The 41,309-nt window shown below is 65.6% G+C and carries 36 protein-coding genes, 1 tRNA gene and 2 pseudogenes; 20 read left to right on the top strand and 19 right to left on the bottom strand.

Going from position 1 to position 41,309, the window contains the following annotated elements:
• The coding region (locus ACX12L_RS20870; RefSeq protein WP_459264350.1) for an IS3 family transposase at positions 1-157 on the top strand (157 nt) is incomplete at its 5' end.
• A gap of 401 nt (positions 158-558) precedes the next feature.
• Positions 559-1,437 carry a plasmid replication/partition related protein gene (locus ACX12L_RS20865; protein ID WP_459264349.1) on the top strand — a complete coding sequence of 293 codons (879 nt, stop codon included), beginning with the start codon at positions 559-561 and terminating at the stop codon, positions 1,435-1,437.
• Between the two features lie 7 nt (positions 1,438-1,444).
• On the opposite strand, the gene ACX12L_RS20860 is transcribed toward ACX12L_RS20865, so the two are convergent.
• The 6 genes from ACX12L_RS20860 to ACX12L_RS20835 are packed head-to-tail and all read right to left on the bottom strand — an operon-like array spanning position 1,445 to position 6,475.
• Complete coding sequence (locus ACX12L_RS20860) at positions 1,445-2,092, bottom strand: nucleotidyltransferase family protein (RefSeq protein ID WP_459264348.1); 648 nt, start codon at positions 2,090-2,092, stop codon at positions 1,445-1,447.
• Complete coding sequence (locus ACX12L_RS20855) at positions 2,092-3,132, bottom strand: XdhC family protein (RefSeq protein ID WP_459264347.1); 1,041 nt, start codon at positions 3,130-3,132, stop codon at positions 2,092-2,094. The genes ACX12L_RS20860 and ACX12L_RS20855 overlap by 1 nt, the downstream gene beginning before the upstream one ends.
• Positions 3,133-3,143: 11 nt before the next feature.
• Positions 3,144-3,695, bottom strand: coding sequence for a CoxG family protein (locus ACX12L_RS20850; RefSeq protein ID WP_459264346.1), 552 nt, complete (start codon positions 3,693-3,695; stop codon positions 3,144-3,146).
• A gap of 13 nt (positions 3,696-3,708) precedes the next feature.
• On the bottom strand, positions 3,709-4,950 hold the full coding sequence (locus ACX12L_RS20845; RefSeq protein WP_459264345.1) for a vWA domain-containing protein: 1,242 nt from the start codon (positions 4,948-4,950) through the stop codon (positions 3,709-3,711).
• A 2-nt stretch (positions 4,951-4,952) separates the two neighbouring features.
• Entirely contained in the window at positions 4,953-5,867 is a 915-nt protein-coding gene (locus ACX12L_RS20840) for an AAA family ATPase (protein WP_459264344.1), read from the bottom strand.
• A 44-nt stretch (positions 5,868-5,911) separates the two neighbouring features.
• Complete coding sequence (locus ACX12L_RS20835; protein ID WP_003799980.1) at positions 5,912-6,475, bottom strand: recombinase family protein; 564 nt, start codon at positions 6,473-6,475, stop codon at positions 5,912-5,914.
• A gap of 186 nt (positions 6,476-6,661) precedes the next feature.
• On the opposite strand from ACX12L_RS20835, the gene ACX12L_RS20830 reads away from it, so the two are divergent.
• From ACX12L_RS20830 to ACX12L_RS20795, 8 genes are all read left to right on the top strand, one after another.
• On the top strand, positions 6,662-7,039 hold the full coding sequence (locus ACX12L_RS20830) for an ArsR/SmtB family transcription factor (RefSeq protein WP_094069654.1): 378 nt from the start codon (positions 6,662-6,664) through the stop codon (positions 7,037-7,039).
• Positions 7,036-7,515 carry an arsenate reductase ArsC gene (locus ACX12L_RS20825; RefSeq protein WP_094069655.1) on the top strand — a complete coding sequence of 160 codons (480 nt, stop codon included), beginning with the start codon at positions 7,036-7,038 and terminating at the stop codon, positions 7,513-7,515. Before ACX12L_RS20830 ends, ACX12L_RS20825 begins: the two co-directional genes overlap by 4 nt.
• A gap of 42 nt (positions 7,516-7,557) precedes the next feature.
• The gene (gene arsD / locus ACX12L_RS20820) at positions 7,558-7,926 is read left to right on the top strand and encodes an arsenite efflux transporter metallochaperone ArsD (RefSeq protein WP_094069656.1); all 369 of its coding nucleotides are present in this window, start codon (positions 7,558-7,560) and stop codon (positions 7,924-7,926) included.
• 20 nt (positions 7,927-7,946) lie between these two features.
• On the top strand, positions 7,947-9,707 hold the full coding sequence (arsA, locus tag ACX12L_RS20815) for an arsenical pump-driving ATPase (RefSeq protein WP_179284460.1): 1,761 nt from the start codon (positions 7,947-7,949) through the stop codon (positions 9,705-9,707).
• A 10-nt stretch (positions 9,708-9,717) separates the two neighbouring features.
• Positions 9,718-10,191 carry a CBS domain-containing protein gene (locus ACX12L_RS20810; RefSeq protein ID WP_459264343.1) on the top strand — a complete coding sequence of 158 codons (474 nt, stop codon included), beginning with the start codon at positions 9,718-9,720 and terminating at the stop codon, positions 10,189-10,191.
• A 1-nt stretch (position 10,192) separates the two neighbouring features.
• Positions 10,193-11,479 (top strand): arsenic transporter, encoded by a 1,287-nt coding sequence (locus ACX12L_RS20805; RefSeq protein ID WP_094069659.1) that lies wholly within the window; start codon positions 10,193-10,195, stop codon positions 11,477-11,479.
• Positions 11,480-11,562: 83 nt separating this feature from the next.
• Positions 11,563-12,627, top strand: a complete 1,065-nt coding sequence (locus ACX12L_RS20800) for a permease (protein ID WP_459264342.1) — start codon at positions 11,563-11,565, stop codon at positions 12,625-12,627.
• A 39-nt stretch (positions 12,628-12,666) separates the two neighbouring features.
• Positions 12,667-15,633 carry a Tn3 family transposase gene (locus ACX12L_RS20795; protein WP_459264341.1) on the top strand — a complete coding sequence of 989 codons (2,967 nt, stop codon included), beginning with the start codon at positions 12,667-12,669 and terminating at the stop codon, positions 15,631-15,633.
• Between the two features lie 156 nt (positions 15,634-15,789).
• On the opposite strand, the gene ACX12L_RS20790 is transcribed toward ACX12L_RS20795, so the two are convergent.
• From ACX12L_RS20790 to ACX12L_RS20780, 3 genes are read right to left on the bottom strand one after another with little or no spacing between them, the layout of a single operon-like run.
• Entirely contained in the window at positions 15,790-16,581 is a 792-nt protein-coding gene (locus ACX12L_RS20790) for an FAD binding domain-containing protein (protein WP_459264340.1), read from the bottom strand.
• A gap of 13 nt (positions 16,582-16,594) precedes the next feature.
• The gene (locus ACX12L_RS20785; protein WP_459264339.1) at positions 16,595-18,967 is read right to left on the bottom strand and encodes a xanthine dehydrogenase family protein molybdopterin-binding subunit; all 2,373 of its coding nucleotides are present in this window, start codon (positions 18,965-18,967) and stop codon (positions 16,595-16,597) included.
• 33 nt (positions 18,968-19,000) lie between these two features.
• Positions 19,001-19,468 carry a (2Fe-2S)-binding protein gene (locus ACX12L_RS20780; protein ID WP_459264338.1) on the bottom strand — a complete coding sequence of 156 codons (468 nt, stop codon included), beginning with the start codon at positions 19,466-19,468 and terminating at the stop codon, positions 19,001-19,003.
• 161 nt (positions 19,469-19,629) lie between these two features.
• Between ACX12L_RS20780 and gorA the strand changes: the two genes are divergently transcribed.
• On the top strand, positions 19,630-20,979 hold the full coding sequence (gorA, locus tag ACX12L_RS20775; protein ID WP_459264337.1) for a glutathione-disulfide reductase: 1,350 nt from the start codon (positions 19,630-19,632) through the stop codon (positions 20,977-20,979).
• A 10-nt stretch (positions 20,980-20,989) separates the two neighbouring features.
• On the opposite strand, the gene ACX12L_RS20770 is transcribed toward gorA, so the two are convergent.
• The 3 genes from ACX12L_RS20770 to ACX12L_RS20760 all read right to left on the bottom strand — a co-directional run bounded on the left by ACX12L_RS20770 (position 20,990) and on the right by ACX12L_RS20760 (position 24,968).
• On the bottom strand, positions 20,990-22,141 hold the full coding sequence (locus ACX12L_RS20770; RefSeq protein ID WP_459264336.1) for a CaiB/BaiF CoA transferase family protein: 1,152 nt from the start codon (positions 22,139-22,141) through the stop codon (positions 20,990-20,992).
• A gap of 17 nt (positions 22,142-22,158) precedes the next feature.
• Positions 22,159-23,151: a Bug family tripartite tricarboxylate transporter substrate binding protein gene (locus ACX12L_RS20765; RefSeq protein WP_201398137.1), complete on the bottom strand. Its 993-nt coding sequence runs from the start codon at positions 23,149-23,151 to the stop codon at positions 22,159-22,161.
• A 110-nt stretch (positions 23,152-23,261) separates the two neighbouring features.
• Positions 23,262-24,968: an acyl-CoA dehydrogenase family protein gene (locus tag ACX12L_RS20760; protein ID WP_459264335.1), complete on the bottom strand. Its 1,707-nt coding sequence runs from the start codon at positions 24,966-24,968 to the stop codon at positions 23,262-23,264.
• Positions 24,969-25,074: 106 nt separating this feature from the next.
• Here ACX12L_RS20760 and ACX12L_RS20755 point away from each other — a divergent pair, with 106 nt between their 5' ends.
• Complete coding sequence (locus ACX12L_RS20755) at positions 25,075-25,968, top strand: LysR family transcriptional regulator (RefSeq protein WP_459264334.1); 894 nt, start codon at positions 25,075-25,077, stop codon at positions 25,966-25,968.
• Positions 25,969-26,000: 32 nt separating this feature from the next.
• Here the strand turns inward: ACX12L_RS20755 and ACX12L_RS20750 are convergent.
• From ACX12L_RS20750 to ACX12L_RS20725, 6 genes are all read right to left on the bottom strand, one after another.
• Positions 26,001-26,076: transfer RNA gene (locus ACX12L_RS20750), tRNA-Ala, on the bottom strand.
• Between the two features lie 104 nt (positions 26,077-26,180).
• Positions 26,181-28,772 (bottom strand): bifunctional aconitate hydratase 2/2-methylisocitrate dehydratase, encoded by a 2,592-nt coding sequence (gene acnB / locus ACX12L_RS20745; protein WP_459264333.1) that lies wholly within the window; start codon positions 28,770-28,772, stop codon positions 26,181-26,183.
• 116 nt (positions 28,773-28,888) lie between these two features.
• A complete protein-coding gene (locus ACX12L_RS20740; RefSeq protein ID WP_459264332.1) occupies positions 28,889-29,536 on the bottom strand; it encodes a hypothetical protein in 648 nt (215 codons plus the stop codon).
• A gap of 55 nt (positions 29,537-29,591) precedes the next feature.
• A complete protein-coding gene (locus ACX12L_RS20735; RefSeq protein ID WP_459264331.1) occupies positions 29,592-30,605 on the bottom strand; it encodes an HpcH/HpaI aldolase/citrate lyase family protein in 1,014 nt (337 codons plus the stop codon).
• Positions 30,602-31,393 (bottom strand): trans-aconitate 2-methyltransferase, encoded by a 792-nt coding sequence (gene tam / locus ACX12L_RS20730; protein WP_459264330.1) that lies wholly within the window; start codon positions 31,391-31,393, stop codon positions 30,602-30,604. Before tam ends, ACX12L_RS20735 begins: the two co-directional genes overlap by 4 nt.
• A gap of 12 nt (positions 31,394-31,405) precedes the next feature.
• Positions 31,406-32,392, bottom strand: coding sequence for a malate dehydrogenase (locus tag ACX12L_RS20725; protein WP_459264329.1), 987 nt, complete (start codon positions 32,390-32,392; stop codon positions 31,406-31,408).
• Positions 32,393-32,575: 183 nt separating this feature from the next.
• Here ACX12L_RS20725 and ACX12L_RS20720 point away from each other — a divergent pair, with 183 nt between their 5' ends.
• The 8 genes and pseudogenes from ACX12L_RS20720 to ACX12L_RS20685 all read left to right on the top strand — a co-directional run bounded on the left by ACX12L_RS20720 (position 32,576) and on the right by ACX12L_RS20685 (position 39,657).
• Positions 32,576-33,367: a GntR family transcriptional regulator gene (locus ACX12L_RS20720; protein WP_459264328.1), complete on the top strand. Its 792-nt coding sequence runs from the start codon at positions 32,576-32,578 to the stop codon at positions 33,365-33,367.
• 150 nt (positions 33,368-33,517) lie between these two features.
• Positions 33,518-33,949 (top strand): succinate dehydrogenase, cytochrome b556 subunit, encoded by a 432-nt coding sequence (gene sdhC / locus ACX12L_RS20715; RefSeq protein ID WP_459264327.1) that lies wholly within the window; start codon positions 33,518-33,520, stop codon positions 33,947-33,949.
• Between the two features lie 24 nt (positions 33,950-33,973).
• Positions 33,974-34,339 (top strand): succinate dehydrogenase, hydrophobic membrane anchor protein, encoded by a 366-nt coding sequence (sdhD, locus tag ACX12L_RS20710; protein WP_459264326.1) that lies wholly within the window; start codon positions 33,974-33,976, stop codon positions 34,337-34,339.
• A 55-nt stretch (positions 34,340-34,394) separates the two neighbouring features.
• A complete protein-coding gene (gene sdhA / locus ACX12L_RS20705) occupies positions 34,395-36,203 on the top strand; it encodes a succinate dehydrogenase flavoprotein subunit (protein WP_459264325.1) in 1,809 nt (602 codons plus the stop codon).
• Between the two features lie 30 nt (positions 36,204-36,233).
• Positions 36,234-36,938: a succinate dehydrogenase iron-sulfur subunit gene (locus tag ACX12L_RS20700; protein WP_459264324.1), complete on the top strand. Its 705-nt coding sequence runs from the start codon at positions 36,234-36,236 to the stop codon at positions 36,936-36,938.
• Between the two features lie 29 nt (positions 36,939-36,967).
• Positions 36,968-37,240, top strand: coding sequence for a succinate dehydrogenase assembly factor 2 (locus tag ACX12L_RS20695; protein ID WP_459264323.1), 273 nt, complete (start codon positions 36,968-36,970; stop codon positions 37,238-37,240).
• Between the two features lie 46 nt (positions 37,241-37,286).
• On the top strand, positions 37,287-38,582 hold the full coding sequence (gene gltA, locus ACX12L_RS20690; RefSeq protein ID WP_459264322.1) for a citrate synthase: 1,296 nt from the start codon (positions 37,287-37,289) through the stop codon (positions 38,580-38,582).
• 426 nt (positions 38,583-39,008) lie between these two features.
• Positions 39,009-39,657: pseudogene (locus ACX12L_RS20685) on the top strand (transposase).
• 209 nt (positions 39,658-39,866) lie between these two features.
• On the opposite strand, the pseudogene ACX12L_RS20680 reads toward ACX12L_RS20685, so the two are convergent.
• A pseudogene (locus ACX12L_RS20680) lies at positions 39,867-41,054 on the bottom strand (IS3 family transposase).
• Positions 41,055-41,309: the final 255 nt, after the last annotated feature.

Genomic DNA, 41,309 nt, shown 5'->3' with positions numbered 1-41,309 from the left:
GAAGGCCGCGCTGTTCAGCTACATCGAGGGTTGGTACAACCCGCGCCGGCGTCACTCTGCGCTGGGCTACCACTCACCCGTGGAGTTCGAGAGCCGCATCGTCGCTGAGGTGCGTCCGGCAACGGAGATCAACGAGGAAGATCAAATCCCGGCTTGAGAATCAAGCCGATAACCGTCCGTGGAAACGAGGCAAGTTCATTCAATCAATGCCCGGCACCTTTGGTCTCCTGCCCTGTTTGATTTGGTTCGATATATGTTTCAATTGGCAACATTCAAACCTGTTGCCAGCAAGGTTGCGCGGGCCTAGCGTCCGTAATTTCTACGCCCAGTGCTACAGTGCAGGCAACCGGACCCATCAATCATTTGCTATAATCTAGATAGCAAAATATCATTTTCGGGAGAGTACAAATCCCCGAAAACACTCCAAAATCCGGCCGCAGGCCAAGGCCAAGCGTCTGAGGGACAATACGCAGTGCTGCAGCACCGCCGCTCTCCGGCGGCCTTTTTTCACCGTTGCACTTTGCCAAGGCCCACAGAGGCCTTTTTCTTTCGACCGCTATGGCCTCCCCCTCCACCGACATCACCGTCCTGCCCGAGCTGCAGGCCTACATCGACCCCCTGACCCCCGACGAGAACGAGGCGCTGGAGCGCAGCCTGCTGGCCGAGGGCTGCCGCGACGCGCTGGTGCTGTGGGGCAACGTGCTGGTCGATGGCCACAACCGCTACCGGCTGTGCACCAAGCACGGCCTGCCGTTCCAGACCGTGCAGAACACGCGCTTCCAGAACATGGAAGACGTGCACCTGTGGATGATCGACCAGCACCTGGGCCGGCGCAGCGTGTCGGAGTTCCAACGCGGCGTGCTGGCGCTGCGCAAGCGCGAGATCATTGCCGAGCGCCGCGCGGCCGCCGCCGCGGCCGTGGTGGCCGCCAAGGCCGAGGCCGGGCAATCGCCCGAGGCGCAGGCTCCCTGGGAAGGCGACACCGACCCCGTCGTGGCCAAGGCCCTGGCGAGCGTGCCCAAGGTGCCCGAGGACGCGCTCGACACGCGCGAGGCCCTGGCCCGCGCCGCGCGGCTGACCGCCGCCCAGGTGAAGATGATCGAGGCCATACACCAGAACGCCGCGCCCGAGGTGGTGGCCGCCGTGAAGTCGGGCGAGCTGTCCCTGAACGCCGCCGCCGTGGTCGCCACCCTGCCCGTGGATGAGCAGAAGAGCATGGCCGCGGGCGGCGCGCAGGAGCTCAAGCAGGCCGCGCGCCGCGTGCGCGATGCCAGGAAGAAGCCCAAGGCCGAGACCCCCGCCACCGCGCAGGAGGGCGACGGCCCCGCCGCATCGCCCGACGCGCTGCGCCAGCGCGTGGCCGAGCTGGAGGCCGAGAACGAGCGCCTGCGCCAGCAGGTCAAGGCCCTGCAGGACCTGCTGGCCGAGCAGGGCTGACCAGCCACTACTCCAGCCACACGCCGAAGTCCCGGCCCAGCCGCTGCACGTCGTCCGGCGTATCCACGTCGGTGGTGCAGCGCGCATGCGCGAGCGGCACCATCTGCACCCGGTCGCCATGGGCGCGCCGCCATTCGCGCACGCCCGCGCCGCCCTGCGCCCGCAACACCTGGCCGCGCACCAGCGGGCCGAACACGATCGGGTGGCCCGGCTGGCCCGCGTGCTGGGGCACGGCCAGCTCAACGCCCGCGGCGCGCACGCGCCACGCGGCCAGCATGGCCTGCACATCCTGAAGCTCCAGCAGCGGCTGGTCCGCCAGCACCACCAGCAGCGTCGCCAGGCCGTCGGGCAGCGCGGCCAGGCCGCAGCGCAGGGATGCACCCGGGCCCTCGTCGGGCGCGGGGTTGGCGACCCAGCGCAGCGCCATGCCCCGCGGCGCAGGGCCCGCCTGCCGCAGCACCGGCTCCAGCCGCTGTGCGTGGTGGCCCAGCACGACCACGGCCTCGTCCACGCCGGCCTCGGCCAGCAGGCGGATCTGGCGCAGCAGCAGCGGCTCGCCGTCGCGGCGCAGCAGGCTCTTAGGGACATGGCCCATGCGCCGCCCCGCCCCCGCGGCCATGAGCACCGCGCCGATGCGCTGCGGACGCGCTCGCATCAGCCGGCCAGGCATGCGGAGCCCGGCCCCGCCAGGCCCTGGCTGTCCTTGACGTGCGCCACGTCCACGCCGGGCGGCAACGCCACGCCGTTCTTCACCGCCAGCACCTCGGCCATGATGCTCACCGCGATCTCGGGCGGCGTCTTGCTGCCGATGTAGATGCCGACGGGCCCGCGCAGGCGCGCCAGGCTTTCCCCGGTCTGACCCAGGTGCTCGATCATGCGCTGGCGGCGCGCCTGGTTGTTGCGCCGGCTGCCGATGGCGCCGATGTAGAACGCGGGCGTCTCCAGCGCCTGCAGGAGCGCCAGGTCGTCGAGCTTGGGGTCGTGCGTGAGCGCCACGACGCACGAGCGCGCGTCGGGGGCGAACGCGGCGACGGTGTCGTCGGGCATGGTGGCGAGCAGGCGCGCGCCAGGCACGGCGAAGCCGCTGCGGTATTCCTCGCGCGGGTCGCAGACGGTAACGGCGAAGCCGCAGAACAGCGCCATCGTGGCCAGGTACTCGCTCATCTGCCCGGCGCCGATGATGAGCATGCGGTACTCGGGCCCGAAGGTGTTGACCAGCTGCTGCGCGTCCAGCACCAGTTCGGCCGGCGCCTGCGCGGGCGTCAGCGCGACGCCGCCGTCGGCCAGGCGCACGCTGCGCTGCACCAGCTGCCCGGCATCGAGCCGATCCACCAGCGCCGCAAGGCTCGCGGCGTCGGGGTCGAACTCGATCAGCAGTTCCAGCGTGCCGCCGCAGGGCAGGCCGAAGCGGTGCGCCTCGTCGGCCGTGACGCCGTACTTGGCGAACTGCGGCGGCCCGGCGTGCGGCAGCGCGTCGGCCACGCCCGGCTGGGTGTAGCGGGCGATCATGTCGTCCTCGACGCAGCCGCCCGAGACCGAGCCCGTCACGGCGCCATCATCGCGCAGCGCCATGATGGAGCCCACCGGCCGGGGCGACGACCCCCAGGTGCGCACCACCGTGGCCAGGATGGCGCCGTGGCCCGCCTGCCGCCAGTCGCGCAGCGCGCGCAGCACGGTGACGTCGATGTTTTCCATGGCGTGCCCTCTCAATCCCCGTCGGCGGCGGGTTTGTCGCCGCCCTTGAGCCGGGACCACATCTTCTTGAGCGCGCCGGGCTTCTCCCCGGCCTCCCCGGCTTCTTCGGGCGGCGGGCCGTGGCGGCGCTGCATCTCCTCGTCGAAGCGCTTGAAGAAGCTCTCGGCCATGGACCTGGCCACGCCGTCGATCAGGCGCTGGCCCACCTGGGCGATCTTGCCGCCCACGGTGGCGTGCACCGTGTAGGCGAGCTCGCAGCCCTCTTCCTGGGGCGTGAGCGTGACCCGGGCGCTGCCCTTGCCGAAGCCGGCCACCCCGCCGTTGCCCTCGAAGTTGAGCGTGTAGCCGTGCGGGGCGTTCACGTCGGCCAGATGGATGGCGCTCTTGAACTTGGCGGCCACGGGGCCGACCTTGATCGCGTTGACGAGGGCGTAGGCGCCCTCGCCCGTGGCCTCGATGCTGTCGCAGCCGGGGATGCAGATCTTCAGCACCCCGGGGTCGTTCAATGCATCCCAGGCCTGTTGCTGGCCGATGGCGAGCTGGCGTGCGCCTTGCATGTCCATGGTGCGGTCTCCTTCATCGTTCGAGCAGGGCGGCGATGGCGCCCGCCAGTTCCTGCAGTTTGCTCACGTTGTGGACGGCCAGCATGCCGTCGCAGGCGCGATGCAGCTGCGCCGCGCCGCGCGCGCTGGGCGCGTAGCCATCGAAGCGCAGCAGCGGGTTGAGCCACAGCATGCGGCGGCAGCGGCGCCCGAGCCATGCGAGCTCCTCGGCCAGCGCGCCGGGTTCGCCGGTGTCGAGCCCGTCGCTGACGATCAGCACCAGCGTGCGCCGGCCCACCAGGCGGCGCCCATGCCGCTGGCGCAGCTGCGCCAGGCTGTCGCCCAGCCGCGTGCCGCCGGCGAAGTCGTGGATGGCGCGGCCCGCGTCCGCCAGCATGGCGTCGGTGTCGGCCTGCGCGAACGCGGGCGTGAGGTCGGTCAGAGCGGTGCCGAAGGCGAACACGTCGCGGCGCACGCGCAGGTTCGCGCCGTCCAGCCGCGTGCGCGCCGTGGCGGCATGCAGGAAGGCGAGCAGGAGCCGCGCGTAGCGCTCCATGGAGCCCGACACGTCCACCAGCAGCAAGAGCGGCAGCGGCTGGCGCCTGCGCCGCAGGCGCGCGAGCGAGACCAGGTCGCCGCCGCTGCGCGCCGCCCGGCGCAGCGTGCGCGCCCAGTGGACGCGCGCGCCGCGCTCGCCGCCGCGCGTGCGCCGCGACGCGACGCTGGGCAGCGGCAGCGGGATGTCCCGCACCAGGCGTTCGACCAGGCGGTATTCGCTGGCGCTGAGCAGGTTGAAGTCGGCATGCCGCAGCCGCTCGGCGGCGCCGGCGGTCATGGCGGCGTCCAGGTCCACCGCCTGGTCGGGGCCCGCAGCCTGCTGTGCCTGGGGCTTCGGGGGCGCCAGCGCTTCGCGCACGCGGGGGCGCTGGCGCGGCGGCTCGGCACGGCCCTCGGCGCGCGGCAGCATCTGCGCGAGCAGCTTGTGCGCGAGCTCGGGGTCGCGAAAGAAGGCGTCGAACAGCTCGGCGAACACCGCGCGGTCCTGCGCGCGGCTGAGCAGCACCGCCTCCAGCGCGGCGGCCATGTCCTCGCGGCGCGCCACGCCCACGGCCTCGATGGCCTGCTGGGCCAGGGCGATGCGCGCGCCGTCGACGGGCACGCCGGCGCGGCGCAGCGCCCGGCCGAAGGCCACCAGGTTGGCCGCGAGCTTGCCGCTGCGCGCATCGCCCAGCTGCGGGGCGCGCCGCGGCGTGGCGGGGCTGGTGGATATTGTCATGCTCAGTCCTGCGCGGCCTGCAGCACATCGCGCGCCAGCGCCGCATCGAGCGCCGCCACGTCGTCGCGCTGCTTGAACAGGATGCCGGCGGTGTCCGCCACCACCTCGGGGTCGAGCACCAGGGTATCGAGCGCGACCAGCGCGCGCGCCCACTCCACCGTCTCGGCGATGCCCGGGGCGCGCTGGAAGCGGTCGGCGCAGGGGCTGCTGCGCAGCTGCTGCACGAACGCCGCCACCTGCGCGGCAAGCCGCTGCCCCGCCTGCGGCACGAGGGCGTGCACGATGGCCAGCTCGCGCTCGCGCCCGGGGTAGTCCAGCCAGTGGTACAGGCAGCGGCGCTTGACCGCGTCGTTGAGCTCGCGCGTGCGGTTGCTCGTCAGTATGGTCACCGGCGGCACAGCGGCGCGTATCGTGCCCAGCTCGGGAATGCTGACCTGGTATTCGCCCAGGTATTCGAGCAGGAAGGCCTCGAAGGGCTCGTCGGCGCGGTCCACCTCGTCGATCAACAGCAGCGCGCCGGGCTCCAGCGCCTCCAGCGCCTGCAGCAGCGGGCGGCGCACCAGGTAGCGCGGCTGGTAGACCTCCTGCTCCAGCGCGCTGGCGCTGGCCGTGCCCTCGTTGGCCCGCAGGTGCAGCAGCTGCGCGGCGTAGTTCCATTCGTACAGCGCCTCGCGCTGCTCCATGCCGTCGAAGCACTGCAGGCGCAGCAGCTGGCGCCCCAAGGCCTGGGCCAGGGCCTTGGCCAGCTCGGTCTTGCCCACACCGGGCTCGCCTTCGAGCAGCAGCGGGCGCTGGAGCTTGAGCGCCAGGAACACTGCCGTGGCCAGGCGCCGGTCGGCGAAGTAGCCCACGGCCTGCAGCGCCGCGGCCAGTTCGTCGATGGAGTTGCAGGCGCAGGGGGGCGTGGATGCGTTCATGGACTCTTCTTGGGGTCGTCTCAGAAAACGGAAAATTAAGCACGTTAAGCTCCAATTTCGCGCAGGTACTGGTACAACGTTTCGCGGCTGATGCCAAATTCACGGGCCAGCTTTGCCTTTTGTTCGCCGGCCTTGACGCGTTGCAGAAGTTCAGCGGCGCGTTCGGGCGAAAGCGCTTTCTTGCGGCCCCTGTAAGCTCCGCGCTGTTTGGCGAGCGCGATGCCTTCCCTCTGCCGTTCGCGGATCAATGCTCGCTCGAACTCGGCGAACGCGCCCATGACCGACAACATCAAGTTCGCCATCGGCGAATCCTCACCGGTGAAGGTCAGGCATTCTTTGACGAACTCGATGCGCACACCGCGCCTGGTCAGCTTTTGCACAAGGCGGCGCAGGTCATCGAGGTTGCGGGCCAAGCGATCCATGCTGTGCACCACCACCGTATCTCCTTCGCGCACGAAGGCCAGCAGCGAGTCAAGTTCCGGGCGCTGGGTGTCCTTGCCCGATGCCTTGTCGGTGAATACCTTTCCGACTTCGACCTGTTCCAGTTGCCGCTCCGGGTTTTGGTCGAAGCTGCTGACCCGGACGTAGCCGATACGTTGACCTTGCAAGATGCCCCCAAACAGAAAAGTGTCAGGAATAAATCTATGACCTTGCGCAGCTTGTGTCAATAAATTAAGCGATGGAGTCTATCCGGACGTTTCTGGGTAGGCTGTCCTGACGTCCGGTTAGGGCATAGCCTAATCGGACGCGACGGGATGGTTGAATCATTTTGATAGTTGTAGTATTATTTGAATATGGAAAAGCAAACCGCAACATCAATTTTTGAATCCCTCTCATCGGGGCTGCGTCTGGATGTGTTCAGACTGCTAGTCAAGAAGGGGCCGGAAGGCATGGTGGCAGGCGAGATCGCCACCGCGCTGGACGTGCCTCCGGCCAACCTCTCCTTTCACCTAAAGGCGTTGTCACAAGCTCGCTTGGTGACAGTAGAGCAGGAGGGCCGCTTCCAGCGCTACCGCGCGGACATCCCGTTGATGCTGGATTTAATCGCGTACCTCACCGAAGAATGCTGTTCGGGCAGCCCCGCGCAATGCGTTGAAATGCGTGCTGCCTCGAAATGTGTCGAGGAACTATTGCCGCCACTGTCACCCACCCTAGCGAAAGCGACAACATGAATATTCTGTTTCTTTGCACCGGTAACTCCTGCCGTTCCATCCTGGCCGAGGCAACTTTCAACCACCTAGCTCCAACGGGTTGGAAAGCGATGAGTGCGGGCAGTCAACCAACCGGGACTGTTCACCCACGCTCTCTAGCGCTCTTGGCACGTGAAGGCATCGCCACAGATGGACTGCGCAGCAAGTCGTGGGAGAACTTGCCGCTGGTCCCGGATGTGGTCATTACGGTCTGCTCGAACGCCGCAGGAGAAACCTGTCCGGCTTACCTTGGTCCGGTACTGCGTGCGCATTGGGGTGTTGACGATCCCGCTCATGCCACAGGGACCGAAGCGGAAATCGAAGCCGCGTTCACGACGGCCTACCGTATCTTGCGACGTCGCATCGAAGCCTTCCTCGCGCTGCCGTTGGAGCAACTTGTACACGACCGGACACGCTTGAAGGTGGAACTGGATCGGATTGGAGCGCTTTCAGCGTAGTTTTTATTTGACTGTTATTTCAATACTTGATGGAGGTTTTAAATGAAGAGGATCGAAGTGTTTGACCCATCGCTGTGTTGCAGCACCGGCGTCTGCGGCGTGGATGTTGACCAAGCCCTGGTGACTTTTGCCGCTGATGTCGATTGGGCGAAGCAGAACGGCGCGTACATCGAGCGCTACAACCTGGCGCAGCAGCCACAGATGTTTGCCGACAATGCGACCGTAAAAGGATTTTTGCAGCGCTCCGGTCAGGATGCTCTGCCACTGATCCTGGTCGATGGTGAAGTGGCCCTCGCGGGGCGTTATCCAAAGCGGGCTGAATTGGCCCTCTGGATCGGCATTGATCAACCTGCAGATGCCGCCAAACCGGCGACGGGCGGTTGCTGCTCCGGCCCGCGTGGCTGCTGCTGAACAACATGGAGAAAATAATGATGAAATTCCTGCAAATTCCTCCCCGCTTTTTGTTTTTCACGGGCAAGGGTGGCGTCGGCAAAACCTCGATTGCCTGCGCCACGGCCATTCAGTTGGCCGAAGCCGGAAAGCGCGTCCTCCTGGTTAGTACTGACCCGGCATCCAACGTCGGGCAGGTATTTGGTGTCGATATTGGTAATCGCGTCACACCGATTCCGGCAGTTCCACGTCTTTCTGCTCTGGAGATTGATCCCGAGGCAGCGGCCAGTGCCTATCGCGAGCGCCTGGTCGGCCCGGTCCGCGGCGTGCTTCCTGATGACGTGGTGAAGGGCATCGAAGAATCGTTGTCCGGCGCGTGCACTACCGAAATCGCCGCATTTGACGAGTTCACTGCGCTACTGACCAACGCGGCACTCACGGCTGATTACGAACACATCATCTTTGATACGGCACCTACCGGCCACACCATCCGCTTGCTGCAACTGCCGGGCGCGTGGAGCGGTTTCCTGGAAGCCGGCAAGGGCGATGCCTCGTGCCTAGGCCCGCTGGCCGGTCTGGAAAAGCAGCGGAACCAGTACAAGGCGGCTGTTGAAGCCTTGGCCGATCCGCTGCAAACCCGTCTGGTGCTGGTCGCTCGCGCCCAGCAGGCGACCTTGCGCGAGGTAGCCCGAACCCACGAAGAACTGGCAGCCATAGGCCTCAAACAGCAACATCTCGTCATCAACGGCATCCTGCCGCACGTCGAAGCCGCTACCGACCCGCTGGCCGCAGCAATCCACGAACGGGAACAAACGGCGCTGAAGAACATCCCGACTACGTTGACTGCGCTTCCGCGTGATCATGTAGAACTCAAGCCCTTCAATCTCGTCGGCCTTGAAGCACTGCGGCAGTTGCTGACCGACCTTCCTCCACAAGCACCCGCAGCGGTTGATTCCCCGATCGAACTCGACGAGCCCGGCATGGCCGACCTGATCGACGGCATCGCGGCGGATGGACACGGGCTGGTCATGTTGATGGGCAAAGGTGGTGTAGGCAAGACGACCCTGGCGGCCGCCATCGCGGTCGAATTGGCGCATCGCGGCTTGCCGGTGCATCTGACGACCTCCGATCCTGCTGCCCACTTGACCGACACCCTGGAGTCCTCGCTCGATAATCTGACCGTAAGCCGAATCGATCCGCGTGCCGAGACCGAGCGCTATCGCCAGCACGTCCTGGAAACCAAGGGCGCTCAACTCGATGCCGAAGGCCGTGCGCTGTTGGAAGAAGATCTGCGTTCGCCCTGCACGGAAGAGATTGCGGTCTTCCAGGCGTTCTCCCGCATCATTCGCGAGGCCGGGAAAAAGTTCGTCGTCATGGACACGGCCCCGACCGGGCACACCTTGCTCCTGCTCGACGCGACGGGTGCGTATCACCGCGAAGTGTCACGACAAATGGGCAAGACCGGCATGCACTTCACGACGCCGATGATGCAATTGCAGGATCCGAAACAAACGAAGGTACTCGTCGTCACGCTGGCGGAGACGACGCCGGTACTGGAGGCCGCCAACCTGCAAGCTGATTTGCGCCGTGCCGGGATCGAGCCCTGGGCCTGGATCATCAACACCAGCGTGGCGGCAGCTTCGGCCAAGTCGCCGTTACTGCGTCAGCGTGCGGCCAACGAGCTACGCGAAATCAGCGCCGTGGCGAATCAGCACGCGGACCGTTACGCGGTTGTCCCGCTGCTGAAGGAAGAACCGATCGGTGCAGAACGACTGCGTGCGCTCATCCATCCTCAAGCATAGGAGATCGACCATGTTGATCCGAAATTTCATGACGCCCGATCCGGTAACCGTTCAACCTGACACACCGGTTGAGGACATTGCGAGGCTGCTGCTTGCCCATCGTATCAATGGTGTTCCAGTGGTCGAAGGCGCTGGTCGGCTGATCGGCGTTGTGACTGCGGAGGACTTGATTCACCGGGGAGCGGACGAACGGCTTGAACCCCGTGAATCAATCTGGAAGGAGAATTTCTGGGTTTCCTTCCTTGGTCCAAAGGGGTCGCACCACGACAAGGCCGAGGGGCGTACTGCCGCAGAGGTAATGACCACGGATGTGCACAGCGTCGCGCCTGCCATGCATCCCTCCGTTGCAGCCCGGCTGATGGTGGACCATCACTTAACGTCCCTTCCTGTCGTGGAGGATGGGAAAGTGATCGGCGTCATCTCCCGGATTGACCTCTTAAGCCTTCTTAAAGAACTCGAAAACCCTCTGAAAAGAGAGAATTGACGTGATTGCTGCCCTACTGATTTTTCTTGCCACTATCGTTCTGGTGATCTGGCAACCGCGCGGGCTGGGCATTGGCTGGAGTGCGACGCTTGGCGCTGTCGTGGCGTTACTGTCCGGTGTCGTTCACTTCGGTGACATTCCTGTCGTCTGGCAGATCGTCTGGAACGCCACAGCCGCATTCATTGCCATCATCATCATTAGCCTGTTACTCGATGAGGCCGGGTTTTTCGAATGGGCAGCCTTGCACGTCGCACGCTGGGGCGGAGGGAAAGGACGTCTGCTGTTTGCGCTGATCATCCTGCTTGGTGCAGCCGTCGCCGCGCTTTTTGCCAACGATGGCGCAGCGCTGATTCTCACGCCAATCGTCATGGCCATGTTGTTGGCACTGGGGTTCAGTCCGGCGGCAACGCTCGCGTTCGTCATGGCGGCAGGGTTCATCGCAGATGCCGCCAGCTTGCCGCTTGTCGTATCCAACCTGGTTAACATCGTCTCTGCCGACTTTTTCAATATCGGGTTCAATGACTACGCTGCGGTGATGGTTCCAGTGAATATTGTCGCCATCATTGCCTCTCTGGCCGTGCTGTCGATCTATTTCCGCCGCAGCATCCCCGCACGCTACGACGTGAATCAATTGAAACAGCCGAAAGAGGCCATTCGCGATGTGGCTACGTTTCGTTTCGGCTGGGTGGTTCTGGCCCTGCTGCTGGTCGGATTCTTCGGCCTTGAGCCGCTAGGCGTGCCGGTTAGCGCCGTGGCTGCCGCAGGCGCCCTGCTGTTGCTCGTAGTCGCTGCGCGCGGGCATGTCATCAGCACCCGCAAAGTGATCCGTGAAGCGCCTTGGCAAATCGTCGTTTTCTCGCTGGGAATGTATCTCGTGGTCTATGGGTTGCGTAACCAAGGACTGACGGAGCATATCGCAAGGCTGCTGGATTACTTCGCACAAGGCGGCGTATGGGGCGCCGCCTTTGGAACTGGCTTCCTCACAGCGCTCCTGTCCTCGGCCATGAACAACATGCCTACGGTACTGGTGGGCGCCCTATCCATTGATGCCACGAGCGCAACGGGCGTGGTGAAGGACGCGATGATCTACGCCAATGTGATTGGTAGTGACCTGGGGCCGAAGATCACCCCCATCGGCTCGCTGGCGACGCTGCTTTGGTTGCATGTGCTGGCGCGCAAGGGAATGACAATCACATGGGGATATTACTTCAAGGTGGGCGTTGTGCTGACCGTCCCCGTACTCGCGGCTACCCTGGCAGCGCTGGCACTGCGCCTGAGTCTCACTTGATGCGAGCGGAGCGCTGTTTGCGGACATGCTCACGAGATGAAGAATGAACTGTCCAAAAATGCATACGAAATTGGATAACATCAATGAATGACTGGACGGTGATGCTCATTGAAGCATCAAAGATGTTTCTGTTCTTGGCGTTAGAACTCTCGGTTTTGTTTTTGATCATCAGTGCCGGCGTCAGTTGGTTAAGGCAACGAATTCCTGATGAGAAAATCCAGAAAACGCTCGGAGGCCGGCGCGGAAAAGGCTATGCAATCGCTGCGGCGTTAGGTTCCCTGACACCCTTTTGCAGTTGCTCGACGATCCCGATGTTACGAGGGCTGTTGTCTGCAAGGGCTGGTTTTGGACCGACCCTGACTTTCCTGTTTGTCTCACCTTTACTCAATCCAATTATTGTCGGCTTGATGTGGGTGACCTTTGGCTGGAAAGTGACGATGCTATACACCGTCATTGCGGCCAGTGTTTCGGTCATTGCCAGCTTTCTGCTCGACCAGTGGGGATTCGAGCGTTATGTCATTGAGGACTCCGGGGCCAAAGGCAAGTGCTCGTCTACGTGTTCCTCTTCGGATGCGGAGCCCGTTTCGTCAAAAGCAGCTTGCTGCAACACAAGTACACCTCCCGTTTCTATCGCTTCTCCCGCGCAAGCTAAATCGTGCTGTACTCCCGCCAAACCTTCGACCGAGGCAGCTTGCTGCACAAAGAGCAGTTCCGCCGATCCCGTGGTTTCCAGCGCCCCGTCCGGGATGCGCCTCGCTTGCACGGAGGCCTGGCAGCAGTTCAAGGATGTTTTGCCCTATCTGGCATTGGGCGTCCTGATCGGTTCGTTCATTTATGGATTCATCCCGTCTGAATGGATTGCCGATCATGCCGGTGGTGATAATCCCTGGGCTATTCTCTTGAGTGCGGTCATCGGGATACCGCTCTATATCCGCGCCGAAGCCGTGATTCCTTTAGCCTCCGTTTTGCTTGCGAAGGGTATGGGCATCGGGGCGGTACTTGCCCTTATCATTGGTAGCGCAGGCGCTAGTCTGACGGAAGTTATCTTGCTGAAGTCGATGTTCAGGACACCGATGATTGTGGCGTTTCTGACGGTGATTCTGGGTATGGCGGTTTTTATGGGCTACCTCGTATCCTTTCTTTTTTAGCGAAACTGGATTTACTCGGCCACAGATAGAAGAGCTGTCATGCCACGCCGTTCGATCCTGTCCATTGCCGAGCGTGACAGCCTGCTGGCATTGCCGGGTACCAAGGAAGAACTGATTCGTCAGTACACGTTCAGCGACACCGACCTGTCCATCATTCGGCAGCGGCGCGGCCCGGCCAACCGCCTGGGCTTCGCCGTTCAGCTTTGCTACTTGCGCTTTCCTGGCGTCATCCTTGGCACCGACAAGCTGCCGTTTCCGCCCTTGTTGAAACATGTTGCCGACCAGCTTAAGGTCAGCGTCGAAAGCTGGGACGAGTATGGACAGCGGGAGCAGACCCGGCGCGAGCACCTGGTCGAATTGCAAACGGTGTTTGGCTTCCGGCCGTTCACCATGAGCCACTACCGGCAGGCCGTCCACACGCTGACTGAGCTGGCCATGCAAACCGACAAGGGCGTCGTGCTGGCCTGCGCCTTGGTCGATCATCTTCGGCGGCAGTCGGTCATTCTGCCTGCCATCAACGCCGTCGAACGAGCGACCGCCGAAGCGATTACCCGCGCCAACCGGCGCATCTACGATGCCCTGGCCGAACCGCTATCGGACGTGCATCGCCGCCGCCTCGACGATCTGCTCAAGCGCCGTGACAACGGCAAGACAACCTGGTTGGCCTGGCTGCGCCAGTCACCGGCCAAGCCGAATTCGCGGCACATGCTTGAACACATCGAACGCCTCAAAGCCTGGCACGCCCTCGACTTGCCTTCGGGCATCGAGCGCTTGGTTCACCAGAATCGGCTGCTCAAGATCGCCCGCGAGGGCGGTCAGATGACGCCCGCGGACCTGGCTAAGTTCGAGGCGCAGCGCCGCTACGCGACCCTGGTGGCGCTCGCCATCGAGGGCATGGCCACCGTCACCGACGAAATCATCGACCTGCATGACCGCATCCTGGGCAAGCTGTTCAACGCCGCCAAGAACAAGCATCAGCAGCAGTTTCAGGCATCCGGCAAGGCGATCAATGCCAAGGTGCGGCTGTTCGGGCGCATCGGTCAGGCGCTGATCGAGGCCAAGCAAGCAGGCCGTGATCCGTTCGCCGCCATCGAGGCCGTCATGTCCTGGGATGCCTTCGCCGAGAGCGTCACCGAAGCGCAGACGCTCGCGCAGCCCCATGACTTTGATTTCTTGCACCGCATCGGCGAGAGCTACGCCACGCTGCGCCGCTACGCGCCGGAACTTCTCGGCGTGCTCAAGCTGCGGGCCGCGCCTGCCGCCAAGGACGTACTCGACGCCATCGAGGTGCTGCGCGGCATGAACAGCGACAACGCCCGCAAGGTGCCTGCGGACGCGTCGACCGACTTCATCAAGCCGCGCTGGCAGAAGCTGGTGATGACCGACACCGGCATCGACCGGCGTTACTACGAACTGTGCGCGCTGTCGGAGATGAAGAACGCACTGCGCTCCGGCGACATCTGGGTGCAGGGCTCGCGCCAGTTCAAGGACTTCGAGGATTACCTGGTGCCGCCCGCGAAATTCGCCAGTCTCAAGCAGGCCAGCGAATTGCCGCTGGCTGTGGCCACCGATTGCGCCCAGTACCTGTATGAACGGCTGACGCTGCTGGAAACGCAGCTCACCACCGTAAACCGCATGGCGCTGGCCAACGAGTTGCCGGATGCCATCATCACCGAATCGGGACTGAAGATCACGCCACTCGACGCGGCGGTGCCCGACACCGCGCAGGCCCTGATCGACCAGACCGCAATGGCCCTGCCGCACGTCAAGATCACCGAATTGCTGCTGGAGGTGGACGAATGGACGGGCTTCACCCGGCACTTCGCGCATCTGAAATCGGGCGACCTGGCCAAGGACAAGAACCTGCTGCTGACCACGATCCTCGCCGACGCGATCAACCTGGGCCTGACCAAGATGGCAGAGTCCTGCCCCGGCACAACCTACGCCAAGCTGGCCTGGCTGCAAGCCTGGCACATCCGCGACGAAACCTACGGGGCGGCGCTGGCCGAGCTGGTCAACGCGCAGTTCCGACATCCCTTCGCCGAGCACTGGGGCGACGGCACCACGTCGTCATCGGACGGCCAGAACTTCCGCACCGGCAGCAAGGCCGAGAGTACCGGCCACATCAACCCAAAATACGGCAGCAGCCCAGGGCGGACGTTCTACACCCACATCTCCGACCAGTACGCGCCGTTCCACACCAAGGTGGTGAATGTCGGCGTGCGCGACTCGACCTACGTGCTCGACGGCCTGCTGTACCACGAATCCGACCTGCGCATCGAGGAGCACTACACCGACACGGCGGGCTTCACCGATCACGTCTTCGCGCTGATGCACCTGCTGGGCTTCCGCTTCGCGCCGCGCATCCGTGACCTGGGCGACACCAAGCTCTACATTCCCAAGGGTGAAACCGCCTATGACGCGCTGAAGCCGATGATCGGCGGCACGCTCAACATCAAGCACGTCCGCGCCCATTGGGATGAAATCCTGCGGCTGGCCACATCGATCAAACAAGGCACGGTGACGGCCTCGCTGATGCTGCGCAAGCTCGGCAGCTATCCGCGCCAGAATGGTCTGGCCGTCGCCCTGCGCGAGTTGGGCCGCATCGAGCGCACGCTGTTCATCCTGGACTGGTTGCAAAGCGTCGAGCTGCGCCGCCGTGTGCATGCCGGACTGAACAAGGGCGAGGCCCGCAACGCGCTGGCCCGTGCCGTGTTCTTCAACCGCCTGGGCGAAATCCGCGACCGCAGTTTCGAGCAGCAACGCTACCGGGCCAGCGGCCTCAACCTGGTGACGGCAGCCATCGTGCTGTGGAACACGGTTTATCTGGAACGGGCCGCGAATGCCCTGCGTGGCCACGGCAAGCCCGTTGATGATTCTCTATTGCAGTATCTGTCGCCGCTGGGTTGGGAGCACATCAACCTGACTGGCGATTACCTCTGGCGCAGCAACGCCAAGATCGGCGCGGGCAAGTTCAGGTCGCTACGGCCGCTGCAACCAGCTTAACGTGCTTTATTTTCCGTTTTCTGAGACGACCCCTTCTTTTGATAGCTGCCAGCGCTTTATACACAAGCGTTACAGCCCGAAAATTCTATAAAAGTCAGCAAGCCACCCACCCCTGCCCTCTCCCGGAGGGAGCGGGGGTGAAGGCCGGCGCGGCCCTCAGGCCAGCGCCCGCGCCACGGCGCGCTGCGCCATCACGCCCACCAGGTGGGCACGGTAGGCGCTGCCCGCATGCAGGTCGCTGGACATGTCGGCCTCTTCGGTCGGCACGCCGGCGATCGCCTCGGGCGCGAAGCGCGCGTCGAGCGCCTTCTCCATCGCCTGGTGGCGGAACACGCCGTTGCCCCCGCCCGTCACGGCCACGCGCACGCCCTGGGCCGTCTGCGCGACGAACACGCCGATCAGCGCGAACAGCGAGGCCGGCTGCGCGAACTTGACGTAGGCGGCCTTCGCCGCGATGGGAAAGCGCACGGCGGTGATGAGTTCGCCCTCCTCCAGCGCCGTGGCGAACAGGCCCTGGAAGAAGTCGTCGGCGGCGATCGCGCGCGCCGTGGTGTGCACGGTGGCGCCCAGCGCGAGCAGCGCGGCGGGGTAGTCGGCGGCGGGGTCGTTGTTGGCCACCGATCCGCCGATGGTGCCGCGCGCGCGCACCTGCTTGTCGCCGATGCCGCCGGCCAATGCGGCCAGCGCGGGAATGGCGGCGCGCACCTCGGCGCTCTCGGCCACGTCGCAGTGGCGCGTCATGGCGCCGATGACCAGGGCGTCGCCATCGCGGCGTATGCCCTTCAGTTCGGGCACGGCGCCCAGGTCCACGATCTGCTCGGGCGCGGCCAGGCGCAGCTTCATCGATGCCAGAAGGGTCTGGCCGCCGGCCAGCGGCCTGGCGCCGGCCTGGGCGAGCCTCAGCGCGTCGGCCTCGGAGGCGGGGCGCTCATAGGTGAATGCGTACATGAGAGTGCTCCTTTCAGGCTGCGGCTTTCTGGATCGCCTGCCAGACGCGGTGCGGCGTGGCGGGCATGTCGATGTCGGTCACGCCCAGGGGCCTGAGCGCGTCGAGCACGGCGTTGATCACCGCCGGGGGCGAGCCTATGGCCCCGGCCTCGCCGCAGCCCTTGCTGCCTATGGGGTTGTGCGTGCAGGGCGTGCACACGTGGCCGAGCTTGAACTCGGGGAAGTCGGCCGCGCGCGGCATGGTGTAGTCCATGTAGCTGCCGGTGAGCAGCTGGCCCGAATCGGGGTCGTACACGCCATGCTCCATCAGCGCCTGGCCCATGCCCTGCACCACGCCGCCGTGCACCTGGCCCTCGACGATCATGGGGTTGACGATGACGCCGAAGTCGTCCACCGCGGTGAAGCGGTCCACGCGCACCACGCCCGTCTGCGGGTCCACCTCGACCTCGCAGATGTAGGTGCCTGCGGGGTAGGTGAAGTTGGTCGGGTCGTAGAAGGCGGTCTCGTTCAGGCCCGGCTCCAGCTTGTCGAGCGGGTAGTTGTGCGGCACGTAGGCGGTAAGCGCCACCTGGGCGAAGGGGACCTTCTTGTCCGTGCCCTTGACGGTGAATTCGCCGCCCGCGAACTCGATGTCGGCATCGCTCGCCTCCATCAGGTGGGCCGCGATCTTCTTGGCCTTGGCCTCGATCTTGTCCAGCGCCTTCATGATGGCCGTGCCGCCCACCGACAGCGACCGGCTGCCGTAGGTGCCCATGCCGAAGGGTACGCGGCCGGTGTCGCCGTGCACGATGTCCACCTGGCCCGGGTCCAGCCCCAGGCGCGCCGCCACCAGTTGTGCAAAGGTCGTCTCGTGCCCCTGGCCGTGGCTGTGCGAGCCGGTGAACACCGTCACGCTGCCCGTGGGGTGCACGCGCACCTCGCCGGCCTCGAACAGGCCGGCGCGCGCGCCCAGGGCGCCGGCGATGTTGCTGGGCGCCAGGCCGCAGGCCTCGATGTAGCAGCTGTAGCCGATGCCGCGCTTGAGGCCCCTGGCCTCGCTGGCCTTGCGCCGGGCCTCGAAGCCGGCCACGTCGGCGAGCTTCTGCGACGCGTTCATGCAGGCGTGGAAGTCCCCCGTGTCGTACTGCAGCGCCACCGGCGTCTGGTAGGGGAAGCTGGCGATGAAGTTGCGCTTGCGGATCTCGTCCTGGGACAGGCCCAGCTCCCAGGCGCAGCGCGTGACCAGGCGCTCGACCAGGTAGGCGGCCTCGGGGCGGCCCGCGCCGCGGTAGGCGTCCACGGGCGCGGTGCTGGTGAACCAGCCGTCGACCTCCACGTAGATCTGCGGCGTGGCGTACTGGCCCGCCAGCAGCGTGCCGTACAGGATGGTGGGAATGGCCGAGGCGAAGGTGGAGAGGTACGCGCCCAGGTTGGCGTGGGTGTGCACGCGCATGGCCAGGAACTTGCCGTCCTTGTCCATGGCCATCTCGGCGTGGCTGATGTGGTCGCGCCCGTGCGCGTCGCTCACGAAGGATTCGCTGCGCTCGGCCGTCCACTTGACGGGGCAGTTGAGCTGCCTGGCGGCCCAGGTCAGCGCCACGTCCTCGGCGTACAGGAAGATCTTGGAGCCGAAGCCGCCGCCCACGTCGGGCGCGATCACGCGCACCTTGTGCTCGGGCAGGCCGAGCACGAAGGCGGTCATGAGCAGGCGCTCCACGTGCGGGTTCTGGTTGGCCACGTAGAGCTGGTATTCGTCGGTGGCGCGGTTGTAGCTGGCGTTGGCCGCGCGCGGCTCCATGGCGTTGGGGATGAGGCGGTTGTTCGTCAGGTCGATCGCGGTGACGTGGGCCGCGCCGGCAAAGGCGGCGTCCACGGCCGCCTTGTCGCCCAGCGTCCACTTGTAGCAGTGGTTGTCGGGCGCCTCGGCGTGCAGCGCGGGGCCCTGGCTGGCCGTGCGCATGTCGATCACGGGCGCGAGCTCCTCGTAATCGACGGCGACGGCCTCGGCCGCGTTCTTCGCCTGCTCCAGCGTGTCGGCCACGACCATGGCGACATGGTCGCCCACGTAGCGCACCTTCGTTGCGGCCAGCACCGGGTGGGGCGGCTCCTTCATCGGGCTGCCGTCGGGGTTGGAGATCAGCCAGCCGCAGGGCAGGCCGTTCACCTTGCCCTCGATGTCCTTGCCGGTGAAGACGGCGGCCACGCCGGGCATGGCGGCCGCCGCGGCCGTGTCCACGCCCTTGATGTTCGCGTGCGCGTAGGGCGAGCGCACGAAGACGGCGTATTTCTGGCCCGGCTGCACGATGTCGTCGGTGTAGTTGCCCGCGCCGGTCAGGAAGCGCAGGTCCTCCTTGCGCTTCACGGATTCGCCGATGTGCGGCAGCTTGGCAAATTCAGTGGCACCCATGGTATGTCTCCTTGTGCGTTTTGCCCGGGGCCGTCAGGCGGCCAGGGCCTTCTGGGCGGTCTGCACCGCGTGCACGATGTTCTGGTAGCCGGTGCAGCGGCAGATGTTGCCCTCCAGCTGCTCGCGGATCTCGGCCTCGCTGGCCCGGGGGTTGTGCGCCAGCAGGTCCACGGCGCTCATCACCATGCCCGGCGTGCAGAAGCCGCACTGCAGGCCGTGGCATTCCTTGAAGGCCGCCTGCATGGGGTGCAGCGTGCCGTCGGCCGCGGCCAGGCCCTCGATGGTGGTGATGTCCGCCCCCTGCATCTGCACCGCCAGCGCGTTGCAGGCCTTGATGGAGCGGCCGTCGGCGATCACCGTGCAGGCGCCGCACTGCGCGGTGTCGCAGCCCTGGTGCGTGCCGGTCAGGCGCAGGTGCTCGCGCAGGAACTGCACCAGCAGCGTGTTGGGCGGCACGTCGGCCGTGATGGCGCGGCCATTGACATTGAGTTGGATTTGCATCGCGAGCGTCTCCTGGTTGTCGTGGCAAAGGTGGGGCAGCCAAGCTTCTCATTCTTGAAACCTGCAGGCGCGGCGCACCTGGGTAAAACCCTTGTGCCCGAGTACAAATAGACTCCGGGCAAGGCGCCCGCGCAGCAGGCACGAAAGGCCGGAAAAGCTCCATGAAACACTACGACTACATCGTCATCGGCGGCGGCAGCGGCGGCATCGCCTCGGTCAACCGCGCGGCCATGCACGGCAGGCGGTGCGCCCTGATCGAGGCCGGGGAGCTCGGCGGCACCTGCGTCAACGTGGGCTGCGTCCCCAAGAAAGTCATGTGGCATGCCGCGCAGGTTGCGGATGCGATCCGGCAATACGGCCCGGACTACGGGTTCGACGCCACCGTCAACCGCTTCGACTGGGACACCCTGGTGCGCAACCGCAGCGCCTACATCGGGCGCATCCACGCCTCGTACGCGGCGGGGCTGGAGAAGAACAAGGTGGACGTGATCCGGGGCTTCGCCCGGTTCGTCGATGCGCGCACCATCGAGGTCGGCGGAGAGCGGCTGACGGCCAGCCACATCCTCATCGCCACGGGCGGCCGCCCCGTCCGCCCGGACATCCCCGGCGCGGAGCACGGGCTGGATTCCGACGGCTTCTTCGCCCTGCCCGCCCTGCCCCGGCGCACGGCCGTCGTGGGCGCGGGCTACATCGCCGTGGAGCTGGCCGGCGTGCTGAACGCGCTGGGCTCGCAGACGCACCTGTTCGTGCGCAAGCATGCGCCGCTGCGCAACTTCGATCCGCTGCTGAGCGACACGCTCGTGGAAGCAATGCGGGCCGAGGGCCCCCAGCTGCACACCCACGCCAGCCCGACGGCCGTACGCAAGAACGCCGACGGCAGCCTGACGCTGGAACTCTCCAACGGCGAACGCCACGCGACGGACTGCGTCATCTGGGCCATAGGCCGCGCGCCGCACACGGCCGGCCTGCGGCCGGAGGCCGCCGGCGTCATGCTCGACGAGCGCGGCCACGTGCGCGTGGACAAGTACCAGGACACCAACGTGCCCGGCATCCATGCCGTGGGCGACGTCACCGGGCAAGCCGAGCTGACGCCGGTGGCCGTGGCCGCGGGGCGGCGCCTGGCGGAGCGCCTGTTCAACGACAGGCCCGACGCGCACCTGGACTACGGCAACATCCCCTCCGTGGTGTTCAGCCACCCGCCCATAGGCACGGTCGGCCTCACCGAGCCCGAGGCCCGGGCGCAGTACGGCGACGACGCCGTGCGGGTGTACCAGTCCGCCTTCACCGCCATGTACTCGGCGGTGACGCGACACCGCCAGAGCGCCCGCATGAAGCTCGTGTGCGTGGGGCCGGACGAGCGGATCGTCGGCATCCACGGCATAGGCCACGGCATGGACGAGATCCTCCAGGGCTTCGCCGTCGCGCTGAAGATGGGCGCGACCAAGCGCGACTTCGACGACACGGTGGCGATCCACCCCACCGCGGCGGAGGAGTTCGTGACGATGCGCTGAGAGCGCCTTCTCAGTCGGGCAGGAAGTCCTGTCCCTCGCTCAAGGGCGCAATGCGGTAGCTGGCCGGCGTGCGGCTCAGCTTGACCGGCGCGCCCAGGCCCTGGTAGCCCCCGTCCATGGCCACCACCATCTCGCGGTGCGCCGTGTGCGGGTGCCGCAGGGCCTGCGCCACGTCGAGCACCGGCGCCGCCGGCACGCCTATGGCCATCAGCGCATCGGCCAGCTCCTGGCCGTCGCGGTCAGCGAACGCCTGCGTGAGCAGCGGCTTGAGCTCATGGCGGTTGACCGACCGCTGCCCCGCCGTGGCGAAGCGCGCATCCTGCGCCAGCGCGCCCTGGCCGATGTAGTCGCACAGCAGCGCGAACTGGCGATCGTTGCCCACGGCCAGGAAGATGGGCGCGCCGCCCGTGTGGACCACGTCGTACGGATAGATGTTGGGGTGGGCGTTGCCGGTGCGCCCGGGCACCTTGCCGCTCATGAACCAGTTGGCCGCGTGCGGGTGCAAGAGCGACAGGCCCGAGTCGTACAGCGCGGCATCGACCAGCTGGCCCTGGCCGCTGCGGGCGCGCTCGTGCAGCGCCAGCAGCACGCCGATGGCGGCGTTCATGCCGGTGACCATGTCCACCACCGGCAGGCCCACGCGCAGCGGGTCGCCATCCGCGTCGCCGTTGATGCTCATGAGCCCGGCCATGGCCTGGATGGCGGCGTCGTAGCCCGGCAGCGCGCCCAGCGGGCCGTCGGTGCCGAAGCCCGTCACGCGGCACCAGACCAGGTGCGGGAACTCGTGGCGCACCTGCTCGTAGCCTATGCCCCACTTCTCCATGGTGCCGGCCTTGAAGTTCTCCACCACCACGTCGGCCCGGGCCATGAGCTCGCGCACGCGCATCTGGCCATCCGGGGCGGACAGGTCCAGGAACTGGATGCGCTTGTTGCGGTTCAGGCCGAAGTAGTATGACGCCACGCCATCCTTGTTGAACGGCGGCCCCCAGGTGCGCGTGTCGTCGCCCTGCGGCGGCTCCACCTTGAGCACGTCGGCGCCGTGGTCGCCCAGGATCTGGCCGCACAGCGGCCCGCCCAGGATGCGCGACAGGTCCAGCACCTTGACGCCCGCGAGCGCGCCCGCCCTGCCCGCTGCCTGCCGCGGGTCTTGCCCTTGTGTCATGAGAAATTCACTCCAGTTCAGTCGAGTTGCACGCCCGACTGTTGCACCACCTTGGCCCATTTATCGACCTCGGCCTTGATGAAGCGCCCCAGGTAGGCGGGCGAATGGTCGGGCGAGGCCTCCAGCCCCTGGGCCGCGAAGGTCTGCCTGACCTTGTCCGTGGCCAGCGCGCGCGTGAACGCCTGGTTGAGCAGCTTCACGCGGTCGGCCGGCGTGCCCTTGGGGGCGACCACGCCAAAGAATACGCTCACGTCGTAGCCCTTCAACTCCTTGCCGCCCTGCTCGGCGATGGTGGGAATGTCGGGCATGGCGCTGGAGCGCTTGGCCGTCGCCACGCCCAGGGCCTTGACCTTGTCGCTCTTGATGTAGGGCATGGCGGTCAGGATGTCGGTGAAGGTCATGTCCACCTGGCCCGCCAGCAGGTCGTTGAGCGCCGGGCCCGTGCCCTTGTAGGGCACGTGCACCAGCTGCGTGCCCGCCATGCCGTTGAACAGCACGCCCGCCAGGTGCGACGAGGCGCCGTTGCCCGAGGAGGCGTAGTTGAGCGTGCCGGGCTTGGCCTTCTCCTTGGCGATCAGCTCCTGCACGCTGTTCACGCCCAGGCCGGGGCGCACCACCAGGATGTTGGGCAGGTAGCCCACGTAGATGACGGGCTCGAAGCTGGTGCGCGGGTCGTACTTGAGCCCCTTGTACAAGCTGTGGTTGATGGCCAGCGGCCCCGAGGTGCCGAACATGATGGTGTAGCCGTCGGGGTTGGCGCGCGCCACGAAGTCGGCCCCGATGTTGCCGCCCGCGCCGGCGCGGTTTTCCACCACCACGGCCTGGCCCAGCTCGCGGGTCAGCTCGGTGGCCAGGATGCGCGCCATGGCGTCCGTGGGCCCGCCGGGCGGGAACGGCACCACGAACATGATCGGGCGGTCGGGGAATTTGTCCTGCGCCTGGACGGGCAGGGCCGCCAGCATGGCGGCGCCGGCAATCAGGCCGAGCAGGCTGCGCTTGGGTAGGGTCATGGGTTGTCTCCTGTTATTGATTTGATAGCTTGCAGCGCTTTATCCATGGGCGCTGCGGGTCGTTTTCCCTTGAAACTCCCTCCCCCGAAGGGAGAGGGAGCCGGGACTGGTTACTGCAGCCAGTCGGCCGGCACGGCCGTCTCGGCCAGCGGGTCGCGCGGCAGCACGCGGTGCGCCAGCACCAGCTGCGACAGGCGCAGGCGCTCGGCGGAGCCGGTCTTGCGCGCCTCCCAGGCCATGGCGATGGCCGTGGTGCAGTGGTACAGGGCCGTGGCGGCCTGGCGCACCAGCCTTTCGCCGTCCTCGGCGACGGCGCGCTCGGCCAGCGCCACGGCGCGCGCCAGTGCGCCCGTCAGTGCCTGGCGATAGGCGGCGGTGATGCCCTGGGTGTCGGCCAGCAGGCCGTGCAGGTAGTCCCGCAGCACCGGCAGCGAACCCTCGCGCTTGATGGCGCGCTTCACGTCCAGCGCCACGATGTTGCTCGTGCCTTCCCAGATCGAGCCCAGGTGGGCATCGCGCACCAGGCGCGGGTCGGCCCATTCCTCGATGTAGCCGCAGCCGCCGCGCACCTCCATGGCGTCGCCCGTGACCTTGCGCGCATCGCGGCAGGCGCGAAACTTGATCAGCGGCGTGAGGATGCGCAGCAGCGCATACGCCGCCTTGTCGCCGGCGTCCGAGCGCGTCAGCGTCTGCGCAGTCTGCAGCACCATGGTGCGCGCCTGCTCGGCGGGCACGCGCAGTTTGTCCAACTGCACCTGCATCAGCGGCAGGTCCTGCAGGCGGCGGCCGAAGGCCCAGCGCTCGCGGGCGATGAACTCAGCCTCGGCCACGGCGCGGCGCATCATGCCGGCCGAGCGCATGCCATTCGAGAGGCGCGAGTTGTTCACCATGTCGGCGATCTGCACGAAGCCCCTGCCCTGCTCGCCCACCAGGTAGGCCACGGCGCCCTCCATGCGGATCTCGCCGCTGGCCATGGAGCGCGTGCCCATCTTGTCCTTCAGGCGCACGATGTGGTAGTGGTTGGTGCCGCCGTCATCGAGCTGGCGCGGCAGCAGGAACAGGGATATGCCCTTCATGCCGGGCGGGCCGCCATCGACGCGCGCCAGCACCATGGAAAAACCCGCGTCCGGGTTCGAGCAGAACCACTTCTCGCCATACAGGCGCCAGCTCCCGTCCGGCTGCGGGTAGGCCATGGTCAGGGTGTTGGAGATGTCCGAGCCCGCCGCCTGCTCGGTCATGAACATCGAGCCCTGCACGGCGGAATCGAAGTCCATCGCCAGCAGACTGGGCAGGTACTTGTCGACCAGCTTTTGCTCGCCATACTTGCGCAGCGTGCGCGTGAGCGAATCGGTCATGGACAGCGGGCAGCACAGGCCGAACTCGGACTGCACGAACAGGTACGTCAGCGCGTACTTGACGATGGCCGGCATCTTGCCCTTCCAGCCCAGCATGTCCTCGCGGTGCGAGATCGCGGCCAGGCCGAACTGCTGGAAGGCCACCTTTTCCATCTCGACGTAGGCCGGGTGCTTGACGACGCGCTGCTGCTCCTTGCCCGAGCGGCTGCGCATCTCCAGCGTCGGCGGGTTGCGGTCGGCCTCCAGCGCCCAGTCGTCCACGGCGCCACCGGCCAGCTCGCCCATGCGCTCGAAGTACGGCTGCAGGTGCGCGAACAGGTCCGCAGGCAGGTACAGGGCCAGCAGCTGCTGCAGCTCGGTGTCGGTGGTGTAGTAGTTCACGTGGCCGCGGTCGGGCACGGGGTGGGCGGCGGCGCTGGCCTGGGCCAGGGCTGTCATCTGGGTCTGGTCGTTGGCGGACATGGCGGCTCTCCTGTGTGTGGTGCTGGGCGTGATTGCAGCACGCAGGTCCATTCGAGTCCAATATCATTAAAATCTTTGTCCATAGTGAATTTGTATCTTTGACACCATGGAACTGCGCCTGCTGCACTACTTCGCGACCCTGGCCGAGGAACTGCACTTCGGCCGCGCAGCCCAGCGGCTGTGCATCTCCCAGCCGCCCCTGAGCGTGGCCATCAAGCAGCTGGAGCAGGAGTTGCAGGCCCAGCTGTTCGAGCGCAGCAGCAAGGGCGTGCGGCTCACGGCCGCGGGCGAGCACCTGCTGGGCAAGGCACGCCAGCTGCTGGCGCTCAGCCACCAGGCGGCGCAGGAAACGCGCGACGTGGCCCAGGGCACGCGCGGCCACCTGCGCCTGGGCTTCGTGGGCTCCAGCCTGTACCGCGGCCTGCCCCAGGCGCTGGCGCAACTGCAGCTGTCCCACCCCCAGGTGCGCGTGGACATGCTCGAAGCCAACAGCGCCGAGCAGATCCTGGGCCTGCAGCAGATGCGGCTGGACGTGGCGCTGGTGCACTCCATCCAGCCGCCCGAGGGCATTTCCAGCCAGCTCATCGTGGAGGAGCCTTTCGTGGTCTGCCTGCCCGACCACCACCCGCTGTGCGCCAGCGAAAGCATCGACCTGGCCGAGCTGCGCGACGACCGGCTGATCCTGTTCTCCAACCTGGTCTCGCCCACCTACCACCAGCGCATCTACGAGATGTGCCTGGCCCACGGCTTCGCACCTGAGGTGCGCCACGAGGTGCGCCACTGGCTGTCGGTGATCTCGCTGGTTTCGCTGGGCCAGGGCGTCGCCCTGGTGCCCGCGGCGCTGGAGCGCGTGGGCCTGCCGCGCCTGGTGTTCCGCCCGCTGCGGGGCGAGCACCCGCACTCGGAAATGCTGGCCATGTGGCGCAGCGCGCCGGCCAATCCGCTGGTGCAGGCGCTGCTCGCGCATTTGCAGCAGGCGGTTCAGACGCTGGATATGTAAAAGGGCCTGGAAAATATCCAGGCCCTTGTGATTGGTGGACCGAAGGAGGATCGAACTCCCGACCTCTGCATTGCGAACGCAGCGCTCTCCCAGCTGAGCTATCGGCCCCCACTCGAAGTGTACTGCGCCATGCCCACGGGCGATGTCCTGCCCCTTCAAAAATGCAACAGGCCCGCGCGAAGCGGGCCCGTCTCAGCAACGCCTTGCGCGCGTCAGGCCGTCACGCCCTTGGCCACCTCGGCGTATTCCTCGATCTGGTCGAAGTTCATGTAGCGGTACACGCTGGCCTTGTCCGCGTCGATCACGCCCATTTCCTTGAGGTACTCCTCGCGGGTGGGCAGCTTGCCCAGGCGCGAGGCGATGGCGGCCAGCTCGGCCGAGCCCAGGAACACGTTGGTGTTCTTGCCCAGGCGGTTGGGGAAGTTGCGCGTGCTGGTACTGATCACCGTCGCGCCCTCGCGCACCTGCGCCTGGTTGCCCATGCACAGCGAGCAGCCGGGCATCTCGGTGCGCGCTCCGGCCGTGCCGAAGGCGGCATAGTGGCCTTCCTTGATGAGCTCGTTCTGGTCCATCTTGGTCGGCGGCGCCACCCACAGCTTGACCGGGATGTCGCGCTGGCCGCCCAGCAGCTTGGCCGCGGCGCGGAAGTGGCCGATGTTGGTCATGCACGAGCCGATGAAGGCCTCGTCGATCTTGGTGCCGGCCACTTCGGACAGGAACTTGGCGTCGTCCGGGTCGTTGGGGCAGCAGACGATGGGCTCCTTGATCTCGCTCATGTCGATCTCGATCACGGCGGCGTACTCGGCGTCCTTGTCGGCCTCGAGCAGATCGGGCTTGGCCAGCCAGGCCTCGACTTTCTCGATGCGTCGCTGCAGGGTCTTCGCGTCCTGGTAGCCGTCGGCGATCATGTTCTTCATCAGAACAATGTTCGAGCGCAGGTACTCCTTGATCGGCTCGGGATTGAGCTTGATCGTGCAGCCTGCGGCAGAACGTTCGGCCGATGCGTCGGACAGCTCGAACGCCTGCTCCACCTTCAGGTCGGGCAGGCCTTCGATTTCCAGGATCTTGCCCGAGAAGATGTTCTTCTTGCCGGCCTTGGCCACGGTCAGCAGGCCGGCCTTGATGGCGTACAGCGGAATCGCGTGCACCAGATCGCGCAGCGTCACGCCGGGTTGCAGCTGGCCCTTGAAGCGCACCAGCACCGATTCGGGCATGTCCAGCGGCATCACGCCCGTGGCGGCGCCGAAGGCCACCAGGCCGGAGCCTGCGGGGAAGCTGATGCCGATCGGGAAGCGCGTGTGGCTGTCGCCGCCCGTGCCCACGGTGTCGGGCAGCAGCAGGCGGTTGAGCCAGCTGTGGATCACGCCGTCGCCGGGGCGCAGCGCCACGCCGCCACGGTTGCTGATGAAGGCGGGCAGCTCGCGGTGGGTCTTCACGTCCACGGGCTTGGGATACGCGGCGGTGTGGCAGAAGGACTGCATCACCATGTCGGCGCTGAAGCCCAGGCAGGCCAGGTCCTTGAGCTCGTCGCGCGTCATGGGGCCGGTGGTGTCCTGGCTGCCCACGGTGGTCATCTTGGGCTCGCAGTAGGTGCCGGGGCGGATGCCCTGGCCTTCGGGCAGGCCGCAGGCGCGGCCGACCATCTTCTGCGCCAGCGTGAAGCCTGCCTTGGATTCGGCGGGCGCCTGGGGCAGGCGGAAGGCGGTCGATGCGGCCAGGCCCAGCGCTTCGCGCGCCTTGGCGGTGAGCGAGCGGCCGATGATCAGGTTGATGCGGCCGCCGGCGCGCACTTCGTCGAGCAGCACGTCGCTCTTGAGCGCGAAGTCGGCGATCTTGGCGCCGTTCTTCTCGATCTTTCCATCGTAGGGGAAGATGTCGAGCACGTCGCCCATCTCCATCTTGGACACATCCACCTCGATGGGCAGCGCGCCGGAGTCTTCCTGCGTGTTGAAGAAGATGGGGGCGATCTTGCCGCCCAGCGTCACGCCGCCGAAGCGCTTGTTGGGCACGAAGGGGATGTCGGCGCCCGTGGCCCAGATCACGCTGTTGGTGGCCGACTTGCGGCTGGAGCCCGTGCCCACCACGTCGCCCACGTAGGCGACCAGGTGGCCCTTCTTCTTCAGGTCCTCGATGAATTGCATGGGACCGCGCACGCCGTCCTGCTCGGGCTTGAAGGCTGCATCGGGACGCTGGTTCTTGAGCATCGCCAGGTAGTGCAGCGGAATGTCCGGGCGCGTGGTGGCGTCTGGCGCGGGCGACAGGTCGTCGGTGTTGGTCTCGCCGGGCACCTTGAACACGGTGACGGTGATCTTCTTCTCGACCTCGGGGCGGCTGGTGAACCACTCGGCATCGGCCCAGCTCTGCATCACTTCCTTGGCCTTGGCATTGCCGGCCTTGGCCTTGGCCGCCACGTCGTTGAAGTAGTCGAACATGAGCAGCGTCTTCTTGAGCGCCTCGGCGGCCACGCCCGCCACTTCGGCGTCGTCCAGCAGTTCGATCAGGGGATGCACGTTGTAGCCGCCCACCATGGTGCCCAGCAGCTCGGTGGCGCGGGCCTTGCTGATCAGGCCCACCTGGATGTCGCCGTGCGCCACGGCGGCCAGGAAGCTGGCCTTGACCTTGGCTGCGTCATCCACGCCCGGTGGCACGCGGTAGGTCAGCAGGTCGAGCAGGAACTCGGCCTCGCCGGCGGGCGGGTTCTTGATCAGCTCGATGAGCTCGGCCACCTGCTTGGCATCGAGCGGCAGCGGCGGGATGCCCAGGGCGGCGCGCTCGGCCACATGGTCGCGGTAGGCTTGCAGCATGTCTTCTTTCTCCGGAATGGTCTAGGTTTTCAAAGTGGGGGCGATCGCCTGCCGGTCGCGCGCACACCCGCCGCGCTGGCGGTCGTGCCCATGGCCCGGGCGGCGGGCGCTGGGGGCTACTTGGCGGCGGGGTTCTCGAGCAGGCTCGGCGGCGGGTTCTTCCTGATGGCCTCGGCCACCGTCACCTGCTGCGGGCTCATGCACTCGTCAGCCATGCGCTGACCCAGTTTCTGGTTCATGAGCATGGATTTGTTGGCGATCTGGATCCACACGGCGCCGGCACGCTGGTCCTCCAGGCGCACGGCGCTGGTGGCCGAGACCACGGGAGACATGTGGTATTTGAAGCCCTTGCCATGCACGTAAAAACGCCCGGGCGATTGCGCATCGGCCTCGACCTCGACGAAGGCGCCGAGTTCGCAGGCCATGCGGCCGGTGTATACGCTCTCGGCGATCGCCAGTTCTTGCGGCGTGAGCGCGGCCTCGGCCGCGCTGATGCCGGCAGCCACCTGCATCGCGCCGCTGTGCAGCCGGGTGCGGCTGCTGGTAGGCGACGCCTTGGCCACCACGCTGTGCGCCTCGCCCGCAGCCTTCTTGTTCGACTTGGCGGCGGCAGATTTGGCGGCCGCCGGCTTGGCGCTGCTTTTGCCGACGCTCTTCTTCGCCTCTGCCTGGGCGGCAGGCTTGCCGGCCGGCTGCGACGCGGTCTGGGCCAGGGACCATGCGGGGACGGCCAGCAGGAGTGCGGAGGCGATGAGGGTTTTCATGATGGTTCCAACGAAAGAGAACGGTAGGACTGCGGTAGCGGCAAGAATACCCGTGTCAGGGCTCGGCGTCGTCAGTCTTTGCAAACCAGGCCTGGGCCTGTGGCGGCAGCATGCGGCCGGTCTGGTGCGCACGCTCGAGCACCTGCCAGAAATACCGGTAGCTGGCGCGGTCGTGCAATACGCCATCCTCGCTGATCGGGGCCCAGTCAGCGTGCATGGCGGCAGAAATGATGCGGGCGGCGCGCGCAATCTCGGCCTCCTCGGGCGCGAAGGCGGCGAGGATGGGGCGGATCTGCGCCGGGTGGATGCTCCACATGCGCGTATAGCCGAACTCACGCGCGGCGCGGGCGGCCGCGGCCTGCATGGCGGCCGCGTCGCTGAATTCGGTGACCACGCAGTGCGACGGCACCTTGCCGTTGGCATGGCAGGCGGCGGCGATCTCGAGCTTGGCGCGCACCACGAGCGGATGCTCGAACTGCCCCGCCGACGTCATGCCCGAGGCAGGTATCGCGCCGCCATGGGCGGAGACGAAGTCCATCAGCCCGAAGCTCAGGCTCTGGATGCGCGGATGGGCGGCAATCTCGAACGCACGGTGCACGGCCGCAGGCGACTCGATCAGCGCATGCAGCGGCAGGTGCCCCGCCCCGGCCGCGACCAGCGCGCGCTCGGCCAGCAGCACGTCGTCCACCGACTCGACCTTGGGGATCATGATGTGGGTGAGGCGCTGGCCGGCCTCGCCGGCGATGATGGCCATGTCCTGCGCGAACGCGGGATGGTCCACCGTGTGCACGCGCGCCGCCACGCGTGCGCCCGGGGCTGCCTGGGTTGCCAGCGCCGCCACCAGCGTGGCGTGCTCGCGCTCGCGGCCCACGGGGGCTCCATCCTCGCAGTCGAGCGTGACATCGAACACGCAATGGCCGAACTCGGCCTGCAATTCCTGCTGCAGTTGCAGGCTCTTGCGCATGCGCACCTCGACGCCGCTGTAGTGGTCGCACACGGGGATGCTCTGGGCGCCGGCCTGGGCACCCAGCAGCACCTGGGCGGGATGAGCGGTGGAGGATGTGGTCATGGCTGGCGCTGGGCGACGATGAAGAGACGGGGAAAGGCCAGCAGGCGCCGGCCGTCGGCGCGCACGCCATAGGCGGCATCCACGCGCCGCTCGTATTCGGCCAGGAAATCGTCCCGCAGCGCGGGCGGCAGTCCCTCCACGAAGGGCTTGAGCCCCGTGCCCTGCAGCCACTGCACGATGGCGGTGGCCGAGTCCATGGGGTGCTGGTAGACGGTGTGCCAGACATCCACCGAGGCAGCGCCGGCCCGGGGCGCTGCCAGCAGGTCGTAGTAGCTGCCGACGGGCAGGATGCCGGTGCGCATGCGGGCAGCGTCGCCGACGTGGCTGGCGAACCGCGGCTGGCCCGCCACCTCGCGCATCAGGCGGTGCGCGGGCTCGTCGAGGTTGTCCGGCATCTGGATCGCCAGCACGCCGCCTGGCGCCAGCAGGGCGAACAGGCGGGGAAGCAGCGTCTCGTGCGCACCGACCCATTGCAGGGAGGCATTGGCGTAGATCAGGTCCGGAGCGTCGCCGGAATTGGGGGCCCAGGCGGCAATGTCGGCCAGCGCGAAAACGGCCTGCGGCAGGCGCTGGCGCGCGGCGGCCAGCATGGACTGGGAGTTGTCGATGCCGGTGACGCGCGCCTGAGAAAAGCGCTGCGCCAGCAGCTCGGTGGAATTGCCCGGCCCGCAGCCCAGATCCACCACATGGCGGGCTCGGGCCAAGGGAACGCGCGCCAGCAACTCAGCTGCAGGGCGCGTGCGCTCATCGGCAAAGCGCAGGTAGAGCGCAGGATTCCAGTCGAGCATGGAAGAGCCGGATTACAGCAGGTGCTTGACGCCGTCCTGCTCGCCCTGCAGTTCGGCCAGGGTCTTGTTGATGCACTCTTGCGAGAAGGCGTCGATGGGCAGATCTTTCACGAGGGTGTACTTGCCGCCTTCGCAGGTCACGGGGTAGCCGAACACCACATCCTTGGGAATGCCGTATTCGCCGTTGGAGGGAATGCCCATCGTGACCCACTTGCCGTTGGTGCCCAGGGCCCAGTCGCGCATGTGGTCGATGGCGGCGTTGGCGGCCGAGGCGGCCGAGGACAGGCCGCGCGCGGCGATGATGGCCGCACCGCGCTTGCCCACGGTCGGCAGGAACACGTTGGCGTTCCAGTCATGGTCGTTGATGGTGTCCTTGACGGACTTGCCGTTCACCGTGGCGAAACGGTAGTCGGCGTACATCGTGGGCGAGTGGTTGCCCCAGACGCACAGCTTTTCGATATCGCCCACGGCGATGCCCATCTTGGCGGCGATCTGGCTGGCGGCGCGATTGTGGTCCAGGCGCAGCATGGCGGTGAAGTTCTCGCGCGGCAGATCGGGCGCGCTCTTCATGGCGATGTAGGCGTTGGTGTTCGCGGGGTTGCCGACCACCAGCACCTTCACGTTGCGCGAGGCCACCGCGTTCAGCGCCTTGCCCTGGGCCGTGAAAATCTGGGCGTTGGCGGCCAGCAGGTCGGCACGCTCCATGCCGGGGCCGCGCGGACGTGCGCCGACCAGCAGGGCGTAGTCGGTGTCCTTGAACGCCGTCATGGGGTCGGCATGGGCCTCGATGCCTGCGAGCAGCGGGAAGGCGCAGTCTTCGAGTTCCATGACCACTCCCTTGAGGGCGTTCTGCGCCTTTTCGTCGGGGATTTCCAGCAGTTGCAGGATGACGGGTTGGTCCTTGCCCAGCATCTCACCGGAGGCGATGCGGAACAGCAGGGCGTAGCCGATTTGACCGGCGGCGCCGGTAACTGCGACGCGAACGGGCTTCTTGCTCATGAAAAACTCCAGAAGGGAAGTGTGAGAAAAATGGCGTTGGTGCAAGGTAGCACCAGCGCCAGTCATCAGCAGCCCGTGCCCCGCAAAACAGAGGGCGATTTTACTGCCGATTCCTGCACAGGGTCAATTTGTCTTATGTCTTATATAAGATATGATCACCTCAACAGTACCGACAGCATCGCCATGCCGCCCTCACTCCCGCCCAGCGCCGAAGACCCGCCACCCGTGAGCGGCAGCGCGGGGACTGTCACGCCGGCCTTCAGCCCGCTGTACCAGCAGATCAAGGGCCTCATCCTGCATAGCCTGCAGCATGGCGAGTGGAAGCCCGGCGAGGCCATTCCGAGCGAAATGGAACTCGCGGCACGCTTTCGCGTAAGCCAGGGGACCGTGCGCAAGGCCATCGATGAACTGGCCGCCGAGAACCTCGTCACCCGCCGCCAGGGCAAGGGCACCTTCGTGGCCACCCACACCGAACGCCAGGTACAGTACCGTTTCCTCAAGCTGCTGCCCGACCAGGGAGACGCCAGCGTGGAAGGCCCAGCCCAGCGCACCATCCTGGAATGCCGCCGGGCACGCGCCGGCATGGAGGTCGCGCGCATACTCGCCTTGCGCGCCGGCGATCCGGTGATCCAAATCAAGCGCATTCTCTCGTTCACGGGCGTGCCCACCATCCTGGAGGACATCTGGCTGCCCGGCCAGGCGTTCAAGGGGCTGACGGCCGAGCAACTGGCCCACTATCAGGGCCCCACTTATGCCATGTTCGAGATCGACTTTGGCGTTCGCATGGTGCGCGCCGAAGAAAAGATACGCGCCATACTCCCGGACGAAACCCAGGCGCAGTGGTTGAATGTGACCTGCAGCACGCCGCTGCTGAGCGTGGAGCGGCTGGCGTACACCTACAACGACGCCCCGATGGAGTTGCGCCGGGGCCTGTACCGAACCGATACACACCACTACTACAACGAGCTGAATTGACCCGCCACTGATCCAACGCAGCCGCATCGCGATGCAATGCAGGCCAGAATATGCAGCTGCCGCAACAGTGCCGTGGTGCATTGCAATAGAATTTTGGGCTGTCCGCATCGACACGATTACAACGCAGTTACATCCACGAAAGACCCAGCCATGACAGAGATCGCAAAAAAACGGCCGCAGTACCGCAACCTGAACCTGTTCACCGACATCAGAACCTACCGCCTGCCGCTGGCTGGTCTGGTCTCCATCCTGCACCGCGTCAGCGGCATGCTGCTGTTCGTTTTGCTGCCCTTCATCATCTGGCTGTTCGACAAGTCGGTGTCCTCCGAAATTTCCTTCGGCAGCTTCACCTCCGCGTTCAGCACCGGAATCGGCTTCCTGCCCGCTTGGTTCATCAAGCTGGTCGTGCTGGCGCTGATCTGGTCCTATCTGCACCACCTGGCCGCAGGCGTGCGTCACCTGGTACTGGACGTGACACACAAGACGACCAAGGAATTTGGCCGCCACTCTGCCGTGGCCACGCTGGTCTTCAGCATCGTGCTGACGCTGGTCCTGGGCGCCAAGCTGTTTGGCCTGTACTGATTCGAGAAACCAAGGAGAAAAACAATGTCTGCAACCTACGGCTACAAGCGCACCGTCGTCGGCGCCCACTACGGTTGGCGCGACTTTCTGGTGCAACGCATCACCGCCGTGCTGATCGGTGTGTTCACCCTGCTGGTGCTGTGCAAGCTGCTTTTCACCTCGGGCCCCATCGGCTACGACGCCTGGGCCGGCATCTTCGCGCCGCAATGGATGAAAGCGCTCACGTTTTCCGTCATCGTTGCCTTGATTTGGCATGCCTGGGTGGGTGTGTGCAGCATCTGGTACGACTACGCCAAGCCGGCGGGCCTGCGCCTCGTGCTGCAAGCCCTGTCGGCCATCTGGCTGGTCAGCTGCGGCGGCTGGGCCGTGCAGGTGCTGTGGCGCCTGTAGACCATAGCCATAGCGCCCTCCATTGCCTCCCCTTTAGCCCCCATTCCCCACGACCATGAGTTACACCAAAAAAGACATTGCCGTTCGCAAATTCGATGTCGTCATCGTCGGCGCCGGCGGCTCCGGCATGCGCGCCTCGCTCGAACTCTCGCGCGCCGGCCTCTCCGTGGCCTGCCTGTCCAAGGTCTTCCCCACCCGCTCGCACACCGTTGCCGCCCAGGGCGGCGTGTCGGCATCGCTCGGCAACATGAGCGAGGACAACTGGCACTACCACTTCTACGACACCATCAAGGGCGGTGACTGGCTGTCCGACCAGGACGCGGTGGAGTTCATGTGCCGCGAAGCGCCCAACGTGGTGATCGAGCTGGAGCACTTCGGCATGCCGTTCGACCGCAACCCCGACGGTACCATCTACCAGCGCCCCTTCGGCGGCCACACCGCCAACTACGGCGAGAAGCCCGTTCAACGCGCCTGCGCCGCGGCCGACCGGACCGGTCACGCCATGCTGCACACGCTGTACCAGAAGAACGTCGAATCCAAGACCAACTTCTTCGTGGAATGGATGGCGCTGGACCTGATCCGCAACAGCACCGGCGACGTAGTCGGCGTGACCGCGCTGGAACTGGAAACCGGCGACCTGTACGAACTGCACGCCAAGGCCGTGCTGCTGGCCACGGGCGGCGCGGGCCGCATTTTTGCGGCATCGACCAACGCGTTCATCAACACCGGCGATGGCCTGGGCATGGCGGCGCGCGCCGGCATTCCGCTGCAGGACCTGGAGTTCTGGCAGTTCCACCCCACCGGCGTGGCCGGCGCGGGCGTGCTGCTGACCGAGGGCTGCCGCGGCGAAGGCGCCATCCTGCTCAACAGCAATGGTGAGCGCTTCATGGAACGCTACGCCCCCACCTTGAAGGACCTGGCGCCGCGCGACTTCGTCTCGCGCTCCATGGACCAGGAGATCAAGGAAGGCCGTGGCTGCGGCCCGAACAAGGACTACATCCTGATGAAGCTCGACCACCTGGGCGCAGACACCATCAGGAAGCGCCTGCCCTCGGTGGAGGAAATCGGCCACAACTTCGCCAACGTGGACATCACCAAGGAGCCGATCCCCGTGGTGCCCACCATCCACTACCAGATGGGCGGCATCCCGACGAATGTCCATGGCCAGGTCGTCACCTGGGACGGCGAGAAGAACAACGTGGTCAACGGCCTGTACGCCGTGGGCGAATGCGCCGCCGTGTCGGTGCATGGCGCCAACCGCCTGGGCACCAACTCGCTGCTGGACCTGCTGGTGTTCGGCAAATCCGCGGGCAAGCACATCGTCGAATTCGTGAAGGGCTTTGGTGGCCACCACGCCGCCGTTCCGGCCGATGCCTCCGACCGCACGATGGCGCGCCTGAACCAGCTGGAAAACTCCAAGGACGGCATCTATGCACAGGATCTGGCCAACGAGATCCGCCAGACCATGCAGTCCCACGCCGGCGTATTCCGCACGCAAAAGGGCATGGACGAAGGTGTGGAGAAGATCGCCGCCATCCGCAAGCGCGTGGGCTCCATCACACTCCAGGACAAGTCCAAGGTCTGGAACACCGCCCGCATGGAGGCACTGGAGGTGGACAACCTGATCGAGGTGGCACAGGCCACCATGGTCTCGGCCGCTGCGCGCAAGGAATGCCGCGGTGCCCACACGGTGGACGATTACGAGCATCCCGCCGACCACCCCACCGCGCCGCTGGGCCGCGACGACGTCAACTGGCTCAAGCACACGCTGTGGCACAGCCAGACCAATAGCCTGACCTACAAGCCGGTGAACATGAAGCCGCTGACGGTGGACAGCATTCCTCCGAAGGTTCGCACGTTCTAAGACTGCGCAGTCCCACGAAAGAAATACACCATGCAACGCACTTTCAAGATCTATCGCTACGACCCGGACAAGGACGCCAAGCCCTACATGCAGACGCTGCAGGTGGAGCTCGACGGCCATGAGCGCATGCTGCTGGACGCCCTGCTCAAGCTCAAGAAGCAGGATCCTTCGCTGTCGTATCGCCGCTCCTGCCGTGAAGGCGTGTGCGGTTCGGACGCGATGAACATCAACGGCAAGAACGGCCTGGCCTGCCTCACCAACATGAAGTCGCTGCAGGGCGATATCGTCCTCAAGCCCCTGCCCGGCCTGCCGGTGATCCGCGACCTGATCGTGGACATGACACAGTTCTTCAATCAATACCACTCGATCAAGCCCTACCTGCAGAACAGCGAGCCGACGTCGCCCTCCAAGGAACGCCTGCAGTCCCCCGAGGAGCGCGAAGAACTCGACGGCCTGTACGAGTGCATTCTGTGCGCAAGCTGCTCCACCTCCTGCCCCAGCTTCTGGTGGAATCCGGACAAGTTCGTCGGTCCCGCTGGCCTCCTGCAAGCCTACCGTTTCATCGCCGACAGCCGCGACAAGGCCACTGGCGAGCGCCTGGATAACCTGGAAGACCCCTATCGGCTGTTCCGCTGCCACACCATCATGAACTGTGTGGACGTATGCCCCAAGGGCCTCAAGCCTGCGGCTGCCATCAGCAAGATCAAGGAGCTGATGGTGCGCCGCGCCATCTGATCTGCACCGGGGCGCCAGCCGCACGAACCATGACCGACGACGCACTGCTCGATACACGCGATGTCGCCATTCTGCGCTGGCGCAGCCGGCGCGGCCTGGTCGAGAACGATCTGTTCATCGAGCGTTTTTTTGAGCACCATGGCACGCAACTGACGGTCGGCCAGGGGCGCGCGGTAACGATGCTGATGAATCTGCCCGACAACGATCTGCTGGATTTACTGCTGCGGCGCAAGGAACCGGAAGGTGAAATCGCCACCGACCAAGTCAAGGCCGTATTGGAGCAAATGCGCCAGCGGACATGAGGCCGCCCCTCCCTCCCACTGAGCAACCAACCCAAGGAAACTGGAAATGAAACTGGCAGACAACAAAGCGACGCTCTCGTTCAGCAACGGCAGCCCGAGCGTCGAGCTTCCCGTGTACCAGGGCAGCATAGGCCCGGATGTGATCGACATCCGCAAGCTGTACGGCCAGACGGGCATGTTCACCTACGACCCGGGCTTTCTATCCACCGCATCCTGCCAGTCTGCCATCACGTACATCGACGGCGACAAGGGCGAGCTGCTGTACCGCGGCTACCCCATCGAGCAGTTGGCCACCAAGTGCGACTATCTGGACACCTGCTACCTGTTGCTCAACGGCGAACTGCCCAACGCCGGTGAACGCGACGACTTCCACAAGCTGGTGCTCAAGCACACCATGGTGCACGAGCAGATGCAGTTCTTCCTGCGCGGCTTCCGTCGTGATGCCCACCCGATGGCCGTGCTCACGGGCCTGATCGGCGCGCTGTCGGCTTTCTATCACGACAGCACCGACATCAACAACCCCGAGCACCGCCACATCTCGGCCATCCGCCTGATCTCCAAGCTGCCGACGCTGGTGGCCATGGCCTACAAGTACGGTGTTGGCCAGCCCTTCATGTACCCGCGCAACGACCTCTCCTACGCCGGCAACTTCCTGCGCATGATGTTCGGCACGCCTTGCGAGGACTACAAGGTCAACCCGGTGATCGAGCGTGCAATCGATCGCATCTTCATCCTGCATGCCGACCACGAGCAAAACGCCTCCACCTCCACCGTGCGCCTGTGCGGCTCCTCGGGCACCAACCCGTTCGCCGCCATTGCCGCTGGCGTGGCCTGTCTGTGGGGCCCGGCGCACGGCGGCGCCAACGAAGCCTGCCTGAACATGCTCGAAGAGATCCAGGCCAACGGCGGCGTAGCCAAGGTCGGCGAGTTCATGGAGCAGGTCAAGGACAAGAACTCCGGCGTCAAGCTAATGGGTTTTGGCCACCGCGTGTACAAGAACTACGACCCGCGCGCCAAGCTCATGCAAGAGACCTGCAACGAGGTGCTGGCCGAGTTGGGCCTGGAAAAGGACCCTCTGTTCGCCCTGGCCAAGCAGCTCGAGAAGATCGCCCTGGAGGACGACTACTTCGTGCAGCGCAAGCTCTACCCGAACGTGGACTTCTACTCCGGCATCGTGCAGCGCGCCATTGGCATCCCCGTGAACCTGTTCACCGGCATCTTCGCTCTGGCCCGTACCGTGGGCTGGATCGCCCAGCTCAACGAGATGATCGGCGACCCCGAGTACAAGATCGGTCGCCCGCGCCAACTGTTCACCGGCTCGCCGCGCCGCGACGTGCCCTGATCATGCCAACGCCTGCCTTCGCGCAGGCTGCTTGGAGCGGGTTGATGCACGCTCCTACAAGCCCGCACGCACCAACTGCCTGCGGGCTTTTCTGTATGCACTCCGGCAGGCCTGCATGTCCCGAAGGCCCCGACGTGACGGTTTGGGCCATAGGCGGCGTGCTACACGACCGGAGCGATACCGCAGGGGTGGGCATTGCGAAACATCACTCTTGGAGTGGCCTTGGAGCTGCATGATTCGATCTGTCCCAATGCGACGCACCTGATATTCCCAGCCACGGCCACCAGAAACCTGCACCAGAAAATGCGCAGCACATGCGGAACCGCCAGGGCTGGTGGCGGTGCTGTTGATTGGGATACGTACCAACGCTCATCCTGACTCTAGAGCGTATTATGAATTTAATAGCGCCTGAGGTAGGTTGCGCCGATGGCAAGACACAAGGTGTACCCCACGGATGTGACAGACGAGGAATGGAGCTTTGCGGCGCCATACCTGATGTTGATGGATGAACAGGTGCGCAAGCGCCCGGTGGGCTTCAGGCCTCGGATCCAGTCGCTGCGCTCGGTGGCCAAGGCGCCCAACGAGCACTGGGCCACGGACATGTGCCGGGTCTGGGCCGGGCCGCGATGGCTGGGCGACGATGGCGCTGGTGATCGACTGCCACAGCCGTGAACTGCTGGGCTGGCACCTGTCGCGCAGCGGGAAGTCCAAGACGGCGGAGTCGGCGCTGGAGCAGGCCCTGATCGCGCGCTTCGGCACGCTAGGCCGTGTGCCGGCGCCGTTCCTGCTGCGTTCGGACAATGGCTTGGTCTTCACCAGCCGCAGCTTCACGGCGCTGGTCAGGAGCTACGGACTGAGCCAGGAATTCATCACGCCGCATAGTCCTGAGCAGAACGGCCTGGTCGAGCGGATGATCCGCACGCTCAAGGAGCAATGCGTGCATCGGCACCGGTTCGAATAGCTGCAGCACGCCAGTCGCCTGATCGGCGACTGGATCCACTTCTACAACCACCGGCGCCCGCACCAGGCGCTGAACATGAGAACTCCCGCTGAGGCTTTTGCATTAGCGGCCTGACCTGAGCAGGATTTGCTGGGTCAATACACGAACGCCAAGAAAGGGGTGGAGTCGGCATCGTCAGACCTAGCGATGCTGGCCAACCCGCCGGCGCTCGACCTCCCCCTTCGATAGCACGCTCGGCCAGGTTGCCAGTTCGTCGCCGGTGAAGCTCGCAAGGATTTCGGGGAGGTGACCTTGCCCCTGGAATCCGAACCCCATAGCCGAGCTCATGAGTTGGCTTGCCTTAGCTGATTGGCATGCCAGTCCTGCTCGAACTGCATCGGGCTGACGTAGGCCAGCGTCGAAGGTAGCCGAGCGCAGTTGTACCAGAGCAGCCAGTCGATGATCTCATCCTTGGCTTCGCGCCTGGTTTCAAAGCGTTGTCCGTGCAGGCGTTCTACCTTCAAGGATCCGAACAGTGTCTCGCCGCAGGCGTTGTCCCAGCAGTTGCCTTTGCGGCTCATCGAACTGGTGATGCCGCACTCTTTGAGCACTGCCCTGAAGTCGTGACTGGCGTATTGACTGCCCCTGTCGCTGTGGAAGATCAATCCGGCCTGCTTGCCCGGATGGCGCTTGAACCAGGCCATGCGTAGCGCGTCGATCACGATGTCGCGCGTCATGTCCTGGCGCAGCGACCAGCCCACCACCTGGCGGCTGAACAGGTCGATCACCACCGCCAGGAACAGCCTAGCCTTCGTCTGTCGCGATGTAGGTGATGTCGCCCACCCAGACCTTGTCAGGTTCGCTCACAGCGAACTCGCGCTTGAGAACATTGGGCGAGATTGGCAGGTCGTGGCGACTGTCTGTGGTGACCTTGAAGCGGCGCTTGCCCTTGGCCCGGATGCCATGCAACTGCATGAGCTTGCGCACCCGCTCCTTGCCCACCTGCAGGCCTCGGGCCACCAACTCCTTCCAGATGCGCGGCCAGCCGTAGCTGCCTCGCGTCTCGGCGTGGACGGCCTTGATGTGCCCCAGCAAGGCATCGTCGCTCAGGTGGCGCCGCCGAGCACCGCAGGCCCTGCGAACGAAGTGCTCGTGGTAACCCGCCAAGCTCACACGCAGCACCCGGCATTGCACCGAGATCGGCCACACTCGGCGGTGACTTTGGACGAAGGCGTACTTCACCGCTGCGGCCTCGCGAAGTACGCCGTCGCTTTTTCCAGGATGTCGCGCTCCATCTTCACCCTCGCCAACTCTGCGCGCAACCGGCTGATCTCCATCTGCTCCGCGCTCACGGGCTTGCTGTCAGCGCCGCTGAGCTTGTCTTCGCGTTGCGCCTTGACCCAGTTGAACAGCGTTTGCTCAACCACGCCCAACGTGCGTGCCGCAGCCGCGATGCTCTGGCCGCCAGCGACCAGCCGCACTGCCTCCTGCTTGAATTCGAGCGTGTAGCGCGCTCTCGTCGTCTTTGTCATTTACGTCTTCCTTGCCTGAATTGAAACACTCAGCAAGGGGTACGTTTTTCGGGGGCAACATCAGGATACAAGCAACGACAAGCAAGACGCTCATCAATCGGAAGAAGCTACTGGCGATGATCCCGCTGTCTGAGAGCCTGTTTGCGATCTTCCGACCTCAGACAATAGGGGTGTGAAAAGAAAGCAATACCCGAGCGACATCAGCCGAGAGAAGTTTGCCGAGATAGAGCTGTTACTGCGCAGCGTCAGGCGCAC

The sequence above is a fragment of the Alicycliphilus sp. T452 genome (genome assembly GCF_054512775.1).
This window is presented reverse-complemented; position numbering and strand designations above follow the sequence as displayed.

What these genes read in the sequence shown, in the direction of transcription:
- ACX12L_RS20780 (WP_459264338.1), bottom strand. Translation starts at nt 19,468, where the DNA reads ATGCAAATCCAACTCAATGTCAATGGCCGCGCCATCACGGCCGACGTG.
- gltA (WP_459264322.1), top strand. Translation starts at nt 37,287, where the DNA reads ATGAAACTGGCAGACAACAAAGCGACGCTCTCGTTCAGCAACGGCAGC.
- sdhD (WP_459264326.1), top strand. Translation starts at nt 33,974, where the DNA reads ATGTCTGCAACCTACGGCTACAAGCGCACCGTCGTCGGCGCCCACTAC.
- sdhA (WP_459264325.1), top strand. Translation starts at nt 34,395, where the DNA reads ATGAGTTACACCAAAAAAGACATTGCCGTTCGCAAATTCGATGTCGTC.
- ACX12L_RS20800 (WP_459264342.1), top strand. Translation starts at nt 11,563, where the DNA reads ATGAATGACTGGACGGTGATGCTCATTGAAGCATCAAAGATGTTTCTG.
- acnB (WP_459264333.1), bottom strand. Translation starts at nt 28,772, where the DNA reads ATGCTGCAAGCCTACCGCGACCATGTGGCCGAGCGCGCCGCCCTGGGC.
- ACX12L_RS20700 (WP_459264324.1), top strand. Translation starts at nt 36,234, where the DNA reads ATGCAACGCACTTTCAAGATCTATCGCTACGACCCGGACAAGGACGCC.
- ACX12L_RS20770 (WP_459264336.1), bottom strand. Translation starts at nt 22,141, where the DNA reads ATGACACAAGGGCAAGACCCGCGGCAGGCAGCGGGCAGGGCGGGCGCG.
- ACX12L_RS20725 (WP_459264329.1), bottom strand. Translation starts at nt 32,392, where the DNA reads ATGAGCAAGAAGCCCGTTCGCGTCGCAGTTACCGGCGCCGCCGGTCAA.
- ACX12L_RS20825 (WP_094069655.1), top strand. Translation starts at nt 7,036, where the DNA reads ATGAATATTCTGTTTCTTTGCACCGGTAACTCCTGCCGTTCCATCCTG.
- ACX12L_RS20735 (WP_459264331.1), bottom strand. Translation starts at nt 30,605, where the DNA reads ATGACCACATCCTCCACCGCTCATCCCGCCCAGGTGCTGCTGGGTGCC.
- tam (WP_459264330.1), bottom strand. Translation starts at nt 31,393, where the DNA reads ATGCTCGACTGGAATCCTGCGCTCTACCTGCGCTTTGCCGATGAGCGC.
- ACX12L_RS20695 (WP_459264323.1), top strand. Translation starts at nt 36,968, where the DNA reads ATGACCGACGACGCACTGCTCGATACACGCGATGTCGCCATTCTGCGC.
- ACX12L_RS20785 (WP_459264339.1), bottom strand. Translation starts at nt 18,967, where the DNA reads ATGGGTGCCACTGAATTTGCCAAGCTGCCGCACATCGGCGAATCCGTG.
- ACX12L_RS20855 (WP_459264347.1), bottom strand. Translation starts at nt 3,132, where the DNA reads ATGGAAAACATCGACGTCACCGTGCTGCGCGCGCTGCGCGACTGGCGG.
- ACX12L_RS20840 (WP_459264344.1), bottom strand. Translation starts at nt 5,867, where the DNA reads ATGAACGCATCCACGCCCCCCTGCGCCTGCAACTCCATCGACGAACTG.
- ACX12L_RS20765 (WP_201398137.1), bottom strand. Translation starts at nt 23,151, where the DNA reads ATGACCCTACCCAAGCGCAGCCTGCTCGGCCTGATTGCCGGCGCCGCC.
- ACX12L_RS20740 (WP_459264332.1), bottom strand. Translation starts at nt 29,536, where the DNA reads ATGAAAACCCTCATCGCCTCCGCACTCCTGCTGGCCGTCCCCGCATGG.
- ACX12L_RS20865 (WP_459264349.1), top strand. Translation starts at nt 559, where the DNA reads ATGGCCTCCCCCTCCACCGACATCACCGTCCTGCCCGAGCTGCAGGCC.
- sdhC (WP_459264327.1), top strand. Translation starts at nt 33,518, where the DNA reads ATGACAGAGATCGCAAAAAAACGGCCGCAGTACCGCAACCTGAACCTG.
- gorA (WP_459264337.1), top strand. Translation starts at nt 19,630, where the DNA reads ATGAAACACTACGACTACATCGTCATCGGCGGCGGCAGCGGCGGCATC.
- ACX12L_RS20860 (WP_459264348.1), bottom strand. Translation starts at nt 2,092, where the DNA reads ATGCGAGCGCGTCCGCAGCGCATCGGCGCGGTGCTCATGGCCGCGGGG.
- ACX12L_RS20795 (WP_459264341.1), top strand. Translation starts at nt 12,667, where the DNA reads ATGCCACGCCGTTCGATCCTGTCCATTGCCGAGCGTGACAGCCTGCTG.
- ACX12L_RS20720 (WP_459264328.1), top strand. Translation starts at nt 32,576, where the DNA reads ATGCCGCCCTCACTCCCGCCCAGCGCCGAAGACCCGCCACCCGTGAGC.
- ACX12L_RS20850 (WP_459264346.1), bottom strand. Translation starts at nt 3,695, where the DNA reads ATGGACATGCAAGGCGCACGCCAGCTCGCCATCGGCCAGCAACAGGCC.
- ACX12L_RS20755 (WP_459264334.1), top strand. Translation starts at nt 25,075, where the DNA reads ATGGAACTGCGCCTGCTGCACTACTTCGCGACCCTGGCCGAGGAACTG.
- arsD (WP_094069656.1), top strand. Translation starts at nt 7,558, where the DNA reads ATGAAGAGGATCGAAGTGTTTGACCCATCGCTGTGTTGCAGCACCGGC.
- ACX12L_RS20830 (WP_094069654.1), top strand. Translation starts at nt 6,662, where the DNA reads ATGGAAAAGCAAACCGCAACATCAATTTTTGAATCCCTCTCATCGGGG.
- ACX12L_RS20845 (WP_459264345.1), bottom strand. Translation starts at nt 4,950, where the DNA reads ATGACAATATCCACCAGCCCCGCCACGCCGCGGCGCGCCCCGCAGCTG.
- ACX12L_RS20760 (WP_459264335.1), bottom strand. Translation starts at nt 24,968, where the DNA reads ATGTCCGCCAACGACCAGACCCAGATGACAGCCCTGGCCCAGGCCAGC.
- ACX12L_RS20810 (WP_459264343.1), top strand. Translation starts at nt 9,718, where the DNA reads ATGTTGATCCGAAATTTCATGACGCCCGATCCGGTAACCGTTCAACCT.
- arsA (WP_179284460.1), top strand. Translation starts at nt 7,947, where the DNA reads ATGAAATTCCTGCAAATTCCTCCCCGCTTTTTGTTTTTCACGGGCAAG.
- ACX12L_RS20790 (WP_459264340.1), bottom strand. Translation starts at nt 16,581, where the DNA reads ATGTACGCATTCACCTATGAGCGCCCCGCCTCCGAGGCCGACGCGCTG.